Annotated in this window: 47 protein-coding genes, 1 tRNA gene, 3 pseudogenes and 1 riboswitch; of the genes and pseudogenes, 37 read left to right on the plus strand and 14 right to left on the minus strand. The window is 71.1% G+C overall.

Annotation, left to right across the window (positions count from 1 at the left end):
* Positions 1–1,539: phosphoenolpyruvate carboxylase (locus P3T39_RS00005; RefSeq protein WP_280695394.1), on the minus strand; the 1,539-nt coding region annotated here is incomplete at its 3' end.
* 339 nt (positions 1,540–1,878) lie between these two features.
* Between P3T39_RS00005 and P3T39_RS00010 the strand changes: the two genes are divergently transcribed.
* Positions 1,879–3,156 carry a sensor histidine kinase gene (locus P3T39_RS00010; protein ID WP_280695100.1) on the plus strand — a complete coding sequence of 426 codons (1,278 nt, stop codon included), beginning with the start codon at positions 1,879–1,881 and terminating at the stop codon, positions 3,154–3,156.
* Between the two features lie 168 nt (positions 3,157–3,324).
* Here the strand turns inward: P3T39_RS00010 and P3T39_RS00015 are convergent, their stop codons facing one another.
* The gene (locus P3T39_RS00015) at positions 3,325–3,927 is read right to left on the minus strand and encodes an SUKH-3 domain-containing protein (RefSeq protein WP_280695101.1); all 603 of its coding nucleotides are present in this window, start codon (positions 3,925–3,927) and stop codon (positions 3,325–3,327) included.
* Entirely contained in the window at positions 3,890–4,354 is a 465-nt protein-coding gene (locus P3T39_RS00020) for a YwqJ-related putative deaminase (protein WP_280695102.1), read from the minus strand. The genes P3T39_RS00015 and P3T39_RS00020 overlap by 38 nt, the downstream gene beginning before the upstream one ends.
* A gap of 334 nt (positions 4,355–4,688) precedes the next feature.
* Here P3T39_RS00020 and P3T39_RS00025 point away from each other — a divergent pair, with 334 nt between their 5' ends.
* From P3T39_RS00025 to P3T39_RS00070, 10 genes are all read left to right on the plus strand, one after another.
* Positions 4,689–5,867 (plus strand): Gfo/Idh/MocA family oxidoreductase, encoded by a 1,179-nt coding sequence (locus P3T39_RS00025; protein ID WP_280695103.1) that lies wholly within the window; start codon positions 4,689–4,691, stop codon positions 5,865–5,867.
* An 84-nt stretch (positions 5,868–5,951) separates the two neighbouring features.
* Complete coding sequence (locus P3T39_RS00030) at positions 5,952–6,932, plus strand: NAD-dependent epimerase/dehydratase family protein (protein WP_280695104.1); 981 nt, start codon at positions 5,952–5,954, stop codon at positions 6,930–6,932.
* A 29-nt stretch (positions 6,933–6,961) separates the two neighbouring features.
* Positions 6,962–8,092, plus strand: coding sequence for a DegT/DnrJ/EryC1/StrS family aminotransferase (locus P3T39_RS00035; RefSeq protein ID WP_280695105.1), 1,131 nt, complete (start codon positions 6,962–6,964; stop codon positions 8,090–8,092).
* A gap of 73 nt (positions 8,093–8,165) precedes the next feature.
* Positions 8,166–9,266 carry a DegT/DnrJ/EryC1/StrS family aminotransferase gene (locus P3T39_RS00040; RefSeq protein WP_280695106.1) on the plus strand — a complete coding sequence of 367 codons (1,101 nt, stop codon included), beginning with the start codon at positions 8,166–8,168 and terminating at the stop codon, positions 9,264–9,266.
* Between the two features lie 183 nt (positions 9,267–9,449).
* Positions 9,450–10,451 (plus strand): SMI1/KNR4 family protein, encoded by a 1,002-nt coding sequence (locus tag P3T39_RS00045; RefSeq protein WP_280695107.1) that lies wholly within the window; start codon positions 9,450–9,452, stop codon positions 10,449–10,451.
* A 49-nt stretch (positions 10,452–10,500) separates the two neighbouring features.
* Positions 10,501–13,071 carry an SUKH-4 family immunity protein gene (locus P3T39_RS00050; protein WP_348534288.1) on the plus strand — a complete coding sequence of 857 codons (2,571 nt, stop codon included), beginning with the start codon at positions 10,501–10,503 and terminating at the stop codon, positions 13,069–13,071.
* A gap of 340 nt (positions 13,072–13,411) precedes the next feature.
* Positions 13,412–14,560, plus strand: a complete 1,149-nt coding sequence (locus tag P3T39_RS00055) for a hypothetical protein (protein ID WP_280695109.1) — start codon at positions 13,412–13,414, stop codon at positions 14,558–14,560.
* 439 nt (positions 14,561–14,999) lie between these two features.
* On the plus strand, positions 15,000–18,647 hold the full coding sequence (gene mfd / locus P3T39_RS00060; protein WP_280695111.1) for a transcription-repair coupling factor: 3,648 nt from the start codon (positions 15,000–15,002) through the stop codon (positions 18,645–18,647).
* 288 nt (positions 18,648–18,935) lie between these two features.
* Positions 18,936–19,580 carry a SurA N-terminal domain-containing protein gene (locus P3T39_RS00065; protein ID WP_280695112.1) on the plus strand — a complete coding sequence of 215 codons (645 nt, stop codon included), beginning with the start codon at positions 18,936–18,938 and terminating at the stop codon, positions 19,578–19,580.
* A 139-nt stretch (positions 19,581–19,719) separates the two neighbouring features.
* Positions 19,720–20,718, plus strand: a complete 999-nt coding sequence (locus P3T39_RS00070) for a MazG family protein (RefSeq protein WP_280695113.1) — start codon at positions 19,720–19,722, stop codon at positions 20,716–20,718.
* Between the two features lie 98 nt (positions 20,719–20,816).
* Here the strand turns inward: P3T39_RS00070 and P3T39_RS00075 are convergent, their stop codons facing one another.
* Positions 20,817–21,245: an SDR family NAD(P)-dependent oxidoreductase gene (locus tag P3T39_RS00075; RefSeq protein WP_280695114.1), complete on the minus strand. Its 429-nt coding sequence runs from the start codon at positions 21,243–21,245 to the stop codon at positions 20,817–20,819.
* A gap of 353 nt (positions 21,246–21,598) precedes the next feature.
* On the opposite strand from P3T39_RS00075, the gene P3T39_RS00080 reads away from it, so the two are divergent.
* The 7 genes from P3T39_RS00080 to P3T39_RS00110 all read left to right on the plus strand — a co-directional run bounded on the left by P3T39_RS00080 (position 21,599) and on the right by P3T39_RS00110 (position 29,815).
* A complete protein-coding gene (locus P3T39_RS00080; protein ID WP_280695115.1) occupies positions 21,599–22,852 on the plus strand; it encodes a cytochrome P450 in 1,254 nt (417 codons plus the stop codon).
* A 312-nt stretch (positions 22,853–23,164) separates the two neighbouring features.
* Positions 23,165–23,342: riboswitch (cyclic di-AMP (ydaO/yuaA leader) on the plus strand.
* 4 nt (positions 23,343–23,346) lie between these two features.
* Entirely contained in the window at positions 23,347–24,177 is an 831-nt protein-coding gene (locus P3T39_RS00085) for a transglycosylase family protein (RefSeq protein WP_280695116.1), read from the plus strand.
* Positions 24,178–24,415: 238 nt separating this feature from the next.
* A complete protein-coding gene (gene eno / locus P3T39_RS00090; protein WP_280695117.1) occupies positions 24,416–25,702 on the plus strand; it encodes a phosphopyruvate hydratase in 1,287 nt (428 codons plus the stop codon).
* Between the two features lie 169 nt (positions 25,703–25,871).
* Positions 25,872–26,363 carry a septum formation initiator family protein gene (locus P3T39_RS00095; protein WP_280695118.1) on the plus strand — a complete coding sequence of 164 codons (492 nt, stop codon included), beginning with the start codon at positions 25,872–25,874 and terminating at the stop codon, positions 26,361–26,363.
* Positions 26,364–26,376: 13 nt separating this feature from the next.
* Positions 26,377–27,030: a DUF501 domain-containing protein gene (locus tag P3T39_RS00100; RefSeq protein ID WP_280695119.1), complete on the plus strand. Its 654-nt coding sequence runs from the start codon at positions 26,377–26,379 to the stop codon at positions 27,028–27,030.
* Positions 27,027–27,965 carry a Ppx/GppA phosphatase family protein gene (locus P3T39_RS00105; RefSeq protein WP_280695120.1) on the plus strand — a complete coding sequence of 313 codons (939 nt, stop codon included), beginning with the start codon at positions 27,027–27,029 and terminating at the stop codon, positions 27,963–27,965. Before P3T39_RS00100 ends, P3T39_RS00105 begins: the two co-directional genes overlap by 4 nt.
* Positions 27,966–28,444: 479 nt before the next feature.
* A complete protein-coding gene (locus P3T39_RS00110) occupies positions 28,445–29,815 on the plus strand; it encodes an NAD(P)/FAD-dependent oxidoreductase (RefSeq protein WP_280695121.1) in 1,371 nt (456 codons plus the stop codon).
* 182 nt (positions 29,816–29,997) lie between these two features.
* Here P3T39_RS00110 and P3T39_RS00115 read toward each other — a convergent pair whose 3' ends face one another.
* Both P3T39_RS00115 and P3T39_RS00120 read right to left on the minus strand, forming a co-directional pair.
* Entirely contained in the window at positions 29,998–32,553 is a 2,556-nt protein-coding gene (locus P3T39_RS00115; protein ID WP_280695122.1) for an ABC transporter permease, read from the minus strand.
* A gap of 46 nt (positions 32,554–32,599) precedes the next feature.
* Positions 32,600–33,370: an ABC transporter ATP-binding protein gene (locus tag P3T39_RS00120; RefSeq protein ID WP_280695123.1), complete on the minus strand. Its 771-nt coding sequence runs from the start codon at positions 33,368–33,370 to the stop codon at positions 32,600–32,602.
* Positions 33,371–33,735: 365 nt separating this feature from the next.
* Here P3T39_RS00120 and P3T39_RS00125 point away from each other — a divergent pair.
* The 3 genes from P3T39_RS00125 (at position 33,736) to P3T39_RS00135 (ending at position 35,275) form a co-directional block, all read left to right on the plus strand.
* Positions 33,736–33,820, plus strand: a tRNA-Leu gene (locus P3T39_RS00125).
* Between the two features lie 115 nt (positions 33,821–33,935).
* On the plus strand, positions 33,936–34,814 hold the full coding sequence (locus P3T39_RS00130; RefSeq protein ID WP_280695124.1) for a Bax inhibitor-1/YccA family protein: 879 nt from the start codon (positions 33,936–33,938) through the stop codon (positions 34,812–34,814).
* A 122-nt stretch (positions 34,815–34,936) separates the two neighbouring features.
* Positions 34,937–35,275, plus strand: a complete 339-nt coding sequence (locus tag P3T39_RS00135; RefSeq protein WP_280695125.1) for a hypothetical protein — start codon at positions 34,937–34,939, stop codon at positions 35,273–35,275.
* Positions 35,276–35,559: 284 nt separating this feature from the next.
* Here the strand turns inward: P3T39_RS00135 and P3T39_RS00140 are convergent, their stop codons facing one another.
* From P3T39_RS00140 to P3T39_RS00150, 3 genes are all read right to left on the minus strand, one after another.
* Entirely contained in the window at positions 35,560–36,525 is a 966-nt protein-coding gene (locus tag P3T39_RS00140; protein WP_280695126.1) for a hypothetical protein, read from the minus strand.
* A gap of 288 nt (positions 36,526–36,813) precedes the next feature.
* Entirely contained in the window at positions 36,814–38,034 is a 1,221-nt protein-coding gene (locus tag P3T39_RS00145; protein WP_280695127.1) for an acetyl-CoA C-acetyltransferase, read from the minus strand.
* A 91-nt stretch (positions 38,035–38,125) separates the two neighbouring features.
* Complete coding sequence (locus tag P3T39_RS00150; RefSeq protein WP_280695128.1) at positions 38,126–39,184, minus strand: SGNH/GDSL hydrolase family protein; 1,059 nt, start codon at positions 39,182–39,184, stop codon at positions 38,126–38,128.
* A gap of 177 nt (positions 39,185–39,361) precedes the next feature.
* On the opposite strand from P3T39_RS00150, the gene P3T39_RS00155 reads away from it, so the two are divergent.
* The 5 genes and pseudogenes from P3T39_RS00155 to P3T39_RS00175 all read left to right on the plus strand — a co-directional run bounded on the left by P3T39_RS00155 (position 39,362) and on the right by P3T39_RS00175 (position 44,936).
* Positions 39,362–40,762 (plus strand): cystathionine beta-synthase, encoded by a 1,401-nt coding sequence (locus P3T39_RS00155; RefSeq protein WP_280695129.1) that lies wholly within the window; start codon positions 39,362–39,364, stop codon positions 40,760–40,762.
* A 510-nt stretch (positions 40,763–41,272) separates the two neighbouring features.
* Positions 41,273–41,599, plus strand: a complete 327-nt coding sequence (locus P3T39_RS00160) for a hypothetical protein (RefSeq protein WP_280695130.1) — start codon at positions 41,273–41,275, stop codon at positions 41,597–41,599.
* Positions 41,600–41,788: 189 nt separating this feature from the next.
* Positions 41,789–43,075: an Ig-like domain-containing protein gene (locus P3T39_RS00165; RefSeq protein WP_280695131.1), complete on the plus strand. Its 1,287-nt coding sequence runs from the start codon at positions 41,789–41,791 to the stop codon at positions 43,073–43,075.
* Positions 43,076–43,210: 135 nt separating this feature from the next.
* Positions 43,211–43,357: pseudogene (locus P3T39_RS00170) on the plus strand (MerR family DNA-binding transcriptional regulator); the annotation flags it as partial.
* A gap of 469 nt (positions 43,358–43,826) precedes the next feature.
* Complete coding sequence (locus P3T39_RS00175; protein WP_280695132.1) at positions 43,827–44,936, plus strand: hypothetical protein; 1,110 nt, start codon at positions 43,827–43,829, stop codon at positions 44,934–44,936.
* 69 nt (positions 44,937–45,005) lie between these two features.
* On the opposite strand, the gene msrA is transcribed toward P3T39_RS00175, so the two are convergent.
* Positions 45,006–45,671, minus strand: coding sequence for a peptide-methionine (S)-S-oxide reductase MsrA (gene msrA, locus P3T39_RS00180; protein WP_280695133.1), 666 nt, complete (start codon positions 45,669–45,671; stop codon positions 45,006–45,008).
* Between the two features lie 339 nt (positions 45,672–46,010).
* On the opposite strand from msrA, the gene P3T39_RS00185 reads away from it, so the two are divergent.
* The 4 genes from P3T39_RS00185 (at position 46,011) to P3T39_RS00200 (ending at position 50,824) form a co-directional block, all read left to right on the plus strand.
* Positions 46,011–47,165: a cystathionine gamma-synthase gene (locus P3T39_RS00185; protein ID WP_280695134.1), complete on the plus strand. Its 1,155-nt coding sequence runs from the start codon at positions 46,011–46,013 to the stop codon at positions 47,163–47,165.
* Between the two features lie 277 nt (positions 47,166–47,442).
* Positions 47,443–48,654: a threonine ammonia-lyase gene (gene ilvA, locus P3T39_RS00190; RefSeq protein WP_280695135.1), complete on the plus strand. Its 1,212-nt coding sequence runs from the start codon at positions 47,443–47,445 to the stop codon at positions 48,652–48,654.
* Positions 48,655–48,915: 261 nt separating this feature from the next.
* A complete protein-coding gene (locus tag P3T39_RS00195; protein WP_280695136.1) occupies positions 48,916–49,962 on the plus strand; it encodes an ATP-binding cassette domain-containing protein in 1,047 nt (348 codons plus the stop codon).
* A gap of 1 nt (position 49,963) precedes the next feature.
* Positions 49,964–50,824: an ABC transporter permease gene (locus tag P3T39_RS00200; RefSeq protein ID WP_280695137.1), complete on the plus strand. Its 861-nt coding sequence runs from the start codon at positions 49,964–49,966 to the stop codon at positions 50,822–50,824.
* 84 nt (positions 50,825–50,908) lie between these two features.
* Here P3T39_RS00200 and greA read toward each other — a convergent pair whose 3' ends face one another.
* Both greA and P3T39_RS00210 read right to left on the minus strand, forming a co-directional pair.
* Positions 50,909–51,406: a transcription elongation factor GreA gene (gene greA, locus P3T39_RS00205; RefSeq protein ID WP_280695138.1), complete on the minus strand. Its 498-nt coding sequence runs from the start codon at positions 51,404–51,406 to the stop codon at positions 50,909–50,911.
* A 317-nt stretch (positions 51,407–51,723) separates the two neighbouring features.
* Entirely contained in the window at positions 51,724–52,161 is a 438-nt protein-coding gene (locus P3T39_RS00210; protein ID WP_280695139.1) for a DUF4307 domain-containing protein, read from the minus strand.
* 151 nt (positions 52,162–52,312) lie between these two features.
* Between P3T39_RS00210 and mca the strand changes: the two genes are divergently transcribed.
* From mca to P3T39_RS00235, 5 genes and pseudogenes are all read left to right on the plus strand, one after another.
* Positions 52,313–53,197, plus strand: a complete 885-nt coding sequence (mca, locus tag P3T39_RS00215) for a mycothiol conjugate amidase Mca (RefSeq protein ID WP_280695140.1) — start codon at positions 52,313–52,315, stop codon at positions 53,195–53,197.
* Positions 53,198–53,442: 245 nt separating this feature from the next.
* Positions 53,443–53,634, plus strand: coding sequence for a hypothetical protein (locus tag P3T39_RS00220; RefSeq protein WP_280695141.1), 192 nt, complete (start codon positions 53,443–53,445; stop codon positions 53,632–53,634).
* A 44-nt stretch (positions 53,635–53,678) separates the two neighbouring features.
* Positions 53,679–53,834, plus strand: a pseudogene (locus P3T39_RS00225) (DUF255 domain-containing protein); the annotation flags it as partial.
* Positions 53,835–53,974: 140 nt separating this feature from the next.
* A complete protein-coding gene (locus P3T39_RS00230) occupies positions 53,975–54,328 on the plus strand; it encodes a hypothetical protein (RefSeq protein ID WP_280695143.1) in 354 nt (117 codons plus the stop codon).
* A complete protein-coding gene (locus tag P3T39_RS00235; RefSeq protein WP_280695145.1) occupies positions 54,325–54,576 on the plus strand; it encodes a hypothetical protein in 252 nt (83 codons plus the stop codon). The genes P3T39_RS00230 and P3T39_RS00235 overlap by 4 nt, the downstream gene beginning before the upstream one ends.
* 388 nt (positions 54,577–54,964) lie before the next feature.
* Here the strand turns inward: P3T39_RS00235 and P3T39_RS00240 are convergent, their stop codons facing one another.
* Entirely contained in the window at positions 54,965–55,357 is a 393-nt protein-coding gene (locus P3T39_RS00240) for a hypothetical protein (protein WP_280695146.1), read from the minus strand.
* A 315-nt stretch (positions 55,358–55,672) separates the two neighbouring features.
* Between P3T39_RS00240 and P3T39_RS00245 the strand changes: the two are divergent.
* Together P3T39_RS00245 and P3T39_RS00250 are read left to right on the plus strand one after the other, a co-directional pair.
* Positions 55,673–55,828: pseudogene (locus tag P3T39_RS00245) on the plus strand (DUF255 domain-containing protein); the annotation flags it as partial.
* A 360-nt stretch (positions 55,829–56,188) separates the two neighbouring features.
* Positions 56,189–56,734 carry a Uma2 family endonuclease gene (locus P3T39_RS00250; protein WP_280695147.1) on the plus strand — a complete coding sequence of 182 codons (546 nt, stop codon included), beginning with the start codon at positions 56,189–56,191 and terminating at the stop codon, positions 56,732–56,734.
* 227 nt (positions 56,735–56,961) lie between these two features.
* Here P3T39_RS00250 and P3T39_RS00255 read toward each other — a convergent pair whose 3' ends face one another.
* Positions 56,962–57,339 carry a helix-turn-helix domain-containing protein gene (locus tag P3T39_RS00255; RefSeq protein ID WP_280695148.1) on the minus strand — a complete coding sequence of 126 codons (378 nt, stop codon included), beginning with the start codon at positions 57,337–57,339 and terminating at the stop codon, positions 56,962–56,964.
* Positions 57,340–57,443 lie beyond the last annotated feature (104 nt).

The raw sequence follows: 57,443 nt of genomic DNA on the forward strand, positions 1-57,443 counted from the left end.
GTGCAGGTCGATCAGCCCGGCCTCGCGGGCCAGTACCGTCGCCGCGAAGACGTCGTCCGCGCCCTGGCACATCGAGATGATGTAGCTCTCGACGATCTCGTCGCCGAAGCGGTCGAAGCCCTCACGGACGGTGTTGAAGACGCCGAGGGTCTTGGTGCCCGCGGCGTCCAGCGGGGCCGGGGTCGGGGCGAGCGGGCGACGCGAGCGCAGCTCCTTGGCGAGCAGCCGCTGCCGGTACTCGCGCGGCATGTCGGCGTAGCGCCAGGCCTCCTCGCCGAGCCGGTCGAAGAGCTGGCCGAGCGCGTGGTGGTGCGCCTCGGCGTGCTCGCGCACGTCCATGGTGGCGAGCTGGAGGCCGAAGGCCTCGATGGTGCGGATCGCGCGGGCCAGGCGGCCGTCGGCGATCAGCTCGCCGCGGTGGGAGCGCAGCGAGTCCTGGACGAGCTTGAGGTCGGCGATCAGCTCGCGGGTGCCGAGGTAGTCGCGGCCCGCGATGTGCGGGGTGCCGGCGGCCAGGCGCTCGCGGGTGTTCTCCAGCTTGAGGCGGACGCAGGTGGCCTTGAGCCGGTACGGCTCCTCGGCGTTCATCCGCTTGTAGCGCGGGCTGAGCTCGGGCAGCAGCTTGAGGTCGGCGTCCAGCGAGGCGAGCAGCTCCTCGGAGGCGCCAGCCAGACGGACCGAGGTGGAGAGTGAGGCGCGCAGGTCGTCGACGGTGGCCAGGGCGTCCTTGATGCCGTACTCGTGCTGGAGGTTGAGCACGTCCAGGGTGACGGCCGGAGTGACGTTCGGGTTGCCGTCGCGGTCGCCGCCGATCCAGGTGCCGAAGGTGAGCGGGCGGACGCCCTCGGGGAGGCTCAGGCCCACCCTGGCCAGCTCCTCGTGCAGCTCCTCCAGCACCTCGGGGACGGCCTCGCGGTAGAGCTCGTCCAGGTAGTAGACGGCGTTGCGGGCCTCGTCGGCGGGCTCGGGGCGGGCGATGCGCAGCTCGTCCGTCTGCCAGAGCAGGTCGATCACCTCGGCGAGGCGGCGGTCGGCGGAGCGGCGAGCGGAGGTGTGGCGGGCCGGGTCGGTGGTGGCGAGACCGGAGGCGGCGTGCTCGCGGTGGATCCGTTCGAGCAGCTCGCCGATCCGCCGCAGCTTGTTGAGCACGCTGCGGCGGGCTGCCTCGGTCGGGTGTGCGGTGAAGACCGGACGGACCGCCAGGTTGGCCAGGGTGTCGGCCAGGTGCTTGGAGTCGGCCTCGGACAGCTGGTCGGCGGTCTGCGCCAGCGGGGAGCCCTCGCGGGCGCGGCGGGCGGCGAACTCCTGGCCGCGGTGCACCTGTTCGGTGACGTTCGCCAGATGGAAGTAGGTGGAGAAGGCCCGCACCAGCTTGGCTGCGGTCTCCAGGTCGATTCCGGAGAGCAGCTCGGCGGTCGCCTCGCCGTCGGTACGGCTGAGCAGGCGCACCTGCTCGACCAGGCCCAGCAGCTCGGGGCCCTCCTGGCGGACCAGGGTCTCGCCGAGCAGGTCGCCGAGGCGGCGGATGTCCGCACGCAGGGCCGCGTTGTCGGCGACCGGGTCGGCGGGCTGGGTGGGGTTGTCCGCCGAGGTGGGGACCGGAGCGGTCACGGCTGGCTCCCTGAGGTGGTGGGGTTCGGCAACGGCTCTCGTCACCGTGGTGAAGGTGACGTGTGCGGACCGCGCTGTCCGACGCGACCAGCATAGGTGGCACCGGGTGCCGCGCCCGAGACATAACCGGATGGCGGACAACGTGCGGCGGACCTTGTGCTCGCGGTCGGCCGTGCGTTGCCGAACGTTTCCCCTTGCTCCCGGGGCGTTCGGCACGGTCGGTAAGTCGGTGGGAGCCTTCCCCGGGCCCACCGTAGGCTGTTCCTCATGAGCAAGTCGCCTGAGGGGGGCGGGCCGACCCGCGCGCTGTGGTGGTGGGAACGGCGCCGCAGCGCGCTGCTGGACATCTGCCTCGCCGCACTGGCCGGGCTGGAGTGCGCCTACGGGGCGTACTCGCTGGTGCACGACCGGCTGCACCAGGGGATGCCGCTGGCACTCTCGGCGGCGGTGGGGGGAGCGCTCGCCGGGGCCAGCCTGGTGGTCCGGCGGCGCTGGCCGGCCGTACCGGTGCTGATGGCGCTGGTCTTCGTCCCCGGCCTGTTCGGGGTCGTGCTGCTGGTGGTCTCGCTCTACACCCTGGCGGCGACCTGGGAGTGGCCCTCGCGGCGGGGGCGGGTGGTGGCGCTCTCCGCGCTGGCGCTGGTGGAGACCTTCGGGATGGTGTCGTTCGCCATCTTCAGCCCGGCTCCGGAGCCGACCGCCACCACCGAGCAGATGCCGCCGTCCTGGGTGGTCGTCGTCCTGGCGGTGCTGGTCGCGGTCGGTCTGACCGTCCCGCCGGTGGTCACCGGTCTGTACGTGGGTGCGCGCCGCCGCCTGGTGGATTCGCTCAAGGACCGTGCGCAGGGCCTGGAGGCCGAGCTGGACCTGCTGGCCGAACAGGCCAGGGAGCGGGCCCGCCGCGCCAGGCTGGAGGAGCGCACCCGGATCGCCCGCGAGATGCACGACGTGGTGGCGCACCGGGTCAGCCTGATGGTGGTGCACGCCGCCGCCCTGGAGCGGATCGTCCCGAAGGACCCGGAGAAGGCGCAGCAGAGCGCCAAGCTGATGGGCGAGGTCGGCCGCCAGGCCTTGAACGAGCTGCGCGAGATCCTCGGCGTCCTGCGGATGTCCGATGCGGTGCTGGAGAGCCAGGACGGACTGGACGACCTGCCGCAGCTGGTCCAGCAGTCCGAGGCGGCGGGCATGGCGGTGACCCTGACGGTCAGCGGCACCCGCAGGCCGTTCGCCACGGCGGCCGAGCAGACGGCGTACCGGGTGGTGCAGGAGGGGCTGACCAACGCGCACAAGCACGCCGCCGGGGCGCAGGTCTCGGTGCTGCTGACGTACGTGCCCAACGGCGTACGGGTGGCCGTGATCAACGACAGCGCCGACGGCGGGGAGCCGGTGGCACTGCCCAGCGGCGGCAACGGGCTGGTCGGGATGCGCGAGCGGGTGCTGGCACTCGGCGGCACCTTCGCAGCCGGCCCCGACGGCGGCGGGGGCTTCCGGGTGGAGGCGGTGCTGCCCTCCCGACTCGCAGTCCAGCCCGAACGACTGACCTGACCCACCGGGCGCGAGCTTCAACGGGCGCGAGCTTGAGGGGGCGCGAGCTTAAAGGGGCACGAGTATCAAGGGGTGCGGGGAACCGCGCGGCCAACCATGCACCTCGGTAGAGCTGCGCACTTGGTCAACCATGCCGCTGAAAGCAGTGCAGGGTTGTTGACCCCGGGGTCAGTCCTGGGTGCGGAGGCGTTCCGGGATCAGGCCGAGGACCAGGCCGGTGACGGCGTCGTCGATGGTCGGGCCGAGGAACCATTCTCCGGTGTGGTCCAGGCTGTAGACGCGGCCCTCCTCGTCGATGGCCAGCAGGGCCTGCCCGTACTGTTCCTCACCCAGCGGGGCGACCTGGCAGCCCAGCGCCCGGCCCAGATCGGCGAGGGTGCGCGGCTGGTGCAGCCCGCAGCACGGGTCGATCAGGAACGGCGTGCGGGCCATCAGCCGCCCGGCTCCGGCCTGGTCGAGGAAGAGCCCGCCGAACTCCGCCCACGCCTCCACGGCGGCGGGGAAGACGGAGTGCTGCACGCCGTCCGGGCCGCCATGGCCGACCAGCAGGTCCGCCCACTCCTCGGCCTGGCGGATCTGCCAGCGGCCGGGGTGCCACCCGGCCTGCTTGAGGGCAGCGGCGACATCCGCGGGGAAACGGGGCTGGGTGCGGACAGCGGACGCGTTCAGGACGTGCTCCGGGGACTGGGGGCAGGGGCATGGGCGGGCAGAGCCCGGCGATCTCGCGGGCGGTTCACGGGGCGGTGGGCCCGACGGCGACGCTGGCGACATTCAGGTGTTCGAGCAGTGGCCCGCAGGAGCGGCACGGCGGCGCGTGCGTACCGTGCGCCGGATCGCCCTCCTCACGGATCCGGACGGTGGTCAGCCGGGCTCCCTTGAGCGCCTTGCGGGCGTCCTGCAGGCTGAGCGGTTTGCGTGAGGCGCGCTTGGAGCGGCCGGAGTCCACCTTGACCAGGTACTGGGAGAGCAGCACCGCCTCCGGGCAGCGGCCGAGGAACCGTTCCCGGTGTTCCATCGGCAGGGTGGCGAGGAAGTCGCCGACCAGGGGGTGAAGTTGCGGCCGGTTGTCGGGCTTGTGCCCGGCCAGGGTGTGCACTTCACCGCTCTTGAGCGAGAGCGCGGCGGCGACCGCCGGCAGCAGGCTGTCCCGGAGATGGCGCAACACGGGCGCGGCGCCTGGCTGTTCCGGGTGCTGCACGGCTGCTCCTCGCTCTCCACTGCCCGACAGTCTGTGACTGCCGGAGGTCTGCTGACGGTCGGTGACACTTCAGGGTAGGGATCAAGAGTGCCAAACGCCCACGACAACCGCCGAACCGGGGTGGACGGACCGCCTGCCGGGCCCTGTTCGAACGGCACGGGTCCTGCCGTAGGTTTCCGGATTCGGACCCCGGCCGGTGGTGGTGGCCGGTAGCGTTCGGGCTGCGGGGTCAGGCCGTTCGAACCGTGGGGGAGCGGGTCGAGCCTGTCCCGGTTGGGGCAGTGTGGGCGGCCGGGGCGGACAGGTCCCGGCGCCGGGCAAGGGGGGTCTTGCGATGACGTACGCGCCCGTGGGCGGATCCGGTGGAACACGACAGGCGGAGGAGTTACTCGGCAGGCAAGGGGCGCACCGGGTGCACGGCGCTCCGGTCGAGCAGGCGCAGGCCGAGGACGCGCCGCAGCGGATCGGGATGGCCGTGGTCGGCGCCGGGTACTGGGGGCCGAATCTGGTGCGCAACGCGCAGCAGACGGCCGCGCTGCGTCTGCACTGGCTCTGCGACCTGGACGAGGAGCGGGCCGGCCGGGTGCTCGGCCGCTACAGCACCGTCCGCACGACCACCTCCTTCGACGAGGTGCTGGCCGATACGCGGGTGCAGGCGGTGGCCATCGCCACACCGGCCGCCACGCACTACCGCCTGGTCCGGGCCGCGCTGGAGGCCGGAAAGCACGTCCTGGTGGAGAAGCCGATCACCACCACCGCCGACGAGGCCGCCGAGCTGGTCGAACTGGCGGAGCGCCGCGGTCTTGTGCTGATGTGCGACCACACCTTCTGCTACACACCGGTGGTCCGCCGGATCCGTGAGCTGGTGCACGGTGGCGAGCTGGGCGACCTCCAGTTCTTCGACTCGGTGCGGATCAACCTCGGCCTGGTCCAGCCGGATGTGGACGTGCTGTGGGACCTCGCCCCGCACGACCTGTCCATCCTCGACTTCGTCCTGCCGCCGGGCGTCGTCCCGGTCGGCGTCAGCGCCCAGGCCGCCGACCCGATCGGGGCCGGCCGTGCCTGTGTGGCCTACCTCGCGGTGCGGCTCAGCAACGGTGCCCTCGCCCACCGCCACGTCAACTGGCTCTCCCCGACCAAGGTCAGGACCACCCTGATCGGCGGCTCCCGGCGCACCCTGGTCTGGGACGACCTCAACCCGCAGGCCCGGCTCGCCATCCATGACCGGGGCGTCGACCTCACCCCGCCCGAGGAGGTCACCGACGCGATCCGCCGCCGGACGCTGATCTCGTACCGGGTCGGCGACATGGTCGCGCCCGCGCTCGGCGAGCAGGAGGCGCTGCGCGGCGTGATGGCCGAGTTCGCCGCCGCCGTCACCGAGGGGCGCGCCCCGCTCACCGACGGCCGCTCCGGACTGCGGGTGCTGCGCCTGCTGCACGCCGCCGCCCGCAGCCTCGAACTCGGCGGCGCCGCCGTGCCGGTGGCCGTCCAGGACAGCACCGCTGCGGCGTGACTGCCACCGCGTGACTGCTGCGGCATGCTCGCCGCAGTGCGACGACCCGGATATGACCACCACTCAGGAGAGGGCCGCTGCCCGATGAACGCTGTTGCCATTGAGGGCTCCCGCTGCCTGGTCACGGGTGGAGCGGGCACCATCGGTTCCACCGTGGTGGACCAACTGATCGAGGCCGGCGCCCGCGAGGTCGTCGTCCTGGACAACTTCGCCCGCGGCCGGATGGCCAACCTCGCGCACGCCCAGTCGATCGCCGGCCCCGGCCGACTGCGTGTGGTGGACGGGGACATCCGCGACCGTGCGCTGCTGCGGGAGCTGCTCGACCCCGGCACCGAGCTGCTCTTCCACCTCGCCGCGATCCGGATCACCCAGTGCGCCACCGAGCCCCGGCTGGCGCTGGAGACCATGGTGGACGGCGCCTTCGACGTCGTCGAGGCGGCCGCCGAGAAGGGCGTCGGCAAGGTGATCGCCTCCTCCACCGCCTCGGTCTACGGCCTGGCCGACACCTTCCCCACCCCCGAGGCCCAGCACCCCTACAACAACGACACCCTCTACGGCGCTGCCAAGGTCTTCAACGAGGGCCTGCTGCGCAGCTTCCACGCCATGTACGGGCTCGACTACGTCGCGCTGCGCTACTTCAACGTGTACGGGCCCCGGATGGACGTGCACGGCAAGTACACCGAGGTGTTCATCCGCTGGATGGAGCGGATCGCCGCCGGGCAGCCGCCGCTCATCTTCGGTGACGGCGCGCAGACCATGGACTTCGTCTACACCGAGGACATCGCCCGGGCCAACCTGCTGGCCGCCGCCGCGCCCGTCACCGACCGCGTCTACAACATCGCCTCCTCCACCGAGGTCTCGCTGCGCGGCCTCGCGGACGCCCTGCTGTCCGCGATGGACCGGTCCGACCTGGACGTCGAGCACGGCCCGGCCCGGGGCACCGCGGGTGGTGTGGTCCGGCGGCTCGCCGACATCTCGGCCGCCCAGCGCGACCTCGGCTGGAAGCCCGAGCTCGGCCTCGACGAGGGCCTGCGCAAGCTGGTCGACTGGTGGCGTCAGCAGTAACCCTCCCCTCGGCACACGTAGTTCGGAGCATGTCTGTGTCCACCATTCCCGTCATGATCCCCTGGCTCGGCGAGGAGGAGGCCCAGGCCGCCGCCGAGGCCGTCCGCTCCGGCTGGGTGGCCCAGGGCCCCCGGGTCGCCGAGTTCGAGCGCGCCTTCGCCGAGCACCTCGGCGTCCCGCACGCCGTCGCCGTCTCCTCCTGCACCACCGCCCTGCACCTGGCCCTGGTCGGTGCGGGCGTCGGCCCCGGCGACGAGGTCGTGGTGCCCTCGCTCTCCTTCATCGCCACCGCCAACGCCGTCACCTACGTCGGCGCCACGCCCGTCTTCGCGGACGTCGACCCCGGCACCGGCAACCTCACCGCCGAGACCGTCGCCCCGCTGCTCACCGACCGTACGAAGGCCGTGATCGCGGTGGACCAGGGCGGTGTACCCGTCGACCTGGACGCCATCGAGGCACTGGCCCGGCCGCGCGGCCTCACCGTGATCGAGGACGCCGCCTGCGCCGCGGGCTCGGTGCTGCGCGGCCGCCCGGCGGGCAGCGGGGCCGAGATCGCCGCGTACTCCTTCCACCCGCGCAAGCTGCTCACCACCGGTGAGGGCGGCATGGTCACCTGCCAGGACGGCGAACTCGCCGCCCGGCTGCGGCGCCTGCGCGAGCACGGCATGAGCGTCTCGGCCGCCGACCGCCACGCCGGGGGCGGGGCCGCCGTCCTGGAGACGTACGACGAGATCGGCTTCAACTACCGGATGACGGACATCCAGGCCGCGATCGGCCTGGTGCAGCTGCGCAAGCTGCCCGAACTCGTCCAGCGACGCCGCGAACTCGCCGACCGCTACCGGGAGTTGCTCGGCCCGCTGGGGAAGAGCCTGGTTGCCGACCCGGCGCACGGCACCGGCAACTACCAGAGCTGCTGGCTGCTGCTCCCCGGCGGCACGAGCGACCGCGCAGAAGTGCTGGAGCGGCTCGCCGCCGCCGGAGTCTCCGCCCGGCGCGGCATCATGGCCGCCCATCTGGAGGCCCCCTACAAGGGCACCGAACGGGTGCCGCTGCCCGCGACCGAGCTGCTCACCCGGCGCTCGCTGATCCTGCCGCTCTTCCACTCGTTGACCGAGGAGCAGCAGGACCGGGTCGTCGCGGCTCTGCTCGCGGCCATCTGACCACTCCTTCGATCTTCTCCTCCGCACGAGCCAATTCACCGGACACCGAGCCACCCGAGGGGCCAGACTCCGTATGACCGCCATCCCGCTCGTCGATCTGCAAGCCGCCCACGCCGAGGTCGCCGAGGAGGTGCGCGAGGGATTCGACCGGGTGCTCGCCACCGGCGCCTACATCAAGGGTCCTGACGTCGCCGCCTTCGAGGCCGAGTACGCCGAGTTCTCGGGGGTCCGGCACGCCGTCGGCACCGCCAACGGCACCGACGCCCTCGAACTGGCCCTGCGCGCACTGCGGTTGGCGCCCGGCGCGGGTGTGGTGCTGCCCGCCAACACCTTCGTGGCCACCGCCGAGGCCGTGGTCCGGGCCGGACTGCGGCCCGTCCTGGTGGACGTGGACCCGGCGCACCTCCTGATCGACCCGGCCCTGGCAGCCGAGGCCCTGCCGGACGCGGCCGCCCTGATCCCCGTCCACCTCAACGGTCAACTCGCCCCCATGCAGCCCCTGCTGGACCTCGCCGGGGGCCGACCGGTGATCGAGGACGGCGCCCAGTCCCAGGGTGCCCGCCAGCACGGCCGGGTCTCCGGCTCCTGGGGCCGGATCTCCGCCACCAGCTTCTACCCCGGCAAGAACCTCGGTGCGTACGGGGACGCGGGCGCGGTCGTCACCGACGACGAGGAACTCGCGGCCGCCGTACGGCTGATCGGCGACCACGGCTCGGGCCGCAAGTACGTCCACGAGACCTTCGGCTTCAACTCCCGCCTGGACACCCTGCAGGCCGTGGTGCTGCGGGCCAAGCTGCGCAGGCTGCCCGCCTGGAACGAGGCCCGCCGCGCGGCCGCCGCCCGCTACGACCAGCTGCTCGCCGATCAGGGTGGGCTGACGCTGCCGCGTACCCTGCCCGGGAACGAGCACGTCTGGCACCTGTACGCCGTCCGGGTGGCGCGCGGCCGGGACGAGGTGCTCGCCGAACTCCAGGCCGCGGGGATCGGCGCCGGGATCCACTACCCCGTCCCCGTCCATCTGCAGCCCGCCTTCCGCGACCTCGGCCACCCGGAGGGCAGCTTCCCGGTCGCCGAGCGGGCGGCGGCCGAGATCCTGACCCTCCCCCTGTTCCCGCAGATCACGGAGGACCAGCAGACCCGAGTCGCCGAGACACTGGCCAAGGCCCTCCGCTAGGGGCCGGGAAGGCCTTTCAGAGGCAGGGGCGAACCAGTCGGGAAGAGGCCCGCGCCCCTGACTGGTTCACCCCTGCGCTGAGGGGTTCCCCGGCCCGCGCCGGTAGGGCGCTGTGTGCACCCCCTAGGCTGGAGTCCAGCAATCGCCTTGGACAATGTGGCAGTAGTCAGTGGGGGCAACCAGATGACGACAGGTCGGCCCGGCATCGCCGCAGCGCCGAACGCGGCGTACGCGGGCCAGGTGGTGTACTTCCCGGACCCGGTACGGGCTGCCAAGCACCCGGCCGGGGTGCGGGTGGACGAGTACGGCTACCCGGACTTCGGCTCGTACGCGGTCGCCGCCGCCGAGGTCGCCGACCCGCCCGAGGGCCTCGGCGTGGACGAACTGCGGCTCACCGACTACGTGTCGGCCAATGCCGCGCTCTTCACCCAGGGCCACGAGCTCTGGGCCGACCTCGACACCGCCGTCGCCACCCCGCACGGCTGGACCTGGCACCATGTGCCCGGCCGGGCGGCGCCCGGCTGGCGGCGGATGGAACTGGTCCCCGTCGAGGTCAAGGCCCTGCTCCGGCACCACGGCGGTCTGGCCTGCTCCCGCGCCGACCACGGCCGCCGGGGCACCCGTCCGCTCCAGGAGCACCATCCCGCACACTTCCCGCTCGCCATGGACGGCGGCGACCCGCTGAGCGTCACCGAGGACCTGATCCAGCGTGCCGAACAGCGCCTCGGCCACCCGCTGCCCGCCGCCTACCGCAGCTTCCTCAAGCTGGCCGGCGGCCGGGCCCCCGCCGGGGTCGCCCTGGACACCGAGTTCGGTCTGCTGCTGGACCAGCCGTTCCTGACGCTCAGCGAGGAGTACGGCGTCCAGGACCTGGTCTACGCGAACAAGTGCCTGCGCGACCACCTCACCAAGGACTACCTCGGCATCGCCTATGTCCAGGGCGGTCTGCTGGCGCTCAAGGTACGCGGCGAGGGGACCGGCTCGGTCTGGTTCTGCCTCTACGACGACGCGCGCGACACCGGCGCCGCCGAGAGCCCGGAGGACCGGGTCGCCCGGCTGCTGCTGCCTTGCGGCGCGAGCTTCGACGAGTTCCTGCTCCGGCTGGCCGGGAGCCCGCCGGAACTGGAGACCGTGGCGGGAATGATGGTGGACGGCGGGTTCGCCCGTGCCGTGCCGGTGAACTGATGCTGCGTACGCGCAGGGGTGGCAGGACGGAAGGGGTGGACCTGGCGTGGTGACGTACGCGCAGGCGCAGGAACTGGCCGACGACTGGATCAACGCCGGGGTGCCGCGCTCGCAGCAGCGCGAGGTCCGGGTACGGGAGTTCGACCTGGGCTTCGTCTGCTGGGCAGCGGACAGGTCCGACGACAGGTCGGAGGGCTCGGCCGTATCGGGTTCCCACGGTGCCCAGGGCTCCCAGGGCTCCCAGGGCTCCCAGGGCACCTCGGACTTCTCGGCTTCCGAGGTCCGGTTGGTGATCGCCCGGGACAGTGGTGCCAGCACGCTCTGGCCGCCGCTGCCCGTCAACGAGGTGGTCCGCCAGTACGAGGAGCTGTACGGCGCTCCGGTCGTGCCGAACCCCGCAGGGGCGGCCAAGCCGGTGCGCGGCACGGTCGAGGCGACCTCCTTCCTGCTCAGCCCGCCGCAGTGGCTCCAGGAGGCCGGGCAGGCCGCGATCGCCGCGGAGTCCGCGCGGCTCGGCGGAGCGGCGGCCGAGGCGGGTGCCCAGGCGGCACCCCCGCTGCCGGAGCAGCCGGTGCACCTCACCGCCCCGCCGGTCTCCGCCCGCCCGCCCGGCGAGGGCCCGACGATGCTCGCCCCGCCCGGGCCGCCCGCGGTGTCCGCTCAGCCCGGGGGCACCCCGGCGTCCGGTATTCCCGCAGCGGGCGCGCCGCCGTTCCCGCCCGCCCCCGTCCCGCAGGGCGCTCCCGACGGGCCCGTTCCCGGGCCCGGTGCTCCGTCCTTCGGTGGCAACGCTCCTCTGGGCGGCCCCGCTCCGGTCGGTGCCCCTGCGCCCGTGGGGAGTCCCGTTCCCGGGCCCGGTGCTCCGTCCTTCGGTGGCAACGCTCCTCTGGGCGGCCCCGCTCCGGTCGGTGCTCCCGGAGGCGCGGGGATCGAGTACGCCCCGACGATGCTCGCCTCCGACGGGGGGCCCGGTCTCATGGGGCTGCCCGGTGCACCCGGGGTGCCGTCAGACCAGCCGTCGGCCGGTGGACCCGGCGTGCCGCTGGGTCGTTCGGGCCCGGGCGTGCCGCCGCCTTCTCCGCCCGCCGAGCTGCGCGGCCCGTCCGCCGCGGCGCACGGTGCGGCGGCGGGCCGGGGCCCGAGTGCGCCGCCCCCGCCTCCGCCGGCCGAGTTGCGGCATGCCCAGGGCGGGCCGTCCGCCGCCGCCGGTGCGGTGGGGCGTTCGGGCCCGGGTGCGCCGCCGCCTCCTCCGCCCGCCGAGCTGCGCGGCCCCGGAGCCGAGCCGACCGCCCCGCAGAGCCCGCAGCCGCCGAACCCGGCCGCGGCGGGCATCGCGTACGAGGCGACCCAGCTGGCCCATGCCATCGAGATCCCGCCGCCCGCGCCCGGGACGCCGCCGCACGGCGGCCCGGCCGTCCCGCAGCCCGGTCTGCCCGGTGCTCCCGGTATGCCGGGCGTGCCGCCGTCCCCGCCCCCGCCGGGGGCCGTGCCGGTGCCGGGGGTCGGTTACGGCTACCCGGGCGCGGGCGCACCGGGCGCGTCCGGTCCCGCCGTACCTCCGCCGCCCCCGGCGGTGCCGGTCCCGCCCGCTCCGCCCGTGCCCGGTGCGCCGGGTGTGCCGTCGATCGGGCCAGGCACGGTGGCCGTGGTCAGCTACCGGGGGCCGGACGGCTCGGAGCAGAAGCTCATCCACCGCAGCGAGCCCGGCACTCCGCACCCGGAGTGGAAGGCCATGCACGAGCTGCGCCGTCTCAACGTGCCGCCGGACCAGGTGCTCGAACTCCACACCGACCTGGAACTCTGCGAGCTGCCCGGCGGCTACTGCGCCCGGATGGTGCGGGCTTCCTGGCCGAACGTCAGGCTCAGCCACACCGCCCCGTACGGCCGGGACCACCAGGCGCGGCAGGCGGGGATGGCGGTGCTGCTCGACCACGTCGACCAGCTGCACCAGCTGGCCGCCGCGCCGCAGCGCCCGCGTCCCGTCCGCGCGCCGCTGCCACCGCCCGGCAGCCTGCCGCCGGCGCCGCTGCCACCGCCCGGCAGCCTGCCGCCGGCGCCGCCGGTCGCCCCGCAGCAGCTGGCGGGCGAGCTGGGGCAGGCCTTCGGCCCCGGGGTGTTCCGTTTCGAGCAGCGGGCGGTGTCGCGTCAGGGTGTGCCGGAGGCGGTGGCGCAGACCCTGGTGTGGGCCGGGCTGCCGCGCGATTTCGCGCCGTTCTTCTGGGCCCAGGCACAGGAGGGCCGCCCGATCCCGACCCTGGCCGAGTTGGCCGCCGAGCGCGGCCTGCCGTCCGGTCCCGACTTCGGCGGTTATCTGGTCCTCGGCAACGACTACGGCCGCCAGCTGTGTGTGCAGTACGGCACGGCCGCGGTGGTCGCGGTCGAGGTCGAACCGGGTGGCGAGCCCCCGCGCTTCGTCAACACCGGGGTGCCCGAGTTCGTCCGGTCGCTGGCCCTGCTCGGCCGGATGTGGCGCCTGCGCTACGGCCTGACGCCCGATCAGGCGGGCCGCTGGACCAGCGACTTCCAGGCCCAGCTGCTGGCCATCGACCCGGCCGCTCTCCAGTCGCCCGAGACCTGGTGGGGCGTGCTGCTCGAACAGTTCTGGGACGGCATCCTCTAGCCGCCCGCCGAGTCGCCCGAACGGGCCGTACGGCTTGTCCGCACGGCCCGTTCGTTCTTGCGTTCGAGGTTCGGTATCGGACACCTCGGCGAGCCGTCGGGCGCAAGGAACCGTCGGCACGCCAAGGGGCGTCCGTGCTGGTAAGGCCTGTTTCGGGGCGGCAGCGAGGGCCCTGGGCAGAGCCGGTCGAGCTTGGCGTTCACGCGGTCGAGCGGCGTTGTCTTGTTTGGGTTTCTTCCCTATCTGCGCAAAATAGGTCAAGAGGATGGGCCGACAGGTCCCGTCCGCGATCACGTCCGACCATGGGCTGCGCAGCCCGCGAGCATGAGGGGAAGAGCCCATGAGTGACGCCGTCTCCCAGCACGGGTTCACGCTGACCCGGCGCGGTTACGCGCCCGAGCAGGTCGAGCGGGCACTGGCTGCCCTGACGAGCGAGCGGGACCGGGCCTGGGAGCGGCTCGGTGTGCTGGGCTCGGGCATCCGTGAGATGGAGAACCGGCTCGCGGACATCGTCCAGGCCGCTGCCGACGCCCCCGCCCCCGACTACGCAGAGCTCAGTGAGCAGGCCGCCCGGCTGATGGCCATCACCGAGGCGGAGTCGCTGGCCGTCAGGGAGGCCGCCGAACGTGCCGCCGAGGACGCCCGCGACGAGGCGTACGAGGCCGGGCAGAACGCCGCCACCACCGCCCGCGACTACTCCACCGCCACCCGTAACGAGGCCGACCAGGCCGCCCGCCGTACCGAGGAGCGCACCCGCGCCGAGGCCGAGAGGCTCCGCTCGGAGGCCGACCACGACGCCCGTACCACCAGGGACACCGCGACGGCGGAGGCGGCGCAGACCCGGGTGAGCGCCGCCGAGGCGGAGGAGCGGGCCGAGGCAAAGCTGGCCGAACTGCGCCGCCGGGCGGACGAGATGTTCGCCGCCGCCGAGGCCAAGGCGGACGCCGAGGACGACAAGATCGCCGCCATCGCGGAGCGCCGGCTCAAGGAGGCCGAGCAGCACCGCGAGGCCGTGCTCGCCGAGATCCGCAAGACCGACATCGAGGCCCAGACCAAGGCCGACCGGCTGGTCGCCGAGGCCCGCCTCCAGGCCGAGCGGATCCACGCGGCGAGCGAGCGCGAGCAGCGCGACTTCGCCGCCAGGCAGGAGCAGGTGCAGCAGCACCTGGACCACATCAAGCAGACCCTGGCCGCGCTGACCGGCGCGGCGGTCGGGGCGGTGGAGGCCGCCGAGACGTCGTCCGTCCGTGCGCTGGAACCGGCCCGCACGCCGGAGCCCGCCCGTGAGCAGCCGGCGCCCGTCACCGCGGAGGCGCCCGTCACCGCCGAGGCGCCCACCACCGCTCTGCGCGCACTGCCTGCCGTGCCGCCGAGGCCCGCCACTCCGCCGCCGGCCCCGGTCCCCGAGGTCGAGACGCGGATCATCCCGAAGATCGTGATCGTCGACGACGGTGCGGAGTACCCCAGCGAGGTCGTCCACCGCCGCTAGCCGCTCCGCGCCGCTGATGGGCTCCCCGTCTGCGGAGCATGCCGCGCTGTGCGCCAGGACCCGTGGCGCCCTCCAGGACAGGGCGCCACGACTCCCGGCGAATGGGCACGGGCGCCCCCACCCAGGGCCGCCCGGCCACGCACTCCCGACCCCCATCGGGGTGCGTCGGTGCCACCGCAGCCATCCCCCACGGTTGGGTGCGGCGGGCACGGACACCATCCTGCGCGACCACCATGGACAGACAGTGACAGGAGTATGTCCAGTTCATGTGATCTCCGCGCGTGATCCGGCCGCCCTCGGCGGTGCTCTCCGCGTGTGCGTCGGCGCTGCGGCGTAGGCTGGACTTCCCCCGGGCGCGCTGCGTGCCGGGCCGTTCGCGTTGCCCGGCCGGTCGTCCGGTGCCTGGGCACTCCAGCCACGGGACGAAGAAGAGACTCGCATGAGCCTGTCCGGACTGCTCGATGTCGTCGTACGGGATGCCGCCCTCGCCGAGGCGATCGAGGCGGCGGCTGCCAGTACCACCGCGGGAGGCAGGCAGCATCTCGACCTGGTCGGCCCGCCGGCCGCGCGTCCGTTCGCGATCGCGGCGCTGGCCCGTTCCCTGGCGGGTGATTCGGCCGGTGGCCGGGGCCGTCCGGTACTCGCCGTGACGGCCACCGGGCGGGAGGCCGAGGACCTCGCGGCCAGTCTGCGCTCGCTGCTGCCCGCCGACGCGGTGGCCGAGTTCCCGGCCTGGGAGACGCTGCCGCACGAGCGCCTCTCGCCCCGCTCGGACACCGTCGGCCGTCGGCTGGCCGTCCTGCGCCGGATCGTCCACCCGCGCGCCGACGACCCTGCGGCGGGTCCGGTCCAGGTGATCGTGGCGCCGGTGCGTTCGGTGCTCCAGCCGCAGGTGAAGGGGCTCGCCGAGCTGGAGCCGGTGGCCTTGCAGCGCGGCGAGCAGCACGACCTGGAGGAGGTGGCCCGCAAGCTGGCCGCCGCAGCCTACGCCCGGGTCGAACTGGTCGAGAAGCGCGGCGAGTTCGCGGTGCGCGGCGGCATCCTGGACGTCTTCCCGCCGACCGAGGAGCACCCGCTGCGGGTGGAGTTCTGGGGCGATGACGTCGAGGAGATCCGCTACTTCAAGGTCGCCGACCAGCGCTCGCTGGAGATCGCCGAGCACGGCCTGTGGGCGCCGCCCTGCCGTGAGCTGCTGCTGACCGACGAGGTCCGCTCCCGTGCCGCCACGCTCGCCCGGACGCACCCGGAGCTGGCCGAGATCCTGGACAAGATCGCCCAGGGCATCGCGGTCGAGGGCATGGAGTCACTGGCGCCCGTCCTGGTGGACGACATGGAGCTGCTGCTGGACGTGCTTCCGGCGGGCAGCGTCGCGGTGGTCTGCGACCCGGAGCGGGTCCGCACCCGGGCGGCCGATCTGGTCGCGACCAGCCAGGAGTTCCTGCACGCCTCCTGGGTCGCCGCTGCGGCCGGTGCGGACCGGCCGATCGACCTGGAGGCGATCGACGTGTCCGCCGCATCGCTCTGGTCGCTGGCCGACGTACGCGAGCATGCGGCGGAGATCGGGCTTCCCTGGTGGTCCGTCAGCCCCTTTGCGACCAGCGACTCCTCGGTGGGCGAGACGGCCCGCGGCGGAGCCGCTGATTGGCACTTCGATGCCGACACCCTCACCCTGGGGATGCACGCGGTCGAGGCGTACCGGGGCGACACCGCCCGCGCGATCGCCGACGCCAAGGAGCGGCTGAACGCCGACTGGCGGGTCGTCATGGTCACCGAGGGCCACGGCCCGGCCGCCCGGCTGGCCGAGGTGCTCGGCAACGAGGGCATCCCGGCCCGGCTGGTCGCCGACCTGGCCGAGGCCCCGACCCGGGACGTCGTCCATGTCTCCTGCGGCTCGATCGAGCACGGCTTCGTGGACGAGAACCTCAGGCTCACGGTCATCACCGAGACCGACCTCTCCGGCCAGAAGTCCTCCACCAAGGACATGCGCCGGATGCCCTCCCGGCGCCGCAACGCGATCGACCCGCTCGCCCTCCAGGCCGGGGACTACGTGGTCCACGAGGCGCACGGTGTCGGCAAGTACGTGGAGATGGTGCAGCGCACCGTCCAGGGCGCGACCCGCGAGTACCTGGTGCTGGAGTACGCCCCCGCCAAGCGCGGCCACCCCGGCGACCGGCTGTTCGTGCCGACCGACCAGCTGGACCAGGTGACCAAGTACGTCGGCGGCGAGGCCCCGACCCTGCACCGGCTCGGCGGCGCGGACTGGGCGAAGACCAAGCAGCGCGCCAAGAAGGCGGTCAAGGAGATCGCCGCCGACCTGATCAAGCTGTACTCGGCCCGGATGGCCGCCCCCGGCCACACCTTCGGCCCGGACACCCCCTGGCAGCGCGAGCTGGAGGACGCCTTCCCGTACGCGGAGACGCCCGACCAGCTGACCACCATCGCCGAGGTCAAGGCGGACATGGAGAAGTCCGTCCCGATGGACCGGCTGATCTGCGGCGACGTCGGCTACGGCAAGACCGAGATCGCGGTGCGGGCGGCGTTCAAGGCCGTTCAGGACGGCAAGCAGGTGGCGGTGCTGGTGCCCACCACGCTGCTGGTCCAGCAGCACTTCTCCACCTTCGCCGAGCGGTACTCCAACTTCCCGGTCAATGTGCGGGCGCTGTCGCGCTTCCAGACCGACAGCGAGGCCAAGGCGGTTCTCGAAGGGCTGCGCGAGGGCTCGGTGGACGTCGTCATCGGTACCCACCGGCTGTTCTCCTCGGAGACGAAGTTCAAGGACCTCGGACTGGTCATCGTGGACGAGGAGCAGCGCTTCGGCGTCGAGCACAAGGAGCAGCTGAAGAAGCTGCGCGCCAACGTGGATGTGCTCACCATGTCCGCGACCCCCATCCCGCGCACCCTGGAGATGGCCGTCACCGGGATCCGGGAGATGTCCACCATCACCACCCCGCCGGAGGAGCGGCACCCGGTGCTGACCTTCGTCGGCCCGTACGACGAGAAGCAGATCTCGGCCGCGATCCGGCGTGAACTCCTGCGCGAGGGCCAGGTGTTCTACATCCACAACCGCGTCGAGTCGATCGACAAGGCGGCCGCCCGGCTCAAGGACCTCGTTCCCGAGGCCCGGATCGCCACCGCGCACGGGCAGATGGGCGAGACGCACCTGGAGAAGGTGGTCGTCGACTTCTGGGAGAAGGAGTTCGACGTCCTGGTGTCCACCACGATCGTGGAGTCGGGCATCGACATCTCCAACGCCAACACCCTGATCGTGGAGCGCGGCGACACCTTCGGCCTCTCCCAGCTGCACCAGCTGCGCGGCCGCGTCGGCCGTGGCCGCGAGCGCGGCTACGCGTACATGCTGTACCCGCCGGAGAAGCCGCTCACCGAGACCGCGCACGAGCGCCTGGCCACCATCGCCCAGCACACCGAGATGGGCGCCGGCATGTACGTGGCGATGAAGGACCTGGAGATCCGTGGTGCGGGCAACCTGCTCGGCGGCGAGCAGTCCGGGCACATCGCGGGCGTCGGCTTCGACCTCTACATGCGGATGGTCGGCGAGGCGGTGGCCGAGTTCCGCGAGTCGCTGGCCGGCGGCGGGGAGCCGGAGGAGGAGCCGCTGGAGGTGAAGATCGAGCTGCCAGTGGACGCCCATGTGCCGCACGACTACGCCCCCGGCGAGCGGCTGCGTCTGCAGGCGTACCGGTCGATCGCGGCGGTCAACTCGGAGGAGGACATCGTCCAGGTCCGGGAGGAGCTGACGGACCGTTACGGGAAGCTGCCCGAGGCGGTGGAGAACCTGCTGCTGGTCGCCGGACTGCGGCTGTTCGCGCGGCGCTGCGGTGTCGCCGACATCACCCTCCAGGGGGCGAACGTGCGCTTCGGCCCGGTGGAGCTGCGCGAGTCGCAGCAGCTGCGGCTGAACCGGCTCTACCCGCGCAGCCAGGTGAAGGCGGCGGCCGGGCAGGTCCTCGTGCCCCGGCCGAGCACCGGCCGGATCGGCGGCAAGCCGCTGGTCGGGCGTGAACTGCTCACCTGGTGCACCGAGTTCCTCACCACGATGTTCGACGACCTGGCGGGGTCGCGGAAGTAGCGGGAACTCTCCGGCCGTTCGGCGGTCTCAGGCTCGACTCGGGCCTGAGGCCGCCGTGTTTCTGCCCGCGCGACCGCTCCGAGGGCTGACGCGCGGGCCGTTCGCCCCGAACAGGCGGTCGCTGAACCGCTGTTCGGTTGATCCGCGTTACCCGTTCGGCGCAAGGTCTGGGCAAGTCGCCGCGCCGCTCCCTATTGTCTGTACCTGCCAGGAGAACCATCGGACACCGCATCAGCCACACCGTCCCCCGCGCCTCGGGCCGGGGCACCCCAGCTCGGGAGGCCACACGTGATCCGCACCAACTCCGCCAAGCACCACGCCCGTAGGTCGGTCGGCGCCGTCGGCGTTCTGGTCGCCGCAGCCGCCCTGACCGCCTGCGGCGGCAGCCCGGCGCACCAGGGCGCGGCGGCCGTGGTCGGCGGGCAGCGGATCACCATCGCCACCGTGGAGGCCAAGGTGTCCGCCCTGCGGGACGCGGTCGGGGCCGAGCCGGGTGCGCCGCGGCCCGAGCGGGCCGGGCTCACCAAGCGTGCGGTGGCCGACCTGGTCCTCGACCGGGTGGTCGCCCAGGCCCTCTCAGACCACCGGCTCGACGTCACCGAAACCGAGATCGCGCAGGCCCGGGAGTCGGACGCCAAGCTGCTCGGCGGCGAGAGCGAGCTCCAGCGGGAGCTGCTGTTCAAGCAGGGCGTTGCCACGGGCGACCTGGACGCCTTCTACCGCCAGCAGCTCGGTATCCACAAGCTCGCCGCGGCCGACGGCAAGGACGCCCGGACCGCGGAGGGCGACGCGGCGATCCGCAAGGCCCTCGCCGAGGCCGGCACGGAACTCAGGATCGTGGTCAACCCCCGCTACGGCAGCTGGGATCCGGAGCAGGTCACCCTCGTCGACACCGGCAACGACTGGCTCCCCCAGCGCGGCACCTCCATCTGAGACCCTGCGCCTGGCCGACGAGCTCATGAGGCCCCGGGAGAGCGGGCCGTGGACGGTGCATGGCCGGCCGCGTGTCCGGGGTGTCCGCCCGCCCGCAATCGAGCGGTGGCCCGGCCGGTGCAGCAGGTAGGTTCGGAACGTGGACGACACTGCAAAGCTGATCCTGCTCACCACCACTCACCGGGTCGCGCCCGGTCTGCTCTCCTGGCCCGCCTGGGAGGCCCTGCGCGGGGCCGCCCGGGTGCTGGCCGCCGATCCCGCGCATCCGCAGCTGCCTGCCCTGCGCCAGGCCGGGGTCGTGGTGGAGCTGGTGGAGCAAGGGAGTGCCCCGGCGCTGGCCCGGCTGCTGACCGAGTCGGTGCCGGCCGTCTGGCTGGGCAGCCCGGACGGCGACCCGGGGCTGACCGATGCGCTGGCGCGGCTCGCGGTCGAGGAGGCGGGGAAGGTCCCGGAGATCGAGATCCTCCCCGGCTCGTACGACCTGCCGGGCGCCCGGCTGCTGGACCTGGTCTCGGTGATGGACCGGCTGCGTTCGCCGGGCGGCTGCCCCTGGGACGCCGAGCAGACCCACGCCTCCCTGGTGAAGTACCTGGTGGAGGAGGCGTTCGAGCTGGTCGAGGCGATCGAGGAGGGCGACCGGGAGACGTTGCGCGAGGAGCTCGGCGATGTCCTGCTCCAGGTGTTCTTCCACTCGCGGATCGCCGAGGAGCACGCGGAGGACCCGTTCACCATCGACGACGTGGCCGGTGACATCGTCGAGAAGCTGATGTACCGCCACCCGCACGTGTTCGGCGATGTGGAGGCGACCGGGACGGCGCAGGTCGAGGCCAACTGGGAGCAGCTCAAGGCGGCCGAGAAGCAGCGCGAGTCGGTCCTGGACGGCGTCCCGGCCGGGCTGCCCGCGCTGGCGTACGCGGCGAAACTGGTCTCGCGCGTCCGCCGGGCGGGCTTCGACGCGGTACCGGACGAGCCGTACGCGCTGCCGGCCGAGCTCACGTCGGAGACCGTGGGCGCGCTGCTGCTCGCCGTGGTCCAGCGGGCCCACGACGCGGGGGTGGACGTGGACGCGGCGCTGCGCGCGGCCGCGCGCAGCTACCGGAACGCGGTCCGCACGGCCGAGGGGCTCGACACCGACTGAGACCGAGGCGGCACCCGCTCGGGCGGGTGCCGCCTCGGGAGCGCGTGACCGTTCGCGCGCGCAGTCGATCGAGCAGAGCCCCGCAGCTCCGGGAGAAGCTACGCGGACTGCCGCTGCCCCGACGGCTGCTGGACCGGTCGGCGCTGCGGCGGGACGACCTCGCTGATCGCCTCGCCGACCAGGGCGAGCAGCTCGGCCAGCGGGTCGAGGTGGTCGGGCAGCTCGTCCAGCGAGACGATCCGTTCGCCGTCCGGGCCCGCGATGCAGAAGAGGTCGATCGGGCCGAGGTGCTTGGCGGCGGTGTCCACCAGGGCGGCCACGTCACTGGGCTGGTGGATGTCGCTGCACACCCCGACCACCGGACAGCCGGGCCGGTCGAGCTCGGTGGCGAGATCCTCCGCCACACCGGGGTGCAGGTCGGCGACGAGCAGCCCGGCCGCACCCGCGGCGGTGAACCGGCGGGCGAGGTCGGCCCCCGACCCGCCTTCGAGTACCGCGATGACCACCACTGCCCCGGCTACTCGCATGGCCTGCTCCTCCCTGAGCGCTGCACCCTGTGGACGGCCCCGCACTGCCGCCCATCAGAGTCATTGCGGAGGATCGTAGGCACTGTGCGACCCTCCGCGACACTCATTACCCGCCAGGTGACCAGGCTCACGCCTGCGGAGGCGGCCGAGTCGGCCGGGAGGGCGCGTCACGGACGCTCCGGGACCCTGTCACCTAGGCGTCACCACTTCGTCACACAGCACCTGTCCGGCGGGTCGCTCCGGCCCTGGGAGAGCAGTGGGCCGAGAGGCGGTGCAGGGCCGGCCGCACCCGCAGTCGATCAGGCAGAGCCTTGCCTTCCCTGGACGGTGCACGGCTCGGATACGGTCGTGACATGCCGGAAACGCCCGAATCCACGCCTCGGCCGGAACTCTTCACCTGGGAGTTCGCCGCCAATCCCTACCCCGCGTACGCCTGGCTGCGCGAGCACGCCCCGGTGCACCGCACCACGCTGCCAAGCGGGGTGGACGCCTGGCTGGTCACCCGGTACGCGGACGCCCGGCAGGCGCTGGCCGACAGCCGGCTGTCCAAGAACCCGGCCCACCACAGTGAGCAGGCGCACCGCAGCGGCCGGGTCGGCATCCCGGGGGAGCGGCAGGCGGATCTGATGACCCACCTGCTGAACATCGACCCGCCGGACCACACCCGGCTGCGGAGGCTGGTGTCGAAGGCGTTCACGCCGCGTCGGGTGGCCGAGTTCGAGCCCCGGGTGCAGCAGCTGACCGACCGGCTGATCGACGGCTTCGCCGAGCGCGGCTCGGCCGACCTGATCCACGAGTTCGCCTTTCCTCTCCCTATCTATGCGATCTGCGACCTGCTGGGCGTCCCGCCCGAGGACCAGGACGACTTCCGCGACTGGGCCGGGATGATGATCCGCCACCATGGCGGGCAGCGCGGCGGTGTGGGTCGGGCGGTGAAGCGGATGCGTGCGTATCTGGCCGAGTTGATCCACCGCAAGCGGGCCGACCTCGGCGACGACCTGATCTCCGGTCTGATCAGGGCCAGCGACCACGGCGAGCACCTCACCGAGAACGAGGCGGCGGCCATGGCCTTCATCCTCCTGTTCGCGGGCTTCGAAACCACCGTCAACCTGGTGGGGAACGGGCTGTTCGCGCTGCTCCAGCACCCCGAGCAGCGGGCACGGTTGCAGGACTCCGTGGCGCGCGGCGAGCGTGAGCTGCTGGCCACCGCCGTCGAGGAACTGCTGCGTTACGACGGCCCCGTGGAGCTGGCCACCTGGCGGTTCGCGACCAGTCCGCTGCGCATCGGCGGCGTGGAGATCCCGGTCGGCGACCCGGTGTTGGTGGTGCTGGCGGCCGCGGACCGCGACCCGGCCAGGTTCGCCGAGGAGAACACCCTCGATCTGGCCCGTAAGGACAACCCGCACCTCGGTTTCGGCCACGGCATCCACTACTGCATCGGAGCCCCGCTGGCCCGGCTCGAAGGACAGCTCGCGCTGGCGACCCTGCTGACCCGCCTGCCGGACCTTCAGCTTGCCGCCGACCCCGCTGAACTGCGCTGGAGAGGTGGTCTGATCATGCGCGGCCTGCGTGAACTACCGGTCGCCTTTACCCCGCAACTCCGGTGATCTCACCTGCAATCTGATGGTCATTCCGATGATTTCGGTGAGATGTGCCACATGCTCCGCGAGGGCTTCCGGAGGCCCGGCAAACCGGGCGTGTCGGACTGGCGGCGTGTCGGATAGGTCCGTTTTGCGAACCTCTGAATACGTATCAAACCGGACAAAGCTGCACCGTTTGTAGGCGTACATAAACTGTCCGTAATTCCCGTGTGATGTACGGGATATGAGCTTGTGATTGGTGTGTGGATATGCGTAGTCTCCGTTGAGTTCGCAGCTGCGAACCCCGGTGCGCGGAACGCCAAACCTTGCCCGCCGCGCTACGGGACACCGACCAGAACCCTTGGGCAAGAGCGGGGGAACCAGGTTTAGTCGCCGTCCCCACGGCTTGGGGTGAAGCCGCGTCAGCGGACAGGAACATCCCTGTCCCGCCGCCGCGGCCGGGCCACCTCCCGGTCCGAACCCGACAGCTCACCTCGCAGGCGTGCGGAGAGGAAACCTCCATGCTGTTCACCGGTTCGGGCCGTCACCGTCGCAAGACCCAGGCCGAGAAGGCCATCGCCGTCGCCGGTGTGGCCGGCGTCGGCCTCGCGATGCCGCTGCTCGCCGCCACCGGCGCCCACGCCGCCTCGGTGTCGACCTGGGACAAGGTCGCCGAGTGCGAGAGCGGCGGCGACTGGAGCATCAACACCGGCAATGGCTTCTACGGCGGCCTCCAGTTCACCTCCAGCACCTGGAAGGCCTACGGCGGCGGTCAGTACGCCAACCAGGCCGACCGGGCCAGCAAGGGCCAGCAGATCGCCGTCGCCGAGAAGGTCCTCGCCTCGCAGGGGCCGGGCGCGTGGCCCGTCTGCTCCGCCAACGCCGCTCTGGGCAACGGTGGTTCGGCCGCCGACGTCGACACCGGCAGCTCGAAGTCCGGCTCCTCGTCGAGCTCGTACAGCACCAGGGGCGCCGAGAAGCAGTCCTCGCAGGACGCTTCCCCCGCGACCGCCGCCCCGAGCTTCCCGGGCAAGGCCGGTTACGACGCGGCCTCGGGCAAGTACTGGTACGAGAAGAACGGCGGTTGGTACTGGACCAGCCACCAGAGCATCTACAAGCAGTTCGCCGGTGGCGCCGCCCAGCAGGCCCCGGCGTCCCAGGCGCAGACCCCGGCCCAGGCGCCGCAGAGCGCCTCGGGCGGCTACACCGTCAGGGACGGTGACACCCTGTCGGGCATCGCCCAGGCCCAGGGCGTCTCCGGCGGCTGGCAGCACCTGTACGACGCCAACCGCTCCACCATCGGCGGCAATGCCGACCTGATCATGCCCGGTCAGGTGCTGAAGCTGGGCTGACCCCACAGCCTGTGAGGGGCCGTTCCGTGCGCGACGCTTCGGCGGTGCCGTGCGGAACGGCCCTCTGGTGGTCATTCAGGTGAACTACCGGCGAGTAGTGGGGCCACACGCTGAGACGGGACGACGGTCAGCGTGGTCCGGGAGCCCGGTGCGGTTAGGCTCTGGTCGTAACGACTCCGCAATCGTCCGCAGACTGCACCCCCTGTCCGCAGGACCTGCTTCCGCTAGGAGATGCCTCGTGCCGTCCATTGATGTCGTCGTAGCCCGTGAGATTCTCGACTCGCGTGGCAACCCCACGGTCGAGGTCGAGGTCGGCCTCGACGACGGCAGCACCGGTCGTGCCGCTGTCCCGTCCGGTGCCTCCACCGGCGCCTTCGAGGCGCTCGAGCTTCGTGACGGCGACAAGAGCCGTTACTTCGGCAAGGGCGTGGAGAAGGCCGTCCTCGCCGTCATCGAGCAGATCGGCCCGGAGCTGGTCGGCTACGACGCCACCGAGCAGCGCCTGATCGACCAGGCCATGCTCGACCTGGACGCCACCCCGGACAAGTCCTCGCTCGGCGCCAACGCGATCCTGGGTGTCTCCCTCGCCGTGGCGCACGCCGCCTCCGAGGCCAGCGACCTGCCGCTGTTCCGCTACCTCGGCGGCCCGAACGCGCACGTGCTGCCCGTCCCGATGATGAACATCCTCAACGGCGGTTCGCACGCGGACTCCAACGTCGACATCCAGGAGTTCATGATCGCGCCGATCGGCGCCGAGTCGTTCTCCGAGGCCGTCCGCTGGGGCGTCGAGGTCTACCACACCCTCAAGGGCGTGCTGAAGGAGCGCGGCCTGTCCACCGGCCTCGGCGACGAGGGCGGTTTCGCGCCGAACCTGGACAGCAACCGCGAGGCCCTGGACCTCATCACCGAGGCCATCAAGAAGGCCGGCTACGTGCCCGGCAAGGACGTCGCGCTCGCCCTGGACGTCGCCGCCTCCGAGTTCTACAAGGACGGCGCCTACCAGTTCGAGGGCAAGGCGCTCTCCGCCGCCGAGCTCATCGACTACTACGCCGAGCTGGTCGCCGCGTACCCGCTGGTCTCCATCGAGGACCCGCTGGACGAGTCGGACTGGGACGGCTGGAAGGCCATGACCGACAAGCTGGGCGACAAGGTCCAGCTGGTCGGTGACGACCTGTTCGTCACCAACCCGGCCCGCCTGGCCAAGGGCATCGAGACCGGCACCGCCAACGCGCTGCTGGTGAAGGTCAACCAGATCGGTTCGCTGACCGAGACCCTGGACGCCGTCGAGCTGGCCCAGCGCAACGGCTACCGCTGCATGATGTCGCACCGCTCCGGCGAGACCGAGGACGTCACCATCGCCGACCTGGCCGTCGCCACCAACTGCGGCCAGATCAAGACCGGTGCCCCGGCCCGCTCCGAGCGCGTCGCCAAGTACAACCAGCTGCTGCGCATCGAGGAGATCCTCGACGACGCCGCCGAGTACGCGGGTCGTGGCGCGTTCCCGCGCTTCCGCTCTGCGGAGTAACCAGCACAGCCGCTCTGCGGAGTAGTCAGCACAGCCGCTCCGCGGCGTAGGCAGGCCCGGTAGGTACGAGGGCCGGCACGCACGCACGGCGTGCGCAATCGGTGCCCCGCCGCCCACCCCGTAGGGTGGGCGGCGGGGCACCGGCGTGCGGTGCTGACGGGAGGGGCACATGGCGAGGTGGAAGATCCCCGGGTTCGCGGGGCGGCCACGGTTCACCAGCAGGGCCACCGTGCTCGTCCTGGTCCTCTGCTCGCTGGTGGCGATCCTCGCGTACCCGACCCGGCAGTTCATCGCACAGCGCTCGGAGATCAACGGACAGCGCGCCAAGGCCCAGCGGGCCGCCCAGCAGGTCGAGAAGCTCCGCAAGGAGCGGGCCCGCTGGCAGGACCCTGTGTTCGTCAAGGCACAGGCCCGCGAGCGGCTGCACTATGCCCTGCCCGGTGAGACGCCGTTCGTGTCGATCGACCCGAGCCCGCCCGCCGCGCAGCCCTCGGCGGGCGCCGTCGCGGCAGGGCAGGCAGCCAGGGCCGGTGTGCCCTGGTACACCAGTGTCTGGAGCTCGGTCGCGCTGGCCGACTCGCCTCCCGACGCCGCTGCCACCGTCGTGACCGCCGGCACCGCCGCAACCGCTGCCCCCACCACCGCCCCCGCCCCTCGCTAGAGACAGCACCCCCATGACCACTGAGAACCCGTCCGCATCCCAGACTCCTTCTGTCACCGACACCGACGTCGCAGCCATCGCGGCCCAGCTCGGCCGCGTGCCGCGCGGCCTGCGCGGCGTGGCGCACCGCTGCCCGTGCGGCAACCCGGACGTCGTGGAGACGGCACCCCGGCTGCCGGACGGTACGCCGTTCCCGACGCTGTACTACCTGACCTGCCCCAAGGCCGCCTCGCTGATCGGCACCCTGGAGGCCGACGGTGTGATGAAGGACCAGACCGCCCGCCTGGCCCAGGACCCGGAGCTGGCCGCCGCCTACCAGAAGGCGCACGAGGACTACATCGCCCGCCGTGACGCCATCGAGGTGCTGGAGGGCTTCCCGAGTGCCGGCGGTATGCCGGACCGGGTGAAGTGCCTGCATGTGCTGGTCGGCCACTCGCTGGCGGCCGGTCCCGGCGTCAACCCGCTCGGCGACGAGGCGCTCGGCATGCTGGAGGACTGGTGGGCCAAGGGCCCGTGCGTCAGCCCGGCCGAACTCGCCGAGAGCGAGGCCAAGGTGGCCGAGCAGCGCGCCGCGGCCGAGGACCACGCCGCGGTGATCGCCGCCAAGGAGCAGAAGACCGCCGAGCGCGCCGCGAAGAAGCGCCAGACCGAAGAGGAGAGCGAATGACCGCCACCCGGGTCGCCGCGATCGACTGCGGCACCAACTCGATCCGGTTGTTGATCGCCGATCTCGACCCCGAGACCGGTGCGATCGCCGACCGCGACCGCCGGATGATCATCAACCGGCTGGGCCAGGGCGTGGACCGGACCGGCCGCCTCGCCCCCGAGGCGCTGGAGCGCACCTTCGCGGCCTGCCGCGAGTACGCCGCCGTGATCGCCGAGCACGGGGTCGGCCCGGACCGGATCAGGCTGGTCGCCACCAGCGCCTCCCGGGATGCGGAGAACGCCGAGGAGTTCACCAAGGGCGTCCGGGAGATCCTGGGTATCGAGCCCGAGGTGGTCAGTGGCGAGGAGGAGGCGCACCTCTCCTTCATCGGCGCCACCAAGGAGCTGACCGGCGGTGCCTTCAAGGCCCCGTACCTGGTCTTCGACCTGGGCGGCGGCTCCACGGAGTTCGTGCTCGGCACCGAGGACGCCGAGGCGGCCCGCTCGGTGGACATCGGCTGCGTCCGGATGACCGAGCGGCACTTCGCCGGGAGCGACATGCCGACGCTCGGGCAGATCTCCGCTGCCCAGGCGGACATCCGGGCCGCGCTCGACCAGGTCGCCGAGGTCGTCCCGCTGGACCGGGCGGCCACCCTGGTCGGCCTGGCGGGCACGGTCACCACGGTGGCCGGGATCGCGCTGGACCTGCCCGAGTACGACTCCGTCGCCATCCACCACTCCCGGCTGTCGGTGACGGCCGTCCGCGAGGTGACCGGGCGGCTCCTGAGCTCCACCCACGAGCAGCGCGCCGCCATCCCGGTCGTGCACCCGGGCCGGGTGGACGTGATCGCGGCCGGTGCCCTGGTGCTGCTGGAGATCATGGAGCGGACCGGGGCCGCCGAGGTGGTCGTCAGCGAGCACGACATCCTGGACGGCATCGCCTGGAGCATCGCCTGACGCACCCGGGGCCCGGCTCCTGCCCGGCCCGAGGGATGTCGGGCCCGCTCACTGCATCGACCCCTTACCGAACCGGCCCCGGGACGCCCTTGGCGGGCCCGGGGCCGGTCTCCGGCGGGTGCGCCGCGAAAAACTTCGTGAATTTCTTCACATGGCGATCCAGTCTTTCGCCGCACTCCACTGCCCGCTACGTCCGTTATGCGGGACCGAAGGTCGACTCGCCGACCGGCTCGCTGGATCGCAGGCAGGGCTCCCGGTCGGCCGGTGAAATCGAAATAACGCGCGGGAACCCGGACGCGCCAAGGATCGTTGCTGCTCAGCAGTGCCGTCCGCACGCCCGCGCTCACGGTGCGCATCCGGTGGCGGTGAGGCGCTACGCACCCCGGGCGAACAGGGCCGCGTAGTGTAGCAGACGGTGTCCAGGGGGCTGTGACGGGCCTCACGAAAGGTGCTCCGGGCGGTGCTGGATACTTTCCGATATGAGCACCACGGAGCGTCCTCGCATCCTCATTGTCGGCGGTGGTTACGTCGGCCTGTATGCCGCGATGCGCATCCTCAAGAAGATGCGCTACGGAGAGGCGACCGTCACGGTCGTCGACCCGCGGTCGTACATGACGTACCTGCCCTTCCTCCCGGAGGCGGCCGGCGGCAACGTCGCGCCTCGCAACCTTGTCGCGCCGCTGCGCAGCGCCCTGAAGAAGGCGGAGGTGCTCACCGGTTCCGTGACCGGTGTGGACCACGCCCGTAAGGTCGCCACCATCCAGCCCTCGGCCGGCGACTCCTACGAGCTGCCCTTCGACTACCTGGTCGTCGCCACCGGCTCGGTCTCCCGCACCTTCCCGATCCCCGGCCTCGCCGAGCACGGCATCGGCATGAAGACGGTCGAGGAGGCGATCAGCCTCCGCAACCACGTCATGTCGCAGCTGGACAAGGCCGAGTCCACCACGGACGAGGCGGTCCGCCGCAAGGCCCTCACCTTCGTGGTCATCGGCGGCGGCTTCGCCGGCGTCGAGACCATCGCCGAGGTCGAGGACATGGCGCGCGACGCGGCGAAGATCTACAAGACCGTCAGCCGCGAGGACATGCGTTTCATCCTCGTCGAGGCGGCCAACCGGATCCTCCCGGAGATGGGCCCGGACCTCGGTCTGTGGACCAAGGAGAAGCTCGAAGAGCGCAACATCGAGATCTACATCGAGACCTCGATGGACTCCTGCGTCGACCAGCACGTGGTGCTGAAGAACGGCGTCGAGGCCGATGCCTCCACCATCGTGTGGACGGCGGGCGTCAAGCCCAACCCGGTCCTGAACAACTTCGGTCTGCCGCTCGGCCCGCGTGGCCACGTGGACACCGCGCCGACCCTGCAGGTCCAGGGCTTCGACTACGTCTGGGCCGCCGGCGACAACGCCCAGGTGCCTGACCTCGCCGTCGGCGAGGGCGCCTGGTGCCCGCCGAACGCGCAGCACGCGGTCCGTCAGGCGATCGTCCTCGGCGACAACGTGATCTCCGGTATGCGGGGCTTCCCGCAGGCCGAGTACAAGCACAAGAACCTCGGTGCGGTCGCCGGTCTCGGCCTGCACAAGGGTGTGGCGATCCTCTTCGGCAAGTACAAGCTGAAGGGCCGTCCGGCCTGGTGGTTCCACCGCCTGTACCACGGCAGCCGGGTGCCGACCATGAACCGCAAGATCCGGGTCTTCACCGACTGGACGCTGGCGATGTTCCTGAAGCGCGAGACCGTGGGTCTGGCCGAGATGGAGAAGCCGTTCGGGGCTTTCCAGGAGGCCGCGGCCCCCGCTCCCAGGCCCGTCGAGGCCGCCAAGCCCGCCGAGAAGGAACTCGCCAGCAGCAAGTAAGCGACCAGATCCGGGCGTTGGGAATCGTCCGGATACGAGTCGGAGGCTCTCCGCCCGGCAGTGTCGCCGGACCACGACCTCCGTGGTGCTCAGCCGGCCGTGCGACCGGGCGGAGTACAGAAGTAACGAGCGGGGCCCCTACCGAACCCTCCGGTAGGGGCCCCGCTCGGTGCTGTGCCCGATCAGTCCGTCTTGATGCTCGCCAGGATGTCCAGCTTGGACGCCTTGCGGGCCGGCCAGAGCGCGGCCACCAGGCCGACCAGCCCGGCCAGGGCCAGGAAGAGCAGCATCTTGCCGTAGGGGACGACCGTGGTGAGCCCGGCGAGGCTGGAGACCAGGGTGCGGTTGACCGCCCAGGCGGTGAAGCAGCCGAGCAGGACGCCGATCACCGCACCGAAGAGCGAGATCACCACCGACTCCAGCCGGACCATCCGCTTGATACCGCTACGGTCCAGACCGATCGCCCGCAGCATCCCGATCTCGCGCTTGCGCTCGAAGACCGACATGGCCAGCGTGTTGATCACACCGAGGACCGCCACCAGCACGGACATCGCCAGCAGGCCGTACATCATGTTCAGGACGAAGGTGATGACCCGGTTGAACTCGTCCCGCATGTCCTGCTTGGTCTTGACCTCGACCACCGGGTTGTTGCCGGTGGCGTCCTTGATGGACTGCTTGAGGGCAGCGGTGGGGCCGTCGGCGCCCTTGACCAGGACGTCGCTGAGGTACGGGTCGGTCTCGTGCTTGGCGACCTCGGCGTTGGCCATCACGACCTCGGAGAGCATCGCGTTGCCCTCGTACACGCCGCCGACCGTGACGGTGCCCTCGCTGCCGGAGCGGTAGTCCACCTTGAGGGTGGAGCCGACCGACAGGTTCTCCTTCTTGGCCATGTCGCCGTCGACCAGGATCTGACCCTGCTTCAGCGCCGAGGCGGAACCGCTCAGCATCTTCGGCTGGACCAGCTGTTCGAAGCCGGCGGCGTCGATGCCGTAGACGGAGTGGGACGTGCCGCCGAACTCCCAGTAGGCCTTGTTGACGGGGCTGGAAGCGGTGACGCCGGGGGCCTTGCCGATGGCGGTGGCCAGCTCGGGGGTCAGCCCGCCGGTGGCCATGGCGACGTCGTAGTCGGCCTTCATGGAGCTGGTGACGGCCCGGTCCACCACATCGGTGACCGAGGCGCCCAGCACGGTCAGGCCGCTGACCAGGGTGAGGCCGATGGTGAGCGCGGCAGCGGTGGCGGCGGTGCGGCGCGGGTTGCGCACCGCGTTCTGCCGGGCCAGCTTGCCGGGCGTGCCGGCCAGCTTGGCCAGCACCGGGCCGACCAGGGCGATCACCGGACGGGACAGCAGCGGCAGCAGGACGAAGATCCCGATCATCGCGAGCGCGACCCCGGCGCCGACCGGCATACGGCCGGCGTCGCTCTTGGTGGCGGCGCCCATCAGGATCAGGCCGAGACCACCGGCGGTGATCAGTGCGCCGATGACATTGCGGACCACCAGGCTCTTCTGCGTCGCGGGCTGGTCGCCGCTGCTCATCGCGGCCACCGGGGCGATCCGGGAGGCGCGGACGGCCGGGATCACGGCGGACAGGACGGTGACCAGGACGCCGACCACCAGGGACACCACGATCGTGGTCGGCGCGACCACCAGGGAGCCGGTGGGCATGCCGTCGTTCATCGAGGCGACCAGCGACTGCATCCCGGCGCCGATGCCGATACCGGCGAGCAGACCGGCGACCGAGGCGATGACGCCGATGGCCAGGGCCTCGACCAGCACAGAGCGGGTGACCTGGCGGCGGCTGGCGCCGACCGCGCGGAGCAGGGCCAGCTCCTTGGTGCGCTGGGCGACCAGCATGGTGAAGGTGTTGGCGATGATGAAGATGCCGACGAAGAGCGAGATGGCGGCGAAGACCAGCAGGACGGTCTTCATGCCGTTGGTGCCGGTGGCGATCGCCCTGGTCTGGTCGTCCTTCAGCTGCTGACCGGTCTCGGTGCGGAAGTTGTCGCCCTTCGGCAGCACCTTGCCGACCTCGCCGAGCAGGGCGGCCTCGGCGGTGCCGGGCTTGGCCTGCACCGAGATGGAGCTGTACTGGCCGGGCGTCAGCAGCAGCTTCTGCGCGCTGGCGGTGTCCATCAGGGCGAGCGTGCCGCCGGAGGTGATCTGCGGGTCGTCGGTGGTGACGATGCCGGCCAGCCTGACGTCCATGGCCGGGCCGTTGGTCGCGATCCGGACGGTGTCGCCGACGTGGTAACCGGCCTTCTGGGCCGTCGACTTGTCGAGCGCGATCTCCTTGGCGCCCGAGGGGGCGCGGCCCTCGGCCAGCGGATAGCGGGCATCCTTGCCGGAGCTGCCGGGCACATAGTTGCTGCCCGTGGCGCTCCAGATCTGACCGATCAGGTTGCCCTTCTTGTCGGAGACGCCGATGAAGCCGGAGATCACACCACGGGCGTCCTGGGCCCCGGGCAGGGCGGCTATCTGGCGGACGGTGGCGTCGGTCAGCTTCGCGGACTGCTTCCCCTCGGTGCCCTTGGGGCCGATCCGCATGCCGGTCGAGTTGTCGGTGACCAGCACGGAGACGTCGGAGTAGCTCTTGGCGTAGCTGTTCTTCATGGCCTGGCCGAGCGTGTCGGAGAAGACCAGGGTGCCTGCCACGAAGGCGGTGCCGAGCAGGATGGCGAGTGCCGTCATCAACAGGCGGCCCTTGTGGGCCAGCACGTTGCGCAGTGCGGTGCGATACATGGAGTGCGTCCAGGGAGGGTAGGGGCGGGCGGCTACTGGCGATGTGTCAGCTCGTCCGGCCCTTGGCGTCGAAGCGGCGCATCCGGTCCAGGACACTGTCGGCGGTGGGCTCGTGCAGCTCGTCCACGATCCGGCCGTCGGCGAGGAAGACCACACGGTCCGCGTAGGAGGCGGCGACCGGGTCGTGGGTGACCATCACCACGGTCTGGCCCAACTCGCGGACGGAGTTGCGGAGGAAGGAGAGGATCTCGGCGCCCGAGCGGGAGTCGAGGTTGCCGGTGGGCTCGTCGGCGAAGATGATGTCCGGCTTGCCGGCTAGCGCGCGGGCGCAGGCGACACGCTGCTGCTGACCGCCGGAGAGCTGGCTCGGACGGTGCGAGAGACGGCCGGAGAGGCCGACGGTGTCGACCACGCGGTCCAGCCAGGCCTTGTCGACCTTGCGGCCGGCGATGTCCATCGGCAGCGTGATGTTCTCCAGCGCCGTCAGGGTGGGCAGCAGGTTGAACGCCTGGAAGATGAAGCCGATGTGGTCCCGGCGGAGCTTGGTCAGCTGCTTGTCCTTCAGGCCCACCAGCTCGGTCTCGCCGATCATCGAGGAGCCGGAGGAGACGGTGTCAAGACCGGCCATGCAGTGCATCAGGGTGGACTTGCCGGAGCCCGAGGGGCCCATGATCGCGGTGAACTGACCCTGGGGGAACACCACACTGACGTTGTCCAGGGCGACCACGCGGGTCTCGCCCTCTCCGTAGACCTTGTTGAGGCCGGTGGCGCGGGCGGCCGCCTGGCCGGTCTGGACGGCGTACGCGGTCGTGGTCACGGGAGGGCTCCTTGGACTGTGGGGTGGTGCCGCTGATCGGGCAGTTTGGTCAAGTCTTGGTCGGCCGGGGCGCACAGCTCCGGCCGCTATTCCATGCTCCGTTGGTGATCATGGAAATTCGTCGCTCCGGGGGACGGTTGGGGCGACCGCCGCTGGTTGTATGCGGAGCGGTGCGTCTCCTCCTGCGGTATGACGTTGACCCTGATGCGGCCGTAGTGGCCGAATACCGGCCAACCTCTGGCTAAATTGCAGACAGTTCGTCAGATGGCAAGGAAACATGACAACTTCCCCTGCTGGGAACATGCGAAAGGGGGAGTCGGGAGACTAGTCTCAGGGGTAGCCCGAACAGGGGCGGAGTGGTGTACGCCCGGGTGGTGGAACGCAGACACGGGCAGCTTAAAACTGCTTGGCCGCGAGGCCGTGCCGGTTCGAGTCCGGCCCCGGGCACCAACTCCGTCCTGTCGTCGGCTTTTGAGATCCTCCTCGCGGCGTAGGCACTTCACTTTGCCAGGGCATTACTCTTGGCAGGCGTGGGTGGTGCCTTGCCACCCCGGAGGGAATGAGCATGAGAAGCAGCAACCCGGTCTTCTCGCGGGAGGGGTCGTTCACCCGCGGCACCGGATACGCAGGGTTCGGCACCCAGCAGCAGCCGCAGGCCACGGGCCCCTATACCGGCAGCCCCTACGACAACAACCCCTACGCGCAGCAGCAGCCCTACGGTCAGCAGCTCACCGCCGAGCAGCTCGCCGAGATGTACGGTGCGCCGTCCGCCGGTCCGCTGCGGACCGGCCGGATGACCATGGACGACGTGGTGGCCCGCACGGCCCTCACGCTCCTCACCCTGGTCGTCGGCGGTGCGCTCGCCTGGTTCGCACTCCCCGCGGAGAACTACGGCTTCGCCGTGGGCGCCGCGCTGGCCGCCTTCGTGGTCGGCCTGGTGGTCAGCTTCAAGCGGAGCGTCAGCGCGCCGCTGATCCTGACGTACGCCGTACTCGAGGGCTTCTTCCTCGGGGCGATCACCAAGGCGTTGAACACCGCCCTGCCGGGCATCGCCGTCCAGGCCGTGCTGGGCACGGCGGCGGTCTTCGCGGCGATGCTGATCGCCTACAAGAGCGGCCGGATCCGGGTCACCCCGCGCTACACGCGGATCGGCATGGCGGTCGCCATGGGCTTTGTGATCCTGCTCCTGATCAACATGGCGGCGTCGATGTTCGGCGCCGACATGGGTCTGCGCTCGGGCCCGCTGGGCATCGTGGTCGGACTGCTCGGAATCGGCCTCGGTGCGTTCTTCCTCTCGCTGGACTTCGCCGAGATCGAGGAGGGCATCCGGGGCGGTGCCCCGCAGCAGGAGTCGTGGCGAGCGGCGTTCGGGCTGACGCTCTCGCTGGTCTGGATCTACCTGGAGATGCTGCGGCTGATCGCGATCCTGCGCGGCGACGACTGACGGCGACGCCTGAAGACCAGGCGGCAGGCTGCCACTTCACGGGCCTCGGAGCGGTGCTCCGGGGCCCGTGGCGCGTCCCTGCGGCGAGGGCCCCGGCACGTACGGGAGATAGCCTCGGGCGCATGCCTGCTGAACCACTGAGCCCCACCGACCCGAGCGCCCTGCTGGACGCCGTGAACCACCTGGCGGATCGCCTCCGCTCGATGCCGCAGAGCCGCCTGGACGGCGCGGTGCCCGGTCATCCTTCGCGGGCCGCCGCGGGGCTGGCGCTGGCCCGGCAGTTGGCCACCACCGCGCTGGCCCTGGCCGGTCAACCGCCGCACGAGTTCCCGGACGTGGGCCCGTTCGCGGTCGGCGACCAACTCACCGTCGCCGGGCACGAACTCGCCGCAGTGGCCGACGAACCGCACCTCGCCGAGGCCATCGCCGCGGTCCGCGCCACCACCGCCCTGATCGCCTGAGCCATCGCGCAAAGGGGCGCGGGCACCCGTTGTTTTGAGCGGCGCGCGCGTACCTGCTGTTTTTAGGGGCGCGGGGAACTGCGCGAAAACGGGAGAGACGGTGCCGCACCGGCCCTGCGGGAGCAAGCTGCACCGTCCGAACTGGCGCTCCCGAGGTGCCACTTGCCGACGGACTTCAGGGTGCGGCCGGTCCCCTGCCGATTCGCGCAGTTCCCCGCGCCCCTTGAAGACCAGCCGCTTGCGCCCCGCGAGAGGCCGCGCAGTTCCCCGCGCCCCTGAAAGGGTCAGATGCTGGCGACCACTCGGTCGGCCAGGACGTAGACGGCCTCCTCGTTGGTGGAGAAGGTCAGCGAGTACGAGCCCGAGAAGCGTGAGCCGCCGAGGAGTCGGACGTCCTCGCCGGCCCGGACGGCGTCGATCAGGCGGTAGGCGGCCTCGCGGTCGCCGGGGGCCACGCAGAGCGTGGTGCCGTCGGCGAAGGCGTACACGTCCAGGGTGCCGAGCGGTCCGGGACGGACGTCGGTGAGGGCGACGCCGTCCTCGGCCAGGGCGGTCAGCTTGGTGTCGGTCCACTCGCGGGACGGGGTCTGGCTGGGCACGAAGTCGGGGTGCGAGGGGTGGCGCCGCGGATCGGGGGCGGCCACCGGCTCGCCGTCCAGCAGACCGGACTCCAGACCGGTGGCGAGCAGGTCGGCCTCACGGCGGGCGCGAGCCTCGCCGGAGGTCTCGGCACCGCCGCCGTGCACGGGGTGCCCCGAACCGCTCCTGGCGCCGCCGTCCGTTCCGGGCCGGCCGCTGCCGGCCGCCGCGCCCTCGCCGCCGCCGAGGTCCTCGTTGATGAGGTCCTCAAGGGCGGAGCGCAGCGCCTCGCCGAACCCGGGGTCCATGACGCCCGCGTTGTCGACCGCGTCCTGCGGCCCTGTCGGGCGGGGGAAGAAGAGCGGCCACTCCTCGACGGGGCTCAACCCGGCACTGGTGAACGGGGAGTCGAAGAGCGGTGCGTCCTCGGCCGCCCTGGCCTCCTGCTCGGCCCAGAACGCGCGTGCCTCGGCGATCTCCCGCTCCCGGTCCGCAGCCAGCGCCTCGGCCACCGCGCGGCGTATGACGGCTTCGTCAACGACGGTCGGGGAAGGGGAGTTTGCGGCCGTCCGCTGCTCGTCCAGGCGGCGCGAGAGGCCACGTACGTGGAGCAGGACGGCGGTACACACGGCGATCAGGATCAGCAGCAGAATGGTGTCGACGGCGCTCACGGAACGTACTCCTAGCGAGGAGTGGAACGGGGTTACACGTCCACACTGCCGTATGGGGCGCTGTTACTGCAGGGGCAGATGCCGGATTTGTCTGTGACTTACCTCCTTGTCCTCAAATTGTTAGCCGAACCCGTTATACGCTGCGGAGTTGACCGATTTCGCGGTGTTCGCAAAACGCCACTCCGGGCAGAAAACGAGGGCCGGATCACGGTCGTGATGTGATCCGGCCCTCAATCACCCTGTGTCACCCCCGAATGGGGGGTTGACGGGTGCGGTGTGCCCTTCGGCTCAGCTCAGCCGCTCGATGACCATCGCCATGCCCTGGCCGCCGCCGACGCACATGGTCTCCAGGCCGAACTGCTTGTCGTGCCACTGCAGGGAGTTGATCAGCGTGGTGGTGATCCGGGCGCCGGTCATGCCGAAGGGGTGGCCGACGGCGATCGCGCCGCCGTTGACGTTCAGCCGGTCCAGGTCGACGCCCAAGTCCCGGTAGGAGGGGATGACCTGGGCCGCGAAGGCCTCGTTGATCTCCACCAGGTCGATGTCGCCGATGCTCAACCCGGCCCGCTTGAGGGCCTGCTTGGACGCCTCGACCGGGCCGTAGCCCATGATCTCGGGGGAGAGCGCGCTGACCCCGGTGGAGACCACCCGGGCGAGCGGGGTGATGCCCAGCTCGCGGGCCTTGGTGTCGGACATGATCACCAGGGCGGCGGCGCCGTCGTTGAGCGGGCAGCAGTTGCCGGCCGTGACGGTGCCGTCCGGGCGGAACACCGGCTTCAGGCCGGAGACGCCCTCCAGCGTGACTCCGGCGCGCGGGCCGTCGTCGGTGCTGACCACGGTGCCGTCGGGGGTGGTGACCGGGGTGATCTCGCGCTGCCAGAAGCCCGCCTTGATCGCGGCCTCGGCGAGGTTCTGCGAGCGGACGCCGAACTCGTCCTGGTCGGCCCGGGTGATGCCCTTGAGCGCGGCCAGGTTCTCGGCGGTCTGGCCCATGGCGATGTACGCGTCCGGGATCAGCCCGTCCTCGCGCGGGTCGTGCCACTCGCCGCCGCCCACCTCGGCGCGGTGCGCGGTGCGGGCCACCGCCTCGGCGAAGAGCGGGTTCTGGGTGTCCGGCATCCCGTCCGAGGAGCCCTTGATGCTGCGCGAGACGGTCTCGACACCGGCCGAGATGAAGACGTCGCCCTCGCCCGCCTTGATCGCGTGCAGTGCCATCCGGGTGGTCTGCAGCGAGGAGGAGCAGTAGCGGGTGATGGTGGCGCCGGGCAGGTAGTCCATGCCCATCTGGACGGCGATGATCCGGGCCAGGTTGTGGCCCTGCTCGCCGCCGGGCAGGCCGCAGCCGAGCATCAGGTCGTCGATCTGGCGCGGGTCCAGCTCGGGCACCTTGGCGAGTGCGGCGCCGATGATCTGTGCGGTGAGGTCGTCGGGGCGGACGTCCTTGAGCGAGCCCTTGAAGGCCCGGCCGATCGGCGAACGGGCGGCGCTGACGATGACGGCTTCGGGCATGGTGGCTCCTCGCTGGGTGACCCTGGTGTTGTCGAGCGTCCACCTCGGGGCGTGACTGTGCCAAGTGGGACGCTCGGGAGGAAAGTTACCGTTAAGTAGCCCACACGTCACCCGTGCCCGTGTGTGAGTTGGCCGACGCCGGACCGGCCTCCGCCGGTGCGGGACCGCCCGGCTGCCCGGCTCCCGGCAGACCGAGCCGCAGCCGGTGCATGACCAGTGCCCAGCGCCGTCCGATGTCCTGCCCCGGGCCGCTGCTGCTCTCGGCCGCCGCCACCTCGGTGCCGGAGTGCCCGGCGGCCGTGGCCGCCGCCACCGCCACCGGCAGCACCGACCCGCCCCTGCTGTCGGGCCTCGTCTCGTCCGGCCAGAGGCCCAGTGCGGCGCAGAGCGAGGGCAGTACGGCCATCGCCGCCGTCGCGTACCCCTGGGCGGACGGGTGGTAGCGGTCGGCGGCGAACATCTCGGGGCGGGCCGCGAACTCTGGGCCGAGCAGCGAACCGAGCGAGACGGTACGGCCGCCGTTCTCCACCACCGCGATGGTCTGAGCGGCGGCCAGCTGGCGGCTCAGCCGCCGGGCCACCCAGCGCAGCGGCGGTCGGACCGGCTTGATCGTCCCCAGGTCGGGGCAGGTGCCGACCACCACCGCGCAGCCGCTCGCCCGCAGGGCCGCCACCGCCTCGCCGAGCTGGCGTACCGACTGGGCGGCCGGGCTGTGCCTGGTGACGTCATTGGCGCCGATGATGATCACGGCCGCGGTCGGCCGGTACGGCAGGGCGAGTTCCACCTGCCGGGCCAGGTCCGTCGAGCGGGCGCCCGACTTGGCGACGTTCAGCAGCCGTACCCGGCGCTCGGCCACCGAGGCGAGCCCGGCCGCCAGCAGTGCGCCCGGGGTCTCGTGCCCTCTGGTCACCCCGAGCCCGGCCGCCGTCGAATCGCCGAGGAAGGCCAGCACCATCGGCGGCTCGGTCGCCAGCGGATCGGCGAAGGCCGCCCCGTACACCCCGTCGGCCCTGGGTGGCTTGCCCTCCAGCAGACCCACCGCGCGTACGGCCAGTTTGCTCTCGGTGAGCAGCAGCCCCACCAGCCCCACCCCGAGCAGTCCGAGCCCGCCCCCGCCGTACGCCGCCGCCGTGGCAATCCGCCGTGCCACCCGGGCCCTCGACTCCTGCGACCCTGCCACCCCGGCCCCCTCCGTGTCCTGCTGCTCCTGCCTCTGTCTCCCTGGTACCCGCCGAAGTCGCGCGCTATCGGCGGGCATCGGCCATCCGGGGCCATAGGCTTGGGACTACCGAACAACACCCGCATCGCATTTACCGGGAGGACCCCCGTGCGGTACCACAATTCGATCATCGAGCTGGTCGGCAACACGCCTCTGGTGAAGCTCAACAAGGTCACCGAGGGCATCAGCGCGACCGTGCTGGCGAAGGTCGAGTACTTCAACCCCGGTGGTTCGGTCAAGGATCGCATCGCGATGCGCATGATCGAGGCCGCCGAGGCGTCCGGCGCGCTCAAGCCCGGTGGCACCATCGTGGAGCCGACCTCCGGCAACACCGGCGTCGGTCTGGCGATCGTGGCCCAGCAGAAGGGCTACAAGTGCATCTTCGTCTGCCCTGACAAGGTCTCCACCGACAAGATCAACACGCTGCGGGCCTACGGCGCCGAGGTGGTGGTCTGTCCGACCGCCGTCGCGCCCGAGCACCCGGACTCCTACTACAACGTCTCCGACCGCCTGGTCCGCGAGACCCCCAACGCCTGGAAGCCGGACCAGTACTCCAACCCGGAGAACCCGGCGTCGCACTACCACTCCACCGGCCCGGAGCTGTGGGAGCAGACCGACGGGAAGATCACCCACTTCGTCGCTGGCGTCGGCACCGGCGGCACCATCTCCGGCACCGGCCGCTACCTGAAGGACGCCTCCGGCGGCAAGGTGAAGGTCGTGGGCGCCGACCCCGAGGGCTCGGTGTACTCGGGCGGCACCGGCCGTCCGTACCTGGTCGAGGGTGTCGGCGAGGACTTCTGGCCGACCGCCTACGACCGCGAGGTGGCCGACGAGATCGTCGCGGTGTCCGACAAGGACTCCTTCCAGATGACCCGCCGCCTGGCCAAGGAGGAGGGCCTGCTGGTCGGCGGCTCCTGCGGGATGGCCGTGGTGGCCGCACTGGAGGTCGCCAAGCGGCTCGGCCCGGACGACATCGTCGTGGTGCTGCTGCCGGACGGCGGCCGCGGCTACCTCTCGAAGATCTTCAACGACGACTGGATGGCCGACTACGGCTTCCTGCCGTCCGGGACCGACGAGGCGCACATCGGCGAGGTGCTGGCCCGCAAGGACGCCATCGAGCACGAGGGCATCCCGCAGTTCGTCCACATGCACCCCAACGAGACGGTCGAGGAGGCGGTCCGGGTGCTGCGCGACTTCGGCGTCTCGCAGATGCCGGTGGTCTCGCCGGGCGCCGGCCACCCGGACATCATGGCCGGCGAGGTCATCGGATCGGTGGCCGAGCGTGAGCTGCTGGAGGGGCTGTTCACCGGGGGCGTCCAGCTCACCGACACCCTGGACAAGGTCATGTCCAAGCCGCTGCCGGTGGTCGGTTCGGGCGAGACGGTGACCAGCCTGATGTCCGTCCTGGAGAAGTCGGACGCCGCCGTGGTGCTGGTCGAGGGCAAGCCGCAGGGCATCGTCACCGGCCAGGACCTGCTGGCCTTCCTCGCCGGCCGGGGCGCTCACTGAGACCGGAGGGGCTGAGCCGGCCGGCTGCTGAATCGGCGTCAGCCGGCGTGCTCCGCCGACCGGGTGAGACTTCGTCTCCGCGCGAAGTGGTACACCGGCGTCACGTCACCGCAGCACAGGGTTAACAAGCGTCGGGCATCGTAGGGGTCAACGGCAAGACGCCGAGCAAGGTGACAGCAGAGGCCGGGAGCGGCTCCCCGGTACTGCGGTCGCCCGGACACGTCGGTCGGCCCTGACCCGGCCCACCGTGTCCTGCCCTCCGTCCCGGTCACGGGCTGGAGGGGCCCCTCGTAGGGGCTGCCGTCGTCCCGCCCCTGTTCGTCCCCGGCCGTCCGGCCGGGGTCGATCGACAGGGTGCGGCGGCTCCTGCGGTACCCAACGCGCCGCAAGGCGCGTCTCCGCGGCTCCCGGGTGGGGGAGCCGGGCGGAGAGCGGTCGGGCCGGTCCACGTTCAGTGGACCGGCCCTCACCGTTTCCTCCCTGCGGTCCGGCTCGCCTACGCTCGCACGTATGACCAGCACAGACCTGCCGGAGCAGGACGCCCCCCGCTACGTTCGCCTCACCATCGAGCTCATCGCCGAGATCACCGACGAGCAGGCCCTGAAGTCCGCCGCACTGACCCAGGTCGAGGGCGACGAGTACCTCGACGACGAGGAGCGCGCCCAGTCCGTCGAGGCCATCGAGCTGGACCCGTCCGGCTCGCTCGCCCACTTCATCGACCCGGTCGCCCTGCTCGGCGACGTCCCCGGGGTCGAGCTGACCTCCGCCACCTGGGAGTCCGCCCGGACCGACTTCGACCCGCAGGAAGAGACCTGGGACGAGTACCAGGTCGACTGATCCCCGGCCCGGCCCTCGGCCCGGAAGCCACGCACCGCCTGTCCCGGATGTTTCGGGACAGGCGGTTTTGTCCTTTTTCACCAACTCTTAAGTACTCTCGTACGATCTCAGCCATTTAGCGACGGAACCGTTTCGTCCCGGATTGCATGGTTTGGGACTGTAACGCCCGTCGAAGAGGGAGATCGCGAAGTGACGACGGCACGGGACGAGCAGCAGCACCCCACCCCTGGCACCTGGAGCCGTCGCGGCGTACTCGCCGGGCTCCTCGGCGCCCCGGTCGTGCTGGTGGCCGCCTGCGGCGGCAGCTCCGCCGGGTCCGCCGGGTCCGCCGGGTCCGCCGGCTCCGGCGCTTCCGGCTCGTCCGGCAGCGGTGGTGGCGGGGCCACGCCCACCCCGAAGACCTCTGCCGCGAAGATCACCGTCTCCCCGGCCGACGGCACCACGGATGCCGCCTTCGGCCAACCCGTCAAGGTCACCGTGACCGACGGCACGCTCGGCTCGGTCAGGCTCGCCGACTCCACCGGCAGGCAGATACCCGGCCGGCTGGCCGCCGACGGCACCAGCTGGATATCCACCGGGCAGCTCAGCAGCGGTACCGGGTACACGGTCGCAGCGGTCGCCACCGACGGCGACAAGCTGGAGGCGGACTCCAGCACCGGCTTCGCCACCGCCACTCCCGCCAACACCCTCGTCGGCTACTTCTCGCCCGAGGACGGCTCGACCGTCGGCGTCGGAATGCCGGTCACCATCCGCTTCAACAAGCCGGTCACCGACCGCACGGCCGTTCAGCAGGCCATCACCGTCACCACCGACTCGGGCGTGGAGGTCGTCGGCCACTGGTTCTCCAGTACCCGCCTGGACTTCCGCCCCGAGAAGTACTGGACCAAGGGCAGCACCGTCACCCTCAAGCTGCGGCTCAAGGACGTCGAGGGCGCGAAGGGCGTCTACGGCACCCAGTCCAGGGACGTGAGCTTCACCGTCGGCCGCAGTCAGACCAGCATCGCCGACCTCCGCGCCGGGACCCTCACCGTCACCACCGACGGTGTGGTCACCGCCACCTACCCGATCATCGGCGGCTCCCCCGAGCACCGGACCTGGGCGGGCAAGCTGGTCATCTCCGAGCAGTACCAGCAGACCAGGATGGACTCCGCCACCGTCGGCCTCGGCGACGAGTACAACATCCCGGACGTGCCGCACGCCCAGCGCCTGACCACCTCGGGCACCTTCATCCACGGCAACTACTGGTCGCCCGCCTCCGCCTTCGGCAGGTCCAACACCAGCCACGGCTGCATAGCCCTGCGCGACGTCAAGGGCGCCGGCGACCCGGGTACCAACGGCGCGAGGTTCTTCAAGAGCTCGATGGTCGGCGACGTGGTCGAGGTCGTCAACTCCGGTGACAAGGCGGTCGATCCGTCCAACGGCCTGAACTGCTGGAGCATGTCCTGGGCCGACTGGAAGGCCGGCAGCGCGATCTAGCCCCGCAGGGGAACCTCTCGGAGCAAGGGGTAACCAAGCAGAGCCCCGCGCCCCTGAAGGCTCACCCCTGCCCTGAGGGATTCCTCCGCTCGTAGGCTTGAGTCCCCAGTGACGGGAGGCTCCAAGGTGGCGGACATGGAAGGCGACGCCCTCCATACCATCGGGGAGCTGTCCCGGCTGACCGGGATACCGGTCAAGACCATCCGGTTCTGGCCCGATGCGGGAGTGGTGCCGCCGACCGACCGCACACCCGCCGGCTACCGGCTCTACGGCCGCGACGCGCCCCCAGCCTTCGGCCGGGAGGTGCCCCCCTGCCCGCCTCGGGCGCTGCGCCTGTACGACCGGCGGAGGCGGATGCTGCTTCGGCTGCTTCATGCGCAGCGTCAAGAAGACATATTGAAACAATAATTGTATGACTGTATGTGAGATCTGTGCTTATGTGTAGGCGGTTTCGTACGCCCTCACCAAGCGGATCCGCAGCGGTGAAGGGCCAGGTTCGACAGGGGAGATTCCCATCAACACCGCCCGTCGAGGAGTCGGCCGCGCCGCCCTCGCCTCCATCGCCTGCACCGTCGTTCTCGCCGCCGGCCTGGCCGCCTGCGGCACCGTCAAGGAGCTCAGTGCGGCCGACAAGGTCTCAACTGCGTTCGACAGGCTGGGTGATGGCAAGTCGCTGAAGGTCGAGCTGTCCATCGACGCCACCCCGGCGCAGGTCCTCGCCTTCGACAAGGCGACGGCCTCCGATAAGCCGATGGACCAGAAGAGCGCCGAGGCGCTCACCGGCCTGACCCTCGCGGTGTCGTTCAGCGCCGACAAGCCGCTGAAGGACCTCGACTCCTTCAAGAAGGCCAAGGGCTCGGGCGACTACAACTCGCTGTCCACCGACCCGGCGTTCAACTTCTCGTACACCCTGGCCGGTAAGGACGGCAAGGTCTACGCGGACGTGCGCCAGGCCAATGCCAAGACGTACGCGAGGATCGACGCCGAGGGCCTCCTCAAGCTGGCCGGCCAGGACCCGGCGCCGGTCCACGAGTTCGCCGACAGCCTCCCCGCCGGTGCGAAGGCCGTCAAGGACGTCCTCGCGGGCAAGTGGATCTCCTTCGACCCGAAGGCGATGCAGGAGATCGGCAAGCAGGCCGGTGCGGGCCGGGGCGGTGCCGTGCCCTCCGCGGCCCCCACGCCGGACGCCAAGGCCGTGCAGGAGCTGGGCAAGTCCGTCACGGACGTCCTCTCCCGCGACCTGAGCTTCGAGGACAAGGGCACCAAGGACGGGGCCGACCGGATCGTGGTCTCCGCGCCCGCCCGCGGCCTGTTCGAGGACCTGCTGAAGGCGTTCAAGCCGCTCTCCAAGGACATTCCCACCCTGGCCGGTCTGCCGACCGCCGCCCCGAAGGGCGTCCCGGACCGCAAGGTGGCCCTCGACCTGTACCTCAAGGACAAGGAACTGTCCTCGGCCACCTTCGACTTCGCCCAGCTGGAGGAGAAGGCCGGTCCCGACGTCCACCTGCCGGTGAAGCTCGCCTTCAGCAAGGACGCCACCGCCGCCCAGGCGCCCACCGGCGCCACCGAGTTCACCGCGGCCGACTTCAAGGGCGCCATGGCCGCCATGACGTCGGCCGGCACCGGCCTCGGGGCCGACGCTGGAACCGGCCTCGGGGCGGGCCTCGGTGGTCACGGCTCCGGCGTCACCGGTGGCGCGGGCGGCACCGGCAGTGGCGCCTCCGGCACCTCGGCGGCGAAGCTGACCGACGCTCAGGTCGCGGAACTCGCCAAGGCGGGCAACGTCTCAGAGGACACCATCCGCCTCATGGCCGAGAACGGCCTCGGCTACCAGGACCTCAAGGACATGATCGACAGCTGAGGCTGACGCCCGCTCGGGCCGACGGCCCCGCAGCACCCCTCGCGGCGGGACAGCGGGAACGACCCGCTCTCAGCCGTCCGTCCGGGCGACGCCGATCGGGCAGGTGGCCCCGGTGCCGCCGAGGCCGCAGTAGCCGCCCGGGTTCTTGGCGTCGGAGAGGTACTGCTGGTGGTAGGGCTCGGCCGGGTAGAAGGGGCCGGCCGGGAGGATTTCGGTGGTGATGGGGCCGAGGCCGAGGGCGGTGAGGGCGGGCTGGAAAGCATCCCGGCCGGCCTGGGCGGCGGCGAGCTGGGCGGGGGAGTGGGTGTAGACGGCGGAGCGGTACTGGGTGCCGTGGTCGTTGCCCTGGCGGAAGCCCTGGGTGGGGTCGTGGGCCTCCCAGAAGGTCTTCAGCAAGGTCTCGTACGAGATCAGGGCGGGGTCGAAGACGACCCGGACGACCTCGGTGTGGGCGGTGAGACCGGAGCACACCTCTTCGTACGTCGGGTTGGCGGTGTGACCGCCCTGGTAGCCGACCAGGGTGGTCCAGACGCCGGGCAGCTGCCAGAACTTGCGCTCGGCACCCCAGAAGCAGCCGAGGCCGAAGTCGGCGATCTCCAGCCCGGCCGGGTACGGGCCGGTGAGCGGCGTGCCGAGCACGGTGTGCAGGTCGGTGAGGGTGAACGGCGGGGTGTCCCGACCGGGCAGGGACTGCTCGGGGGTGACGAGGGCGCTCTTGTGGCGGTTGAACAGCAAGGTCTGCTCCAGGTGGCTCCAGGGCCCCGGCACCGGAGGGCGGCCGATGGTCGGGGCGAGCGGGTGGCGCCCAGTGCAACGTCTGCCGCCCGCCCTGGATTCCGCCCACCGGGTCGGGCGGGTCGAACCGGCCGCCGGGCGATCAGCCGGGCGTCGTCCTCGGCGGCCTCGGCCCCTCGGGGCCACCTCGCAGTCGCCACCGCGCTCCGGCGAACATGTGTGCGGAGTGTGGAGGTCGTAGCGACCGCCGAGGGCCCGGCCTGACAGGCAGTCGGAGCCCGGATGCTTTCCCGACCGGTTTGCCATGCTCGGCACCGTCGGCGGACTAGGCTCGTGGGCATGACCGAGCACCAGCCTCTCCAGGGCTTCGAGACCCTTGCCATCCACGCGGGTCAGGAAGCAGACCCCCAGACCGGGGCCGTCGTCACGCCGATCTACCAGGTGTCCACCTACAAGCAGGACGGCGTCGGCGGCCTCCGCGGCGGCTACGAGTACAGCCGTTCCGCCAACCCGACCCGTACCGCGCTCGAGGAGTGCCTTGCCGCGCTGGAGGGCGGCCGTCGCGGCCTGGCCTTCGCCTCCGGCCTCGCCGCCGAGGACACCCTGCTGCGCACCGTACTCAAGCCGGGCGACCACATCGTCATCCCCAACGACGCGTACGGCGGCACCTTCCGCCTGTTCGCCAAGGTGCTGTCCCGCTGGGGCGTGGAGTTCTCCGTCGCCAACATGCAGGACGTCGCCACCGTGCGGGAGGCGCTGCGGCCCAACACCCGTGCGGTGTGGGTGGAGACGCCGTCCAACCCGCTGCTCGGTATCGCCGATCTGGCCGCGCTGGCCGAGATCGCGCACGGCGCGGGCGCCCTGCTGGTGGTGGACAACACCTTCGCCAGCTCGTACCTTCAGCAGCCGATCGCGCTCGGCGCGGACGTGGTGGTGCACTCGACCACCAAGTACATGGGCGGCCACTCGGACGTGGTCGGCGGCGCGCTGGTCGCGGCCGAGGCGGGCCTGGGCGAGGAACTGGCCTACCACCAGAACGCGATGGGCGCGGTCTCCGGGCCGTTCGACGCCTGGCTGGTGCTGCGCGGAATCAAGACCCTGGGTGTCCGGATGGACCGGCACAGCTCCAACGCCGAGAAGGTCGCCGAGCTGCTGACCCGTCACCCGAAGGTCTCTCAGGTCCTTTACCCGGGCCTGGCCGAGCACCCGGGCCACGACATCGCCGCCAAGCAGATGAAGGCGTTCGGCGGCATGGTGTCGTTCCGTGTCGCCGGCGGCGAGGAGGCGGCGGTCGAGGTCTGCAACCGGGCGCAGCTGTTCACCCTCGGCGAGTCGCTGGGCGGTGTGGAGTCGCTGATCGAGCACCCGGGCCGGATGACCCACGCCTCGGTGGTGGGTTCCGCCCTCGAGGTGCCGGGCGACCTGGTCCGCGTCTCGGTCGGCATCGAGTCGATCGACGACCTGCTGGCCGACCTCCAGCAGGCCCTGGGCTGAGCCCCTTCCCTCCGGAACCTCCCGATAGGCGGGGCGGATCCGCGCGATCGGGCAACCTCCCGAGGCCCGAGGCATTTCCGCGCGATCGGGCAACCGTTGGGGGCGCGGGGCTCTGCTTGATCAACGGCGCGCGCGAGAAACCATGCACCTTCGTAGAGGGCTGGTCGCGCACGCAGTTGATCAAGCAGAGCCCCCCGCCCCTGGCTGGTGCCTGGTTGGCCGGCTTCGTGCGCCTCGTGAGCCCCGTGGGCGCGCCCGGCGGCCGTACGCTGGCCGCATGCAGAGTTGGCCGATCACCCTGGACGATGTCCGGGGCGCGCAGAAGATGCTCGCCGGGGTCGCCCGGGTCACCCCGATGGAGAGCAGCCGCCACCTCTCCGCGCTGATCGGCTCCCCGGTGTACCTCAAGTGCGAGAACCTTCAGCGCACCGGCTCGTTCAAGCTGCGCGGCGCGTATGTGCGGATCGCCGGCCTCTCCCCGGTGCAGCGCGCGGGCGGCGTGGTGGCGGCCAGCGCGGGCAACCACGCGCAGGGTGTGGCGCTGGCGGCCTCGCTGCTTGGGGTGCGTTCCACCGTCTTCATGCCGGTCGCCGCCCCGCTGCCCAAGGTCGCCGCCACCCGGGACTACGGGGCCGAGGTGCGGCTGCACGGCAGCACCGTGGACGAGGCGCTCCAGGCCGCGCAGCGCTACTCGGAGGCGACCGGCGCGGTCTTCATCCACCCCTTCGACCACTGGGACATCATCACCGGGCAGGCCACGGTCGGCCTGGAGATTCTGGAGCAGTGCCCCGAGGTGCGCACCATCCTGGTCGGGGTGGGCGGTGGCGGGCTGATCGCCGGGATCGCGGCGGCGGTGAAGCCGCTCCGCCCCGATGTGCAGGTGATCGGCGTCCAGGCGGCGGCCGCCGCCGCGTATCCGCCCTCGCTGGCGGCCGGTCGGCCCGTCTCGCTGGACCACTTCGGCACCATGGCCGACGGGATCATGGTCGGCCGCCCCGGCGACATCCCCTTCGAGGTGGTCAACACCCTGGCGGACGGCGTCCGTACGGTCTCCGAGGACTCGCTCTCGCGGGCCCTGCTGCTGAGCCTCGAACGACTGAAGCTGGTGGTCGAACCGGCGGGCGCGAGCCCGATCGCGGCGCTGCTCGAACAGCCGGAGAGCTTCCAGGGCCCGGTGGTCGCGGTGCTCTCCGGCGGCAACATCGACCCGCAGCTGATGCAGCGGGTGCTCAGGCACGGCCTGGCGGCGGCCGGCCGCTATCTCTCGCTGCGGGTCCGCCTGGCCGACAAGCCGGGCTCGCTGGCGGACCTGCTGGCGGTGCTGACCCAGGTGGACGCCAATGTGCTGGACGTGGCGCATGTGCGGATCGACCCCAGGCTCGGCCTGACCGAGGTCGAGGTCGATCTGCATCTGGAGACCAAGGGCCCCGAGCACTGCACCCTGGTGGTCAGCGAGCTGAGCGACGCGGGGTACGTCGTCAGCCAGTAGGCCCTCCAACGGGGCCCCGGCAGGCGCCGGCCGGTAAATCGATGGGCCTGTGTCGGTGGCGGCTGGCACGCTGGGAGATCCGGCCCGTGCGGCACAGGACGTGCCGAAGGTCTCGGCCTTGACGCGATATATCGCAAGATGGCATTCTCGCGATGTATCGCGTCTGTGGTCCGAGCCCCCGAGCGCGCCCACGGGGTCGTACCGGGCGGATCAGTCAGCGGAGAGACCGCAGTCGTCAGCTTGAGGAGATGAGGCAGGCCCATGGCGCCAGCGATCCAAGCCGAGAACCTGGTGAAGACCTTCGGGGACGTCCGTGCCCTCGACGGTGTCAGCCTTGACGTCCCCGAGGGCACGGTGCTCGGGCTGCTCGGCCCCAACGGGGCCGGCAAGACCACCACCGTCCGCGTCCTCACCACCCTGCTCCAGCCCGACTCCGGGCGGGCCACCGTCGCCGGGGTCGATGTGCTCAAGCACCCCAACCGGGTCCGCAGCCTGATCGGCCTCTCCGGTCAGTACGCCGCCGTGGACGAGTATCTGACGGGCCGTGAGAACCTCCAGATGGTCGGAGAGCTCTACCAGATGAGCTCCCGGGACGCGAAGGCCCGCGCGCTGGAGCTGCTGGAGTGGTTCAACCTCACCGAGGCCATGGACCGCACCGCCAAGACCTACTCCGGCGGCATGCGGCGCCGCCTCGACCTCGCGGCCGCCCTGGTGGTCCGCCCGCCGGTGATGTTCCTGGACGAGCCGACCACCGGCCTCGACCCGCGCAACCGACTGGCACTGTGGGAGGTCATCGAGACCCTGGTCGAGCAGGGCACCACACTGCTGCTCACCACCCAGTACCTGGAGGAGGCCGACCGCCTCGCCCACGACATCGCGGTGGTCGACCAGGGCAGGGTGATCGCCCGGGGCAGCGCCGACCGGTTGAAGGCCCAGATCGGCGGCGAGCGCGTCGAGGTCGTGGTGCACCGGCGGGACGACCTCGCCGAGGCCGTCGCCGCCCTTGCCCCGTACGCCAAGGGCGATCCCGCGGTGGAGAAGAACACCCGCAGGATCACCGTCCCGGTCAGCGGCGGCGCCAAGGTGCTCGCCGATGTGATCCGCGAACTGGACGCCCGCTCGATCGAGATCGACGACATCGGCCTGCGGAGGCCGACCCTGGACGACGTCTTCCTCTCGCTCACCGGCCACGCGGCCGAGGCCGCCGCCGAGGCCGAGGAGACCGGAGAGCAGCAGACCCGGCCGGCGGGCCGTCCCGGCCGCGGCCACCAGGACGGGCGCGGCGAGGGCCGCGGAAAGGACGCCTGAGATGACCACCACGGCCACCGAACACGCCATCGGCCATGCCGTCCCCGCACAGCGGCACGGCATCGCCGCCACCCTGCACGACTCCTGGGTGGTCGCAAAGCGTAATTTGCGACGGATGACCCGAATTCCCGAGATCGTCGTCTTCGGCCTGATGCAGCCGGTGATGTTCGTCCTGCTGTTCTCGTACGTCATGGGCGGGGCGATCCAGATCCCCGGGACGCGGGCCAACTCCTCCACCTACACCCAGTTCCTGATGGCGGGCATCTTCGCCCAGACCGTGACCTTCGCCGTGGCCGGAGCCTCCGCCGGTATCGCGGAGGACATGACCAAGGGCCTGGTCGACCGCTTCCGCTCGCTGCCGATGGCCCGCTCGGCGGTGCTGGTCGGCCGCACCCTGGCCGACCTGGTGCAGACCGCCTTCACCCTGCTGGTGCTGGCCGTGGTGGCGCTGCTGGTCGGCTGGCGGATCCACGACGGGATCCTGAAGGCGCTCGGTGCGTTCGCGCTGCTGCTCCTGCTCGGCTACGCCTTCTCCTGGATCGGCGCGCTGATCGGCCTCTCGGTGCGCAGCCCGGAGGCCGCCACCTCGGCCGGTCTGATCTGGCTCTTCCCGCTGACCTTCATCTCCAATGCCTTTGTGCCGGTCAGCAGCATGCCGGGCTGGCTCCAGGCATTGGCGTACTGGAACCCGTTCAGTGCCACCGTGCAGGCCAGTCGCAGCCTCTTCGGCAACCAGATCGGTCCGGTGGACCCGGCCTGGCCGATGCAGCACGCCGCGCTGGTCTCGGTCGCCTGGTCGCTGGTCATCATGGCGCTGTTCTCCTGGCTCGCGGTCCGCAAGTACCGCTCGGCGGCCGGCTGAGCGGTCGGCGGCCCGAGTGCCGGACACGCCAGAGCGGCCGTGACCCCGTCGGGGGCACGGCCGCTCTCGCGTCTGCGGACCTGGTCAGGCGCCGTAGGGCTTGACCTCGATGATCTTCACGCTGGCCTGCTTGCCGTTCGGCAGCTCGTAGGAGGCGTCCTCGCCGATCTTCTTGCCGTCGATGGCGCGGCCCAGCGGCGACTGCGGCGAGTAGATGTCCATGTCGTCGCCGGCCACCTCGCGGGAGCCGAGCAGGAAGATCATGGTGTCGTCGAGGTCGCCGTCGAAGGCGACGGTCACGACCATGCCGGGGGCGACCACGCCGGAGTCGGCGGGGGCCTCGCCGACCTTGGCGCGCTCCAGGAGCTGGGTGAGCTGGCGGATGCGCAGCTCGTACTTGCCCTGCTCCTCCTTGGCCGCGTGGTAGCCGGCGTTCTCCTTGAGGTCGCCCTCCTCGCGCGCGGCCTCGATCTTCTGGGCGATCTCGATGCGCCAGGGGCCGGTCAGGTGCTCCAGCTCGGCCTTGAGCTGGTCGTAGCCGGACTGAGTGAGCCAGGTCACGTTCTCGCTGGTCTGGGTCACAGGTGCTCCTCGTCGGTGCTGGGCTGTGCTGAGGGTTGGTCGTCAGCAGGGGTGGTGCCGTCGGATGACAGAAAAGGTCGGGCCGTCGTACTACAAAGCAACGCCCGCTCCCGGGCCGTCCGGCGCGGAAGGGGCGAAACCACGAGCCTAACAACTTCCGATCCGGAGCGGGAGTGGCATGGACGGAGCCTTGACGTGCGGTTGCGCGCAGATGGCCCGTGGCTGCTCCGGGACGGATTCCCGCCCGAAGGGTCGAGTATGCGTCCCCGACGACGGCTTTGGGGCGCCGCCGCAGGGCGTGCGGCTGCGCGTGCCGGCTACTTGTCGGGCGTACAGCCGAGAAGTTCGGCGGTGGTGCCCCAGTCGGTGGTCTTCAGGGTGACCACCTTGTCGTAGCTGCTGCCGGCGGCCGGGACCGGGAAGTCGGACTGGCCGACCACACCGCCGTCCTTGCCCTGCGAGCGGACGGTGCAGACCCCGGCGGTGCCGTCGCTCTTGCGTACCGACAGCTGGAGCTGCACCGAGTTCGCCGAGACCGGCTGGAAGGTCGGCACCGAACCGTTCATCGCCGTCTCGCGCAGCAGGTACGAGCCGCCGAGCCAGGCGACCAGTCCGAGCAGCAGCACCCCGCAGACCACGGCCGCGATCCGCAGCTTGCGGTCCGCCTCCTGGTCGCTGCGGCGGCTGTAACGGCCCTCGGGCAGGGCCTGGCCTGCTGGTACGGCTCCTGCGGCAGGCGTAGGGCTGGAGGTCATGGCGGGGCTCGGTCCTTTCGACGAGGGGCAGTCGGCCGCTGGTGGGAATGGACGAGCCCTTCATTCAGTCACTATAGGAGGGGCACGTCCGCGCCGGAGGCGGCGGGGGAGCCGGCCCGACGAACCGGATATTCCCGGAAGGAACCAGGCGTTGACTGAGCAGTTGCGACTGATGGCGGTGCACGCGCACCCGGACGACGAGTCCAGCAAGGGCGCGGCGACCATGGCCATGTATGTCTCCCAGGGCGTGGACGTCCTGGTCGCCACCTGCACGGGCGGGGAGCGCGGATCCATCCTCAACCCGAAGCTGCAGGGTGACCCGTTCATCGAGGAGAACATCCACGAGGTGCGCCGCAAGGAGATGGACGCGGCCCGTGAGATCCTCGGGGTCAAGCAGGCATGGCTGGGCTTCGTGGACTCGGGTCTGCCCGAGGGCGACCCGCTGCCGCCGCTGCCGGAGGGCTGCTTCGCCCTCCAGGACGTGGCCGAGGCGGCGGCCCCGCTGGTGAAGCTGATCCGCGAGTTCCGCCCGCACGTCATCACGACGTACGACGAGAACGGCGGTTACCCGCACCCAGACCACATCATGACCCACAAGATCACCATGGTGGCCTTCGAAGCCGCGGGTGACCCGGACGCGTACCCCGAGGCGGGCGAGCCCTGGCAGCCGTCCAAGCTCTACTACAACCACGGCTTCCCGATGGGCCGGATCCGTGCCCTGCACGCCTACCTCACCGAGCACGGGCACGACTCCCCGTACGGCGAGTGGATCGCGGGCTGGGAGAAGAGCGGCCGCAAGGAGCGCGAGATCACCACCCGGGTGCGCTGCGAGGACTGGTTCGAGATCCGGGACAAGGCGCTGATCGCGCACGCGACCCAGATCGACCCCGACGGTCCCTGGTTCCGCGTCCCGCTGGACATCCAGCGCGACATCTGGCCCACCGAGGACTACGAGCTGGCCCGGACCCTGATCGACACCGATCTGCCCGAGGACGACCTCTTCGCGGGCCTGCGCGCCCCCAGCCCCGTGGCCTGACCTGCCACCAGGCTGTGACACTCCCCGCCTCACCTTCGGGCGCGGCGGCTGTGACACTCCCGCCTCGCCTTCGGGCGCTCTGAGCCGATGCCGACGCTCCTCGCTCCGGCACTCGCTCCGGCACTCGCTGCGCTCGCTTGTCGCTCGTCGCTTTCGGCATCGACGCGCCCGAAGGTGAGGCGGCTCTCTGCGACACGCACCACCCCGGTGACCCGGCCGACATCAGGCCGGGTCACCATGGAGAGATGAGCACCCCCATGAACTTCAGCGATCTGGCCACCGGTCTCGCCCTCGACGACGCCAAGGTGACGCCCGGCCTCCTCGGCTTCGTCGTCTTCGCCGCCCTGGGTGTCGCCACCTGGTTCCTGGTGAAGTCGATGAACAAGCAGTTCAAGCGCGTGGACTTCGTCGAGGAGCCCGAAGCCGCCAAGGAGTGAGCTGTTCCCGCGCTGAGCGGCGGTGATGCGGGAGGATGGGGAGCATGCCGAACCGTCTCGCTGACGCAACCTCGCCGTATCTGCTGCAGCACGCCGACAACCCGGTGGACTGGGGGCCCTGGGGGCCCGAGGCGTTCGAGGAGGCGCGGCGCCGGGGCGTGCCGGTGCTGCTCTCGGTCGGGTACGCGGCCTGCCACTGGTGACAAGTGAGCGGGTGTGCCGCTGTCCGTGAAGTGACCGCTCCGCAATGGCGGAAGAGCGGCGGTGGTTCTCTCGGCACAGAGCAGCGGCGGGACCGCATCCCTGTAGCGTGGTACCTGCCTACCTGCACGGAGGAGACGTGACCGCACAGCCCGAGCACCACGCTGGTGAGCTGATCCCGCGCCCTGAGCGGACCATCACCGCCCTCAAGGCCGCCCTTGCTGTCGTAGCGCCGGATCGCCTGCCGGAGATGCAGACCGAGCAGGCTGAAGCGATCACCAAGGCCATCGACTCCGACACCCTTGACCCTCTCCGCGGGTTCCTCCTGCGGTGGGCCGTGGTGGTCGAGATCGAGAGGTATCCGGAGACGGCCTTCAAGTTGCGCCGGGCCGAGTACCTCATGCAGGTCGCGGAGGACCCTGACGACTCCCGGCGCCAAGCCCTCACCGCCGCCGAGATCGTCCGAGCCGCGTACCGGGCGCTGGGCGCATGACGTGGTCCTGGGAGTACCTCCCCGGCGAGGAGCATGTCGTTGGCGGAGTCCCGCCGGCCTTCGTCGCCGAAGTCGAGAAGAAGGCTGACGAGTTGGTCCGCGCTGCGGGAGCCCTGTACCTCGACGGGACCGCGTACCGGGGCGAGAACCCCAAGAGCAGGACCGCCGACGTTCCGGGCGGCATGTTCCAGTACCTGACTGTCGTCAGGCATGAGCAGATCTACATCGTCCAGGTCACGTACTTCTAGGAACGGTGCGCGGCGCCGACCCGGCAGTGGCTCGCCCTCCGGCGCGGGGTGTTGCCTGGGCCGACACCTTGCTGTGGCTGGAGCAGGTAGGGCGATAGTCCGATGATGGTGCGGTCTTCAGGGTGGAGCATCGGAGCGGCAGGGCCGCCCGGGAGGCGCCGACCGGCGTCGCCGGCCCTGGCTCAGCTCGCGAGACCAATGAACTCGTAATGCGCAGGTCTCGGGTTCGAATCCCGAAAGCGGCTCAAGGTAAAACCCAACTCCTGTATTCGATACGGGAGTTGGGTCGTACAACGCGGTCACCCCGGGTGGGCTTCTCTTCCGCGCAAGGCGCTGACCTGCTGTTTCTTGCGGAGTGCGACCGGGTCCGACCTCGTCCGTCGTCATGTCAGGCCTGATGTGTGCCCAGGGTGTGCCCGAGGGGCATCTGGCACGGGATGAAAGCATCCAGTGCGTCGGCCCGCCGCCTCAGGTCTGCCGCGATGTCGTCCCAGTCCGGTCCGTACAGCTCGAGGCTCTCGGCGGCCTCTCGCATCAGCGCCGAATCGTCCGGCCGCTGCAGGAGTACCAACCGGTGCGCCAGGTTGCGAACCCAGACCGGTAGGTAGCCGTTGACCGGGGGCGGACACAACTCATGCAGCATGGCAATGATCGAGTCTGCGTCGGCGAAGGTCAGTTCCTCGACGAAGTGGTGCTCGTGGTGAGGCTGATCGCAGTCTGGCGTGGGCCGGTACTCGTCGCCGTATAGGCATCGGGCGTGCTCCGTCAGGGTGCTGTGCATGCCGCTGAGCCTATGACGCCTTGATCCGCCGGACAGAACCTAGCCCCACCGCCGCCCCACCCACGCGGGAGGGTGCCCCGCACCCACCGCGGCGGGGCGCCCTCGCAGTACCGTCAACCCACCGATGCAGCGCCGCACCCCCCGAACGCCCCAACGGCAGGGCAGGACCAGCCGGGTTGCTACAGGGGGTCGTCGGTTCGAATCCCGGGCGATCCCCATCCACCACGTGATGGCGCATGAGTGCAAATCGGCGAAGCGGGCGGAGGTGCGCGGGTTCCGCCGTCGGGGGCGGGGCACTGTGAGAGGCTGGCTCGTATGAACCGGTTGGCTGGTGTGACCTCGCCTTATCTGCTTCAGCATGCTGGCAATCCGGTCGACTGGTGGCCCTGGATGCCGGAGGCTTTCGAGGAAGCACGGCGGCGCAATGTACCCGTTCTGCTATCGGTTGGTTATGGAGCGTGTCACTGGTGCCAATGACTTAACACAGCCAGGCAGTCCTGACCTGGTCTGTTGCCAGGGGGTAGCCGCGTGGACGCGTACGATGAGGAACCGGGCAGGAGCATAGACGCTTGGGTGGAGGCCGAACTGGCCGCCTCGCCCGAGTGGGGACCCGAGAAGTACGCCAGCATCCGTCAGTGCTTGGAGGGCAGCGAACCCGCTGTCACCGCTGAGGAGCAGGGGCGCGGAGCCACAGACTTTGGCCCACACGGTGGTGTTGTGCGCGTGAGCGAATGTTCACGCGCACAGCACCACCCCTGCTGGCATTCCTCGTGATGGACCTCGTACGGGTCCGGGGCGTCATATCCTGTGGGCGACGGGAAGGAGCTGTTGATGAGCGTCGACGCGGTCATGCACACCGAGTTCCCCGCTGGGTACGTGGTCTTCTTCGGCACCGACGGGAAGGTGGTCATGACCCCGCAGAGCGAAGAGCACTCCGGGACCATCAGGTCGATGCAGATCGACTCCCTCGCCCTCGGCCGGCACGCGAAGGTCATCTCCGACGTCTACATCGACTTCCCGGCCGACGAGAACTCGGCCCCCGATCTCGCGATCATGCGGGAGGACGCGCAGAGGCAGGGCAAGCGCTACGGCTTCGAGGACGTGCTGCTGATCGCCGAGGTGGTGTCGGTCTCCTCCGCGCGCAAGGACTACGACGACTGCACCGCGAAGTACGGCCGTTACGGGATCCCGGTCTACGTGGTGGTGGATCCGTACGCTGAGGAGGTCGTCGTCCACACCCAGCCCACTGGCACCGGTTACGTTGCGGCGCACACGCATAAGTACGGCTCGGGCAAGCTGCCCATCGAGCTGGCCGATGGGCGGACCTACACCCTCGACCTGGACGAGCTGCCCCGACCTGAGACAGACGCCCGCTGACCGCACCGGCTCGCTCATTGTCCGGCTTGCCGAGATCGTTCGAGCTGCCTACCGGGCGCTGGGCGCATGACGTGGTCCTGGGGGTACCTCCCCAGCGAAGAGCATGTCGTGTAGGAGGTCGACGCATCATCGGACGGATGTCATGGCGGGCGGGGGAGTAATGCTCGGCAGGGCCCGGTCGGCGGCTGTGGATGACGGGGGACCCTGGTGGTGGACTGTGCGCCGCGCTACGACGCGACCGGCGCGGGCCGGGAGGCGTGGTCGATGTTCTCCTCGACCCAGGCGCGGAGTGCGTTGAGCGGGATTGCGGCGCTGTGGCCGAGCGGGGTGAGGGAGTACTCGACGTGCAGCGGGACGGCGGGGTAGACGGTGCGGTCGAGGATGCCGAAGTCTTCCAGCCGGCGGAGCGCCTGGGTGAGGACCTTGGGGCTGACGCCCTGGAGCTTGCGCTGGAGTTCGCCGAAGCGCTGGGGGCCGTCTTCGAGGGCGCCGATGGCCAGGGCGGACCACTTGTTGGCGAGCAGGTCGAGCAGGGTGCGGCAGGGGCACTGGGCGGCGTAGACGTCGTGGTGCGAGTGCTGGCCGCTGGGGCAGGTGGTCGTCATGCTCACTCTCCTCACCAGGTCACTTCCCGATGGGAAGTAATGGACCTTGAAGGTAACTATACCCGCGGGGATAGCGTCGTGGACGTCGAGGGAGGGCCGTCAAC

Source organism: Kitasatospora sp. GP82, assembly GCF_029892105.1.
Classification (GTDB): Bacteria; Actinomycetota; Actinomycetes; order Streptomycetales; family Streptomycetaceae; genus Kitasatospora.

What these genes read in the sequence shown, in the direction of transcription:
- P3T39_RS00010 (WP_280695100.1), top strand. Translation starts at nt 1,879, where the DNA reads ATGAGCAAGTCGCCTGAGGGGGGCGGGCCGACCCGCGCGCTGTGGTGG.
- P3T39_RS00015 (WP_280695101.1), bottom strand. Translation starts at nt 3,927, where the DNA reads ATGTCGCCAGCGTCGCCGTCGGGCCCACCGCCCCGTGAACCGCCCGCG.
- P3T39_RS00025 (WP_280695103.1), top strand. Translation starts at nt 4,689, where the DNA reads ATGACGTACGCGCCCGTGGGCGGATCCGGTGGAACACGACAGGCGGAG.
- P3T39_RS00030 (WP_280695104.1), top strand. Translation starts at nt 5,952, where the DNA reads ATGAACGCTGTTGCCATTGAGGGCTCCCGCTGCCTGGTCACGGGTGGA.
- P3T39_RS00035 (WP_280695105.1), top strand. Translation starts at nt 6,962, where the DNA reads ATGTCTGTGTCCACCATTCCCGTCATGATCCCCTGGCTCGGCGAGGAG.
- P3T39_RS00040 (WP_280695106.1), top strand. Translation starts at nt 8,166, where the DNA reads ATGACCGCCATCCCGCTCGTCGATCTGCAAGCCGCCCACGCCGAGGTC.
- P3T39_RS00045 (WP_280695107.1), top strand. Translation starts at nt 9,450, where the DNA reads ATGACGACAGGTCGGCCCGGCATCGCCGCAGCGCCGAACGCGGCGTAC.
- P3T39_RS00055 (WP_280695109.1), top strand. Translation starts at nt 13,412, where the DNA reads ATGAGTGACGCCGTCTCCCAGCACGGGTTCACGCTGACCCGGCGCGGT.
- mfd (WP_280695111.1), top strand. Translation starts at nt 15,000, where the DNA reads ATGAGCCTGTCCGGACTGCTCGATGTCGTCGTACGGGATGCCGCCCTC.
- P3T39_RS00075 (WP_280695114.1), bottom strand. Translation starts at nt 21,245, where the DNA reads ATGCGAGTAGCCGGGGCAGTGGTGGTCATCGCGGTACTCGAAGGCGGG.
- P3T39_RS00080 (WP_280695115.1), top strand. Translation starts at nt 21,599, where the DNA reads ATGCCGGAAACGCCCGAATCCACGCCTCGGCCGGAACTCTTCACCTGG.
- P3T39_RS00085 (WP_280695116.1), top strand. Translation starts at nt 23,347, where the DNA reads ATGCTGTTCACCGGTTCGGGCCGTCACCGTCGCAAGACCCAGGCCGAG.
- P3T39_RS00095 (WP_280695118.1), top strand. Translation starts at nt 25,872, where the DNA reads ATGGCGAGGTGGAAGATCCCCGGGTTCGCGGGGCGGCCACGGTTCACC.
- P3T39_RS00100 (WP_280695119.1), top strand. Translation starts at nt 26,377, where the DNA reads ATGACCACTGAGAACCCGTCCGCATCCCAGACTCCTTCTGTCACCGAC.
- P3T39_RS00105 (WP_280695120.1), top strand. Translation starts at nt 27,027, where the DNA reads ATGACCGCCACCCGGGTCGCCGCGATCGACTGCGGCACCAACTCGATC.
- P3T39_RS00110 (WP_280695121.1), top strand. Translation starts at nt 28,445, where the DNA reads ATGAGCACCACGGAGCGTCCTCGCATCCTCATTGTCGGCGGTGGTTAC.
- P3T39_RS00115 (WP_280695122.1), bottom strand. Translation starts at nt 32,553, where the DNA reads ATGTATCGCACCGCACTGCGCAACGTGCTGGCCCACAAGGGCCGCCTG.
- P3T39_RS00130 (WP_280695124.1), top strand. Translation starts at nt 33,936, where the DNA reads ATGAGAAGCAGCAACCCGGTCTTCTCGCGGGAGGGGTCGTTCACCCGC.
- P3T39_RS00135 (WP_280695125.1), top strand. Translation starts at nt 34,937, where the DNA reads ATGCCTGCTGAACCACTGAGCCCCACCGACCCGAGCGCCCTGCTGGAC.
- P3T39_RS00145 (WP_280695127.1), bottom strand. Translation starts at nt 38,034, where the DNA reads ATGCCCGAAGCCGTCATCGTCAGCGCCGCCCGTTCGCCGATCGGCCGG.
- P3T39_RS00160 (WP_280695130.1), top strand. Translation starts at nt 41,273, where the DNA reads ATGACCAGCACAGACCTGCCGGAGCAGGACGCCCCCCGCTACGTTCGC.
- P3T39_RS00175 (WP_280695132.1), top strand. Translation starts at nt 43,827, where the DNA reads ATGGACCAGAAGAGCGCCGAGGCGCTCACCGGCCTGACCCTCGCGGTG.
- P3T39_RS00185 (WP_280695134.1), top strand. Translation starts at nt 46,011, where the DNA reads ATGACCGAGCACCAGCCTCTCCAGGGCTTCGAGACCCTTGCCATCCAC.
- ilvA (WP_280695135.1), top strand. Translation starts at nt 47,443, where the DNA reads ATGCAGAGTTGGCCGATCACCCTGGACGATGTCCGGGGCGCGCAGAAG.
- P3T39_RS00195 (WP_280695136.1), top strand. Translation starts at nt 48,916, where the DNA reads ATGGCGCCAGCGATCCAAGCCGAGAACCTGGTGAAGACCTTCGGGGAC.
- P3T39_RS00200 (WP_280695137.1), top strand. Translation starts at nt 49,964, where the DNA reads ATGACCACCACGGCCACCGAACACGCCATCGGCCATGCCGTCCCCGCA.
- P3T39_RS00210 (WP_280695139.1), bottom strand. Translation starts at nt 52,161, where the DNA reads ATGACCTCCAGCCCTACGCCTGCCGCAGGAGCCGTACCAGCAGGCCAG.
- P3T39_RS00220 (WP_280695141.1), top strand. Translation starts at nt 53,443, where the DNA reads ATGAGCACCCCCATGAACTTCAGCGATCTGGCCACCGGTCTCGCCCTC.
- P3T39_RS00235 (WP_280695145.1), top strand. Translation starts at nt 54,325, where the DNA reads ATGACGTGGTCCTGGGAGTACCTCCCCGGCGAGGAGCATGTCGTTGGC.
- P3T39_RS00240 (WP_280695146.1), bottom strand. Translation starts at nt 55,357, where the DNA reads ATGCACAGCACCCTGACGGAGCACGCCCGATGCCTATACGGCGACGAG.
- P3T39_RS00250 (WP_280695147.1), top strand. Translation starts at nt 56,189, where the DNA reads ATGAGCGTCGACGCGGTCATGCACACCGAGTTCCCCGCTGGGTACGTG.
- P3T39_RS00255 (WP_280695148.1), bottom strand. Translation starts at nt 57,339, where the DNA reads ATGACGACCACCTGCCCCAGCGGCCAGCACTCGCACCACGACGTCTAC.